This is a genomic window from Neokomagataea thailandica NBRC 106555 (genome assembly GCF_001598495.1).
GTDB lineage: Bacteria > Pseudomonadota > Alphaproteobacteria > Acetobacterales > Acetobacteraceae > Gluconobacter > Gluconobacter thailandicus_A.
In genome coordinates this window covers 1-57,671 of the sequence record NZ_BCZB01000015.1, presented here as the reverse complement: position 1 = coordinate 57,671, position 57,671 = coordinate 1, and the positions used below count along the sequence as shown (strand labels likewise).

Genomic DNA, 57,671 nt, shown 5'->3' with positions numbered 1-57,671 from the left:
CACGCATACGCGCGTGCTGCGCCAAAACGAACTCTCGGCCCGTGGCGCCATGCTTTAAACGCAACGTCCCTGGAGCGGTCGTATTCGTATAGACAAAGCTTTTTTGCTCCGTGAGATCACGCGGGTGTTCAGGCCACCCCACACGATCCAGATAATGAGGCGCAGCAACGAGCAACAAACGTACGCGGCACAAACGCCGCGCACGCAACGCTGAATCCGCTAATGATGCAATACGCAGTGCAACATCATACCCCTCCGCAACCAAATCAACGAACGCGTCACTAAAATCAACATTCACATCAATCTCTGGGTATTGCTCAAGAAATGCCGGCAATAATGGGGCAAAGTGCTTAATACCAAATGTCATAGGCGCTGCCACACGGATCAACCCAGACGGACGCAAGGTCCCTCCACGCGCCTCATTTTCTGCAGCCTCTGCTTCCGCCACAATACGGTTTGCATGCCCAACCAATGATCGTCCCATTTCGGTTAAAGACATTTGCCGTGAATTACGGTTAAAAAGAGCCACCCCAAGTGATTGCTCTAAACGGCTAATGGCCTTGGACACTGTAGGCTTAGATAGATTCAGTTCATCGGCCGCCCGCGTAAACGAGCCACGCTCAGCCACCTTGGCGAAAATAGCCCAGCCCTCAAAATCTGGCAGCCGCATGACACCCCCTACACACCGAAATGCAACCTTTAGAAACCATGTCTTTCGTTTATTTCTATATAATGCCTCAAACGCAATAACTATCTTTCATGACAGACAAAGACCACAGTTTTGGACAGGAGATCCATCATGATCGAAGTTCGTTCCTTTAATTCCCTCGGCCACGCAAACCACGGATGGTTAGACGCCAAACATCACTTTTCTTTCGCAAGTTACTATGACCCCAACCATATGCACTGGGGGGACCTGCGCGTCTGGAATGATGATGCCATTGCCGCCGGAACCGGCTTCGGCACCCATCCCCACAAAGATATGGAAATTATTACCTATGTTCGCGAAGGGGCCATAACGCACGAAGATAGCCTCGGAAACAAAGGCCGTACGGAAGCGGGAGACGTGCAAGTCATGTCAGCCGGAACCGGCGTATATCACAGCGAATACAACCATGAAGACGTCACAACACGCCTCTTCCAAATTTGGATCCTTCCGAACCGCAACGGCCACGCCCCTTCATGGGGAACGCGCACTTTTCCTAAAGGAGAACGCGCCAATCAGTTCGTCACACTCGCCTCTGGCTTTGATGAAGACACAGACGCCCTCACCATCAACGCCGATGCCCGCGTGGTTGGCGCGACAATCCGCAAAGGGGAAATCGTTGAATACCCCCTCGGCAAAGCGCGCTTAGGATACCTTGTCCCAGCCACAGGGTCCGTCGAGATCGAAGGCACCACTGTTCACACACGAGACGGAGCTGCCATTTCAGAGACAGAAACCCTCAAAGTCACGGCACTTGAAGACACAGAAATCGTCCTCGTAGATACGATTTATCAGCCATAGTGGCGAGTACAGCGCTAGGCTCCCCCTAGCGCTGTACTCGCCACCCGCATTACGGCGTTGCGCTCTTATTACGCACCAACCAATACACAACACCAAGGGCTAACACCGCCCCTGAAAGGGCAACCATTTCCGGTACATTAATACCATTCAAGTCTAACACGATAAATTTACGAACCGTTGCCATCATGCCAATCAGCAAAACGGAGCGCATACGCGTCATGCTGTGCGTCTGCGCCTCCGGCAAAACAAGAATGGAGTGCTTAAACTCCAAGGCAATCAAAACCGTAAAAAACAACCCAAAAAGCGATTGCAAAACATCTGGGCTGGTTGGGTTCAGGCCCGTATGGATGAGCATCTGCCCCACCGCAATCACCACATGAAACAACCCAACACAGGCAACCAAAGAAATGCCCACCGTTAGAATCAGCATGGCGATTTCTTCAAAATAATCAAAGACCCGCGCAAAAAATGCAAAGCCGGGAATACTCATCATTGAATTGTAACTCTCAAAAATCTTCAGTTTAAACGCCAGCAACGTGATGTCGGCACGCCTCCAACCGGGGCTGAGCTAACATAACATATCAGAATTTTCTTCTTAAAATGCACTGTCACTATAGGCCCCTCTTGCCTATCCGCCACAGACACCACGGTAGCCCCTTGCGTCAGCATATCAGACAATGAGCGTTGCACAGGCTCCAGCACTGTTGGCCAAGCAAGAGCATTACCCGGCACTTTCGTCCCTTCTCCTGGCGGCCATGTTTTGCCTTGCGCACTGATGCCACCGATGCTCCCAATACAAAGAGCCAGAAGCCCCGCCATTTTCTCCACACGCATAAAGCCTACCCTCACCTTATTCTTAACGATACCTGCCACCGCAGAACGATAGCACATTCCAAAAAAGAGCGACGTCTCGTCCGTCTTTACAAGACAGGCTGAGCAACTTAATGTCCGCGCGAGAAATGGCGCTGATACACGCACCACGCGGCAGAGTGCGTACAGTGTTGGTACACTATGACGATAAAGGACACGGATGACGCTCTGTATTATTGGCTTTGGTATCATCCAGCCAAAGCGGAGCACGACATCCTTGTGATTGATGAACGCCTGCACCTCACGCGCTGACAAAACTCGTGTCACAATTCTCCACTACAGCCCAGCTATCGTTCATAAGCATGCTTGGAGTGACCTGCCGCAACTCGGCGCGCTTTGCTCGCTACATGAACCGAGGCAAAACATTCTCCCAAGACAGTGCCTACACACCGCCAGCCAATCTACGCACGCCCATAATACGATAGAGAGTTCTCCAACATGCGTTATCTTGTGACAGGCGGCGCCGGGTTTATAGGGAGCCATGTCGCGCTAACCCTACTCGACTCTGGCCATGAGGTTGTCGTCCTTGATAATCTCAGCACAGGGCACCGCGCTGCCGTGCCCCCTGGGGCACGGTTTGAGCAGGTTGATCTGCTTGATGCTACAGCAGTAGAGCGCGTCTTATCGCAAGGGACATGGGATGGCGTGCTGCATTTCGCGGCTCTCTGCCTCGTGGGCGCATCCATGGTGGAACCGTACCACTATCTACACCACAATACGCTCACCTCACTAAATTTGATCAATGCGTGCACCAAATACGGCGTCAAACGATTCGTATTTTCATCGACCGCCGCTCTCTTTGGCGGCGCAGACCGCCCTCCGCCAATCGCAGATGATGCACTCATTGACCCCGGATCACCCTACGGCGAGAGCAAGTTTTTCATTGAGCGCACCCTTCTTTGGGCCGACCGCATTCACGGCATGCGCCATGCCTGCCTGCGCTACTTCAATGCGGCCGGCGCGGACCTCACAGGCCGCCTTGGTGAGGACCACCGCCCCGAGACACATCTTATCCCACTGACAATTGATGCCATGCTAGGCCGCCGCCCCGCGTTAAAGCTCTTCGGCCATGATTACCCCACACCAGACGGCACCTGCATCCGTGACTATATTCACGTTACAGATCTTGCGGATGCCCATATCCGCGTCATGGATCAGCTCAATGAGCGCTCTGTGACGTACAACCTCGGTAATGGCACAGGCTTTAGTAACTTAGAGGTTATTCAAAGCGTCTCACGCGTTTCCGGGCGCAACGTGCCATGGGAATGGGCAGCACGCCGCGAGGGGGACCCAAGCGTTCTCGTCGCGGATTCTTCCCGCATTCGCCGCGAAACCAACTGGAACCCACACTATAGTGACATTGATACGATTGTAGAAACAGCCTTACGCTGGCGTGTGAACCACCCCAACGGTTATCAACATACCTAAAAAAGATAGCGTTTCCTTCAACGAAACTCATCTTCACGAAGCATCCTATTCCTTCCTACAAGCTTCACCACTCACCTAGCGCGGCACCAAAGCGCGCAAGAGTGATTTCAAAGCCTTCTGTGCCGTCCTCGTTCCCCATTCTTTTAACAATTTATGACGACCCGACCGATGAACCATCGCCACAGGGCTCTGGCGGATCGGCGGCATAGAGAAAACCGTTGCCTTAAGGCTCGGCGACAAAGCTGGAAAAGGGTCAATACCGACCAGCGCCGTCAATAGCGCTACAGACGTGATCTTGCAGTGTGGGGCCGTGGTGTTGGTGCAGACATACGCACCGGTTCCGGGGCCAGACGGATCATAAACCGCCTTCCACGTCACGTCCGGCACGGGGATATGGCCCGGGCCAATCGTTACGGGCAGATGGTCAGGATTATAACCCGGCCCAGTCACGATAAAGAGTTCTCCCTCTTGCTCTGCCCAGCCCCGCACAGCACTTTCAACCCCTTCCCACGCTCCTCGGTTGAGTTCAGCCGTTTGCGGCACGATATTCGACAGCAAAAAAGACTGAGATTGTGCTGCACTTCCGGGCTCGTCTCCACTAGGCGTCATATGCCCACGATCAAACCCCGCATCACGGTAATCAAGCAACCCCGCCTGCTGAGAGGCCGTCAAGCGATCATCTGCCCGAAAATCATTCAAGCGCGCAGTCTGGCGTGCAATTTGAACATTCTCTTCCGTCAGGTCCTCGGCCGACCATAAAGGCCCCTTCGTCAGAGGTGATACCTGCACAGCATAATCATCGTTACACAGCACCACACCATCATGGAACATGCCGCCAAACAGCAAAACAGGCGGACGCCCCCCGGCAAAAAACTGCGTGCATGACGCCGCATCCGAAGAACCAGGCCACCCGAAACAACACCCTACCGCAACCAACCACCACCGTATGACTGCCACACTCCCCCCCCCCTTAAAACTACACAAGAAAGCGTGGAGGCATAAGACCTTTTGGAAGAAGCAGCAATTCAACACCCTGAATTCACATGGAAAAATGAGGTGAAAAATTAAATTATAAACCATAGCAAGTTTGTGTTTGCGAATGACTCTCATAAATTATAGAGTGATACTCATTCGCAACACCAAAGGATTACAGGCAGTTATGATTGTCTGTTCATGTAACGCTCTCTCCCACCTCGATGTTGAAGCTGCGATTCAGTCAGGGGCTTCACGCCCTTCTGAAGTTTATACCGCTCGCAAATGCCGCGCACAGTGCGGGAACTGCGTACCGGGTATGATATGCCTTCTCAAGGAAGCGCTTCAAAAACACAATGCGTTCCCTTTAGCCCCCAGCCTAATTGCTAAAGCCGCACCGCCAGCCATAAAAAAAGCGGGCTAGAAGCCCGCTTTCTCAACTGAATAACGCGATGAACACGCTTATTCTTGCTCTGTGGCCGGTGCAGAATTGGTTTGAATGTAACGCTCAATGCCAACTTGTTTGATCAGGTCGAACTGGCGATCGATGTAATCCTCATGCTCTTCCTCGTTAATGAGGATCTTCAGCATCAGGTCACGTGACACATAATCACGGACGCTTTCACAATAAGCGATACCATCACGCAGATCTTCCAGAGCTTTTTTCTCAAGTTGAAGATCACATTTCAATACTTCTTCGACGCTCTCACCAATCAAAATCTGGTTCAAACGCTGCACATTCGGCAAACCGCCCAGGAATAAAATGCGTTCAATCAACCAATCTGCATGACGCATCTCTTCGATAGATTCATCATATTCTTTCTTCGCGAGATGCGTCACACCCCAGTGGCGCAACGTGCGGGCATGCAGAAAATATTGATTAATCGCCGTCAACTCATTCGTTAACTGCGTGTTCAGAAAATCAACAACTTTTTGGTCTTTAACTGTCATTCTCTCTCTCCATTTCTAACATCTCGATAACACACCCCCGACAAGTATCAAAACACTATTTTTTGCAATTACTTGTAAGTGATTATCAATTACAAAACTAATTTGAGTATTTTAAAGTAAAATTTGTACTGCTTTTTATATTACTTAAAACTATATTGGAGTGTGCTGTTGACACTTCAGGCAGTGACAAAAGTTCATGATTCAAAAAATGATTAAAACTATTCAAATCATAAGTAGAAACTTTTAAAATTACATCTGAAATACCTGTTAATGTCTGACATTCCGATACCTCATCCATATCCATAATTTTTTGACGAAATTGCTCCAGACACTCCGCACTATGCGAATGGAGTGTCAATAAAATATAAGCATGCACCCCAATACCTATTTTTGCGGCGTCCAACACAGCCGCAATGTGCTGCACATACCCTTCCGACCGTAAACGCTGCATACGCCGGGAACACTGCGAAGCCGATAGATGTACTTTTTCACTCATCCCTTGGGGGCCAATATCTCCCCATTTCTGCCAAATTTCCAAAATAAGCACATCAAAACGATCCAGCATCACAGCCCCTCACCACACATAAAAACATCACGGCGGCGATATATATCGCACAAATCGTGCGTCAGGACACATAAAACATCCCAAAAAACACGGACATTGCACAAAATAAACATTATTATTCCATCTCTATTTTGCTGGAGTGAGCATGCCCTTTTCAACACTAACCCCACAGCCAAACGACCCTCTTCTCGCCCTTATTAAGTCCTATGCTGCCGACCCGAGAGAGGAAAAAATTGATCTTGGCGTCGGTGTCTTTCGGGATGAACGTGGCGCAACCCCTATTATGGCAGCCGTCAAACAAGCCGAAGAACAGCTCCTCACAACACAAGACAGCAAATCCTACCTCGGCCCAGAAGGCGATAAAGGCTTTGTAACAGCCATTGCAGAACACCTCTTCGGAGAGATTCAAACGCATCGCGCTATTGATGGTTTGCAAACCCCCGGCGGCACCGGCGCACTGCGCCTTGCCGGAGAACTTCTGGTCCGCAGTGGTGTAAAGCGCATTATCGTGGCGAGCCCAACATGGGCCAACCACCTCGCTATTTTTCAAGAAGTCGGCCTGTCCGTCATTACGACACCATGCTTCGACCTAAAAACGCAAAGCTTTGACCTCAAAGGTTTTTCAGAGACTTTAAACGCCGCAGAAGCAGGAGATGCCGTTCTTCTCCACGGCTGCTGCCAGAACCCTCTCGGCATTGACCCAACGAAACAAGACTGGCGCGTCATTGCTGACATTATCGCCAGCCGCCAACTCCTCCCTCTCATTGATATTGCCTATCAAGGCCTTGGTGATGGCTGGGAGAAAGATAACCTTGGCGCACGCACCATTCTTTCTGCTGTGCCTTACGGTCTCCTCGCTTATTCATGCGATAAGAACTTTGGCCTCTACCGTGAGCGAACTGGCGCACTTTATGTCAGCGCACCTGATGCAGAAAGCCTCCACTGCACCTTATCGAACTTACTGCACCTTGCGCGCACCAATTGGTCTATGCCACCTGACCACGGCGCGGCTGTAGTTCGTTTGATTTTAACAAATGCCGCATTGCACACAGTATGGCGCGAAGAACTCGAAACCATGCGCCAACGCATTTTGTCTTTACGACACGAACTGGCACATCTCGGCACTATCGGATCCCTTAATCTGGCCCCCATTGCCCACGGCAAGGGTATGTTCGCCACCCTTCCACTCACCCCCTCTCAAGTCACATGGCTGCGTGAGCATTACGCCATTTACATGGCACATACGGGGCGCATTAATATCGCAGGCTTTGGCGAAGGAGATATTCAACGCTTTGGTTCCGCTCTACACGCTCTCATGAAGCAGAACATCGCATGAGCACATCAGCATCCTCTCGGTTGAGCCTCTGGAATACACCGTATCTCCTCCTCACACTGGCCACCTGCTTTTGGGCCAGTAATTTTGTTCTCGGACGCGCTATCCCCGCGTCCCTGACACCGATTACCCTCTCTTTTTTACGTTGGGTTTTGGCAACAATTCTCGTCACCCCCTTTGCCCTACCCCATCTCAAAAAAGATTTCCCCACAATCCGTAAAAGCCTGCCTATTTTATTATTACTCTCAATACTGGGCATTGCAGGCAGTAATACGCTGGCCTATTTTGCCGTGCGCCACACAACAGCCACCTCTGCCCTACTCATCCAATCCGCTATGCCCATCAGCATTCTCGGATTTGGCCTTTTATTATTTGGCGAACGCCCAACACTCCGCCAACTCATTGCAATGGCCTTTGCAGCGGCTGGCGTTTTATGCGTTATCCTCGGAAAACCCGGTACAACCGGCAGCACACTGAATACGGGCACCATCCTCGCCGGCCTCGCCATGCTGTGTCAGTCTTCATATGCCGCGCTCCTTCGCTGCAAGCCGCAACTGCACCCCAGCAGCTTTTTATTCGTCACATTTCTCTGCGCAACCATACTCCTGTTACCGCTTGAGATTTTTACAACTTCAGGCATCCCGCACCTCACTTTGCCCAATATCGGTGCCATCACCTACTTAGCAATCGGCCCCTCTCTCCTCGCTTTTTTTCTATTCAATCGCGGCGTACAGCTTATCGGGTCCGCCAAAGCGAGTATTTTCTTTTACCTCATGCCGGTCTTCGGCACATTATTTGCTACGCTTTTGCTGAACGAACGCATTGAAGCCATTGAGCTTGGTGGCTTTGCACTCGTCGGCATTGGATTTTACTTGTCCAACGCTAAGAAAGCATAAAAACTTTTGATAAAAACCCTTGATGCCTATTACCCAGCATCAAGGGCGTTTAACGCGCTTTCACAACACATCTCGACAGTGCAATGCCTACGCTTACAATAGAAGTAAACTATAAAAAATTTCTTCAATAATTCATACATAATAGAAAAATATAACATTAGACTCATTTATGGTCAAAAATACATCATATCGTGAAAGACATTCTATATGACACACCCTAAATCTATAAAACGCCGTACTATGATATCCACACTTGGCGCAGCCTGTAGTGTCCCTCTTCTTTCCACATATTCACATGCAAAAAGCTCACCCATCAATACGGAAGGAAAGTTCAGTAACACCGGTAATGTCTTACCTTGGGTCGGAGACACCATAATTTGTCCTCTCCCCTTTAATAGCCCCGCCTTTCAAGAGATGCTCAACATTAACGCCGAAGTCACGCGCGATTTTCGAGACTATGTCGCGGCAACACCGCCCTCCAGCTATCATATGACCATCTACGGCTGCGCTGACCCACAAAGACGCGCCGCCCATCTATGGCCTACCGGTACGTCTCTCGACACCCCCATGACCGAGATTACTCAAACCTTATTGGACCGCCTGCGCACTCAACGGTTCACATACCCGACCCCTATTCGTATGCGCGTTGATACGGCTGAGACAAAAGGCCTCACCATCATCCCCCTCCTCCCAGCAGATCCCGCAGAACGCGCCACCCTTTACCAGTTGCGTCATGACATCGCCCGTGCAACGGGCCTCATGACACCCAATCTAGATACCTTCCGCTTTCACATTACCTTTGGCTATGCATTCCGCCCTATGCCCGATGACGTCGCTCAAACCTTTCAGGCAGCATGTCAACAATGGCGTAATCGTTTGGCGGCACGCTGTGCATATATTGACCTTCCAGCCCCGCTCTATTGCCGTTTTACAGATATGTTTGCGTTCGAGCCTCTCCTGACACTGCCACGAAAAATCTAACAACAACGCACTTCCTGTGCAGAATTACATGTACAGGAAGTGCGCTCTCCCTAGAAAAGAGAGTGACGTTTTTTCAAAACAACCATGAGAAACACACTGCCTAATGCAGAAATCAGCACCCCAACAGGTAGCTCTTGCGCAGGTAAGATAGAACGACTGACAATATCCGCCGCCAGAGTTAAAAGCCCCCCGAATGCAGCGATATAAACAACTCCCCCTTCCATTCGGGGCTGAAAAAAACGTACCAGATGCGGCACAACCAGCCCAACAAAGGGCACGGGTCCACACACGCAAACATTCAAACCACACCCAATCGCACAGCAAAAAATAGCCCTTCTACGCAGTGCCTGCACATCAACGCCTAAAGAGCGCGCTGTATCTTCTCCCGCCAAAAAAGCATGTAATGATTTATTATAAAACAACCGAAACAATAATAACAAAAGAAACCCAACCGCAGATAATGGAATAAATGACCACTGAGCGGATGCAAAACTTCCCATTGTCCAAAACAATACAGACTGCGCCGTATTACGGTCACCAAAGAAAATCAAGATATTCGTCAGGGACGAAAATAAAAAAGAAATTGCTAATCCGCCTAAAATCAAATTACTTTTCTTCTGCACTCCTTTCGGCCCCAATAATAATGCGCCGAACAAACAGGTCGCGAGGACCGCCCCTAAACCCGCTCCCAAAAATGGCGTCCATATCCCTGCAAAATTGTCAAAAAAAACAATAACTGCAACAGCACCTGCCGCAGCCCCTGACGATAACCCAAATAAATAAGGGTCCGCCAACGCATTACGCGTCACAATTTGCAGCACGGCTCCACCCTGCGCAAAACAAGCCCCCGCCACTAAGGCTAAAAGACAACGCGGCAAGCGAGCAAACCATATAATCCGCTCTATCACATCATGACCCTGTGGCCCTTGCTCAAGAGCATGCCACACTTGAATAGGCGTCAAACGCGCCGTACCGCACATCAAACCGCACACCAGTTCCACCATGATGCACACACTGAGAAACAACACCTTCACCTGCCGCCCCTACCACCCTGCATTTGGGTGTAAAAAACGCGCCAATGTTTCTACTGCCTCGATATTATTAGGGCCTGGCGTCACCTCATCATAGCGCAAGACCACGATATGCTGCGGCGTAACGGCAGGGCTCCCATCCAAAAGGGCTTGATGACGCAAAACCTCCATTGCCTCCGCAACACCATGCCCATAATCCACCACAATGATAACTTCCGGACGCCTGACAGAAACCTCCTCCCAAGACACTCCGCCCCAATTAATAGGCAAATCGTCAAAAATACTTTTCCCACCAGCAAGGCGTATCAACTCACTCACCAGCGCCTCACGACCAGCCGTAAAAGGCTCTGCCGTACCACTATCATATAAAAAAACCGGCACTGAGCGCACACCAGACAGATGCGCCCTCACCGTTGAAATCCGGGCCCGCCACCCCTCTATTAATGCACGCGCATCACGCTCTTTTCCGAACACAACACCTAAGCGATATTCATCGTTATATAACAAAGCATCCAACGTAACCGGGCCGCGCTCTCCCCCGGCACGCACGCAACTCTCTGTCAGCACAAGGCTTGCAATACCTTCGTTAGCCAGACGCTCCGGCGTCACATCACCGCCCACGCGCATGCCATAATTCCACCCAGCAACAAAAAGATCCGCCTGCGCAGCCATAAGCTGCTCTAACGTCGGGTAGCGCGGCGCAAGCTCGGGCACATCTCCCAAAGCCCGGCGGAAAGCATCCGTCTCTTTGTTCCACCCCGTAATACCGGTCACCCCACGCATAAAGGGCTGCACATGCAAAGCAAAAGCCATCTCAGCCATATTCACATCATGAAACACAGCATGACGCGGCGGCTGACGGAACGTCACGGGCACCCCACAACTTTTAACCGTCACCGGGAAAGCTTGTGCTCCCCCCCCCATACAAAGGACGAGCCCCCCCCACAACACAACGAGACACTTCATAGTTTTGCCTGAAATGAAAGAGTATGCGTGCCGTCTTCCAGTACAGCACGCTGAATGTTTAAGCCAAAAATAGACTGGCAGTCCGCAGATAATAGAACGTTATCCGCAGCCCCCTGCAAGGCTAACCTCCCTTGCCTCAACACGAGAACATGATCCGCAAAGTCAGAGACTAACGACAAGTCATGCAACACAGCCACAACGGTACAAGACAAGCCACGGACAACCCGCAAAAGCGTCGTGCGCGCGGCCAGATCCAAGTGGTTCGTCGGCTCATCCAACAATAAAAGCTCAGGCGTTTGCGCTAAGCAACGTGCTAACATGACACGCTGCCGCTCCCCACCTGAAAGCTGCCCAAGCGGCATATGCAAAAATGGCCGAACACCACAGCGCTCCACAGCATCATCACAACAAGTCCGGTCCCGTTCTGCATCCGGCTCAAACGGCAAACGCGCGAGCTGAATATACTCAGACACCAAAAAATCCGGATCTGCCTCTTCATGCTGTGAAAGATAGGCTATACGCCGCGCCCGCTCTTTCAACCGCATATCCCTAACAGACAGCCCCTTCCAAGCAACCGTCCCCGTTTGGGGAATATCCAAACCCGCCAGAAGCCGCAGAAAGGTCGTTTTCCCTGCACCATTCGGCCCAATGACCGCAGCACACGCTCCTGCTGTAATAGAACAGGAAACCCCATCCAAGCCTGCCCTCTGAGAGGACAGGTCCATAATGGATAAGTCTGCCCTCACAAGCCTGCCTGAATACTCATAGAGAACGAGCGCGGAGCCCCCATCAACACTTGCCCGGGGTAACTTGGATCAGCCCACTGCACATAGTATTTATTGCCGATATTATCGATACGCCCATAGACCGTGACGTTCTTCGTCATATGCCAGCCTGCAAAGACATTAACCGTAGCGTAATCATGCAAGGTGAGCGTATTGGCATAATCCCCTTGGCGCGCAGAAACATAACGCATCCCCGCCCCCAAATCGAGCGGAAGCTTCCCAACACCCGACCACACCGACCACAAATTCGCCGTCACACGCGGTACATTAGGCACCTGATGCCCCGAAGCATCCACCCCAGCAGACGACATAAATCCTGAGCCAAAATGAGAATCCGTATACGCCACATTGCCTGACACACTCACATGATGCGTCACAGCAAGGCTGCCATCCCACTCCACACCCCGTGACATCTGGCTTCCAGCATTCGCAACACTATCTGGCCCCGTTGCAACCAAAATACGCCGCCGGTCAATATGATAAAGCGCCAAGGTCATATTCGCACGACCATGCAGCAGCGCTGCCTTCGCGCCGACCTCACCCTGCGTCGTATGCGATAAGGCCGAGAATTGCCCACGATTAGCGAGAAACAAATTCGCTCCCGGCGGGTCCTCGGCTGTTGTAAATACGCCATAAACACTCACCGTCGGCGTTATGTCATACACAGGCCCTATGCGGAAATTGCTCGGATGGTAATGACCATGAAAACTACTCACCGCGTTAAAAGCACCGCTTTGATTATAGTTCTGCCGGTTTAAATTCAGCCAATCGTAACGATACCCCCCGACAACCCTTAAATGCTCCCGTATCGTCACCACATCTTCCATAAAAAGAGCGGTATCAATCATCGTGGTAGGCGACTTTCGATAAGGCAATTCTCCCGCAAAAGGACCTAAATTACCACCTTGCGGGGCCAGCATAGAAACGCTGTCTGCATAATCTGCATCCGGAAAACCTCGATTACGAATAAAGCGCAAATAGTAGGCATCTCCCCCCAATACAAAGCGATTTTTTATCCCAAAGACCTCATGATCGAAGGTAGCATTCACCGTATCACCAACCTGATGCTGGTTTTGGTAAACATAGAAGCGATCACGCCCAATACGCCCAGCAGCAATAGATTGCCCGGCAGCATCCACAGCAGAGTTATTCCCCATAAAACTATAGGTTTCTGCATTATTCCAATTACGCTGAGCGTAAAGAACATAGCTTTTATTGTGCAATGTGAGATGCGGGTTGATACGCCAATCCAAATGCAGCGTTGGCGTCGCATTAACAGACCCCGCCTTCGCATCAGAAACGTTGTAATATTTCCAGAGCTCAGAACGCGTCAGCCCTAAGCCTTGGCTCGACGTCAGCAAGCCAGACGCAGCATCACCCGCCTGCCGCAAAGGAACCAACGGGGCGCCGTAATAGGTCGATAAACGATCAGTCAGGTAGTCTACGCTCAAACGCGCGGAAAAATCAGCATTAGGCCGCCATAATGCCGTCACCGTCAGATCATTACTATGAGGGTTAGCGCCCTGCACATATCCTGCCGAGGACGTTCGACTAAAATCGGCACGGATTGCGAATGTCGAAGAAAGCGGGATAGACCCACCCACCCCAGCATTCCATGTATTAAAACTCCCGTAAGACACCAAGGCGTTAGCATGAACGGCATCCAATGCCGGATCCCGGGTCCGCATATCCACAGTCCCGCCCACGGCCCCTTGCCCATAAAGCACCGAAGACGGCCCCTTCAAAACCTGAATATCCTCAAGATTAAACGTGTTGAGAGGGCGGTTCACCATTGTGGTGGGACCGTAATAAATCCCATCACGCAGCACCAAGATCTGCCCCCCCGTAAAACCACGCATCATTAACTGTGCAGGATTTCCCGGAGACCCACCCGACGTCACGCCCGGCGCACTATCCGCCGCGTCATCCGAATGTGCGATACCCCGCAGCTCCATGATATTGCGCGTAATAATATGAATTGTCGCTGGGTTATGCTGCACCGTCAGCCCCAGCCTACCGCCAATAACGGGGGCAGACCGTAAAGCGCTCGCTTGCCCATGTGCTATAATATGTTCTTCTTCCGCGTAAACATTCGATACACTCAAACCCAACAACGCAATAGGCCCACACGCCCAGATACCATAACTCCGCATAAGTGCAGAACATCCCCTATAATGCATCACTACGGCTCCGTACGATACGTCATACGCCCTTCAGTACACCCCGCCCGCAGGTGCCGTCCGTGACCATTTTTGATGGCAGGTCTCCTGACTCATGAGTCACCAAAGATTGGCCGCCTTCCCAAAGGGTCTACTGCCCCTCCAGTGGCTGAGGCATCCACCTCATATGACCGATCTTCTCTCCATTCACAGTTGCGGGGGCAGTTGCGGCCTTACACCACATTCCCTTTTCATCCCCACGAAGGGGAACCATCACGCTTCAAAAAGAGTGAAATGTTATAATATGTCAATTTATATAATGCTGATTGCAACACATAAACTGCGCACCCTGTCTTCTAAAGCGCATTTGGATGCACAAAATGCTTGAGGCTTTTCACGATACACGCATATTGGCAGACCCTCATACAGTCACATGAACCATCTGGAATCTTATGAACACCGCACTTCCCAGCACCCAAATTTTTCGCGATGCCATGGCGCGCCTTGCGAGTGCCGTCACAATTATCACAACCAATGGGGAGCAAGGCCGATATGGCTTCACGGCCTCCGCCGTCTCCAGTGTGACTGACACCCCCCCAACCCTATTGGTCTGCATCAACCGTCAAACCAAAACGCATCCAGTCTTGCTTCAGCATGGAACATTCGCCGTTAATATCTTATCTGACGGCCATGAAGCGCTATCGAATCATTTTGCTAGCAGCGCCGTAAATATGGAAGAACGCTTCTCGTTAGGCTCGTGGCATATAGGTAAAAACGGGCAGCCGATCTTAGAAGATGCACTTGTGTCTCTGGAATGTACAATATCCAATATACAAGATGTAGGCACTCATACAGTTGTCTTTGGAGAAGTAAGTTATATCAATATAAATGAGACAAAAGAGAATTCATTACTTTGGATTCGTCGAAATTATATGTCAATATAATAAATATACCAAAACATAAAGCATGAGGTCCATTCCAAAAATGCTCCTCATGCCGCTATATTCATCACAATAAGACGTTTCCAATATAGATTTTTTTGCCTATAATCGTACAAATTTTTCTTCCTCGGAACCTCTATGCCGCTCCCACAACCCCTTATTCAATACTGCAACGACATACACATAGCGGTATCCATCGCAGAAAATACAAACGACCACCCCCTACTCTACGTTAATCAGCACTTCGAACAATTAACCGGATATGGTAAAGATGAGCTCTATGGAAAAAACTGCCGCATACTACAAAATAAATCAAATAATGATTACAATAAATCTCGCATAAGAGAATTCTTAAAAAAAGACTCTATTGAAAGCATACGTGTACCACTCATAAATTTCAAAAAAAATGGCACTCCGTTTATAAATCTTTTATTCATGTCCAAAATCAAAAATTGCCTCAACAATACACAATATCTTTTTGCCTCCCAATTTGACGTCAGCAACACTTATCCTGACATTCTCTCTCACTATGAGCACACCCTAAAAACTGCACTTATCGACATTCCAAAAACCGTAAGACCAAATAGCCTCATTCTATCAGGTTCACTCTCGGTCGTAGCAAATGCAACCGCAGCAATCGCTCAAGCTAAAGTCATGCTGGACCAAGCTGATGCTCCCCTTCTCTGATGAAGAGCACATAATGAATAATACAGCTAAAACTCTCCCATTCATTGTGGGCGTCGGCTCTTCAGCAGGAGGAATTGAAGCACTACGTTCCATGTTCTCCGCCACCCAGGCCCCCATAGACATGGCCTTTGTGATTGTTCAACATCTGGACCCAGATTATAATAGTCTTCTCGCACAGTTACTGGACCGGTATACGAACCTAACCGTTTTACAGTGCGAAGGAGGAGAAACACTCCTTCCAGAACATGTCTATATTATCCCCCCCGGACATGGACTATTAATAGCCCAAGGCAGGCTCGAACTGACTGACTTTGTGCAGCCTCGCGGGGTACGCCGTCCTATTGATGACTTTTTTCGCTCTCTAGCCATTGATCAAAGAAACAATGCCGCCTGCGTCGTGCTTTCTGGCACAGGAGCTGATGGCACCATAGGCGCACAAACCATTAAAGAATATGGCGGCCTGTGCATCGCACAAACCCCTGATACTGCGCGCTATGACAGCATGCCACTCTCCGCCATCAGTACCGGTCATATGGATTTTATATATCCCCCCTCAGATATTATTCCCGGGTTACAAAAATACCTAAAACAACTAAAGACAACATCACTCCCCGCAAACATTACCTTTATCCATGAAAAAATGGACGAGATATGCCATGAATTACGCAATGTCGTTGGGCATGATTTTTCAGGCTACAAACATTCCACCCTTCTACGCCGCATCGCACGACGTATGCACATCGTAGGCATAGAATCTGAACAAAAATACTTGGAACTCATCAAAAACAGCCCGGAAGAAAGCCAAGCACTGTTCAAGGATTTTTTGATTAACGTTACAAAATTCTTCCGCGACCCTGACGCCTTCAAACAACTCCATGAAAAAGTCATTAAGCCCCTAGTACACCAAGCCCTGCCCAATGATGAGTTGCGTATATGGGTCCCTGCCTGTTCCAGTGGCGAAGAAGCCTATAGTATCGCCATACTTTTTGCAGAAACAATCCGCTTATCAGGCCTTAATCACCGTATCTCTGTACAGATATTCGCCTCAGATATTGACGAAAACATAATCAATATTGGCCGAGAGGGCACCTACCCCCTCGCCTCTTTGATCGACATCCCCGAACACCTCAAAAAACGTTACACCACACCCATTGGGGATAAATTCAAAATTACCCCTTTCATCCGCAATATGGTGCGCTTTTCAAACCACAACCTCCTGCGAGATCCACCATTTTCTAAAATAGATCTCATATCATGTCGAAATGTTCTGATTTACTTCAACGATACACTACAAAAAGCCGTTGCTCCCATACTTCACTTTGCCGCCAAGCCTGGCCGTTTTCTGTTCTTGGGCCCTTCTGACAGCATGGGACGCTTTGAAGGTTATTTTTCCACCATTGATCTTCAGGCACGTATTTTTATGCGCTCCCCCGAAAGCAAAAATTATCCCTTATCTTTGCCAAATACTGATAACTTCCCAATAAGGATTGAGAAGAATATCAATAAATCTGCTCACATTATGAATAATAATGAAAATAATATATATCATAGAGTTCTAGATAAATACTCTCTACCAACAGCCGTTATTAACAAAGAAAATGAAATCATCTCTGCCTTCGGGAAAATTGGAAGATATTTTCATTTTCCCGTCAGTAACGTAGATGGAACCAACATTTTCACATTATCTGGCCCTGATTTACGTGCAGTCCTCGGGAAAATTATACGCGAAACACGCTTCAAAAAACGCAAAATTATTGCTCGTAAAATTACTATTCATACCGAATTTGTTATTCATACAGTCGATATTGTGTGCGACCCACTTGATAGTGAAACCCTGTTAATTGTTTTCATAGAGGCCGCCGCCACAACACCACGCCTAGATGATGATTTTGACGAATTTGAAAATAACCATGACCATATAGAGCAATTAGAGAATGAACTCCGACACGCACGGCACAGCCTCCGCATGGCCACAGAGGAGTTAGAAACAGCAAATGAGGAACTGAAAAGTTCAAACGAAGAAATGATGTCGATGAATGAAGAATTACAATCGACCAATGAAGAACTGTCAACCGTTAATGACGAATTAAAAATAAAAATAGGACAACTATCAATTTCAAACAATGACCTCAGAAATTTTCTCGATTCAACAAACCTATCTGTAATCGTTATTGATAAAAAAACCTGCATCCGAAATTTTACCAAATCCGTAACGCATTTATTCCCCCTAAAAAATACCGATAAAGGGCGACCACTTGCAGATGTTTATAGTCCGTTTGACATTAACAGCTACTACCTTGACGCCATAAACGTCGCTCAAGGCGGCAGCATCGTTCAAAAACGCATCACCACTCGTGATCAACTACGCGTTTATGCTCTGCGCATCCTGCCTTACCATAGTGATATCGCCACCATTAGCGGCGCCACACTCGTCTTTACCGACATCACCGATGCTCTTTCCCTCGAGCGACAACTCTCCGCCGAGCGTGACCGCCTGAACCTTGCCATTAAAGCCGCACATATCGGCATTTGGAGCTACTGCCCCTCACTCTCTCAAACCACCATTGATATAGGTAATGGTACCTCTATCTCTCCCCAAGCCACGAGCGCCCACTCTGGCGCATTAGTTTTTCCTGCGGATCAAGACCTCCTTAAAGAGAAGCTTGATTTGGCACTCAAAGGCATCGAAAAATTCGACTGTAGCTTTCGTACCATTGTACCAAATGGTGAAACACGCTGGATACGTGGTTACGGACACCTGATCACCCAACAAACCCCTGTGACACTCATTGGCGTTTCCATTGATGTCACTCCAGAGCACATCCTCGTAGAAACACGCGAGCTCATGGTTCAAGAGATGAACCATCGCATAAAAAATCTCTTCGCTATTATTGGCAGCATGATCACCATTGCCGCCCAAAGACATGACAACGTTCCGCTCTTCGCGAAAAGTATGCGCGAACGCATTGTGGCCTTAGGAACAGCTCATGCCGCCACCCCAACAACACACAATCACGACAAACCACGCCTAGAACAACTCATCTCCGCCATTTTAATGCCCTATAAAGACCTAGCCCATGTCTCTATTTCAGGGCCTCACATTCTTATTCACCAAGATGCCCTCTCCTCACTCGCCCTCATTTTCCACGAATGGTCGACCAATGCCGTCAAATATGGCGCTCTCGATTCTGATGCCAAAGGCGTACTCACCGTCACTTGGTGCATACAGAATGATACTTTACACATGGAATGGACCGAAGAGAAAAAGCGTCAACGCTCTTTTGAGACGCAAAAAGGCTTTGGGCGCATTCTAGAAGATATTTCTATCCGACAACTCAACGCCACCAGCGAAACAACGATAGATAATTTGCTCTTCCGTAAAACTCTAACACTCCCCAAACGCTGTTATACCCATGAATAAATACGTCTTCCTCGTTGAGGACGAGCTACTGATTTCACTCGAGATCGAGATGCTTTTGTCTGAACTCAACATCAAAAGTCACGGCCCTTTTTCCTCTTGCCAAGCCGCTCTAGCAGCCTTGGCAAACATCGATGCACACAGCATTGATTGTGCCATTTTGGACGTTAAACTGACAGATGGAGAAGCCTTACCGCTCGCTCGTGTCTTTCATAAACACGGCATCCCGATTATTTTTAGCTCAGGCCATGCCAACAACCATCATCTCGAAACATATTACCCGCCAGGGAAATACATTGCCAAACCCTTCGACCCTACGGTTATGAAAAATACGATTGCATTATCGGTCGATAAATTATGATTTATCGACCGAATATAACCGCACAAACTCTTCAATATCATCATTCATAAGAGCACTCATCCGTTCCCTTAATAAATCTTCGGGCCAATTCCACCACGCAATAGCAAGTAGTTTTTGGATCACGTCTTCTGAAAAACGATATCGTATTACCCGTGCCGGGTTTCCTCCAACAATGGAATATGGCGGCACATCTTTCGTTACAATAGCACCTGCAGCTATAATAGCTCCAGACCCGACCGTCACCCCTGACAGAATAACGGCACGCGCCCCCACCCACACATCATGACCAATGATGATTCCACCCTTTGACGTATGGTCATCAACGGCATCTTCTGCCTCAGGCCAAAACGCTTTCAATGTCTTAAACGGATAAGTGGTGACCGTATCATATCTATGATTGCCTAAAATGATCAAAACTTTCGGACCTATAGAGCAAAAGCGTCCAATCTCTAATGATGCATAAGCAGGCTCAATAATTTCTGGCTTTCCATAGGTATGTTCACCAATAATCCATCCCCAATCATCAATTTGATGAGCCAAAGAATACTTCATCAATAGTGAAAAATAATTATTACCAAACATATACCATACCCCCATTATTTATAATAAAATTATTATATTTATAATCCCGCAAATCTTAATTTCAGCATATACAAGGCAAGAGAGGCTAAAAACGCACTCGTCGTCAATAAAAATTTTAATCCATTAATAATAAAAAAAACCAAATAACTCATAGTGCGAATCATTAAATTATGCGTAACCTATAGATAACTTATCGTTAATAAATGTAAAACTTTGTTGTCGATAAGCGTTTAAAATAACAAAACCTTTTCTCTGGGAATGAGGCAGCATACTTATGGTTATCCGGCTTAAAAAAAGAAAACATTTTGCTTTGGCAGGACTAGCGATAGCAGCCTTATCTCTTGGTCAAGCGTCAGCCCAAAGCCTCCCTCCCGCACTGGCGAGTATCCTCCAGGATATACAGCTCCCCCCAGCACCAGGTCTTATGCCCTTCAAGCGCATGAGCCAACATATCCCTCTAGAACCAGGTTACCCCGCCCCAGCCACCCATACAGGCGCAGCGCACGACCCTTTTGAGCATTATACCGGCCGGTGGACCCGTGCGGATGCTCGACAGATTAAAGCCATGTCTAATCCAAACGTATCGGCAGGCGTGAACTCATTACCAAACGCACTCACCATGCCGACCATCCCGGTCGATTTCCCGAGTATCAGCGATAAAGTTTGGGTCTGGGACACATGGCCGCTCACAGACGCATCGGGCAATCAATATAGCTACAACGGCTGGGAGGTTATTTTCTGCCTCACCGCCAATAAAAATGCCGGATATGGCTTTGACGATCGTCATACACACGCAAAAATTGGTTATTTCTATCGTCGCGCAAATATCCCTGCCTCCTTACGCCCACCGGCCGGCGGATGGATTTACGGCGGCAACCTCTTCCCAGATGGCAGCAGCGAAGCCATTTATGCCGGCCAAGCCTATACAGATAATGCCCAATGGTCCGGCTCAACACGCATTCAACAACTTGGCTCTAACGGTATCATGACCTTTTATACGGACATGGCCTTTAATCGTAATAGCTGGGGCGGCAATATCACCCCACCACAAGCCATCATTAGCTTAGCAAAAGGCCAAATTCACGCAGACGCAACACATGTCTGGTTTACGGGCTTTGACCAGCATACCCCACTTTTGCAGCCAGACGGCACCTATTATCAAACAGGCGCACAAAACCAATACTTCTCTTTCCGTGATCCTTACACCTTTAAAGACCCTGCAAACCCAGGCAAAACCTTCATGGTTTTTGAAGGCAATTCTGCTGGCGTCCGTGGTCAAACCCCCTGTGACGCATCCGACCTTGGCTATCAACCAGGCGACAAATACGCTGAAACAGTTGACCAAGTAAATGGCTCAGGGGCCATTTTCCAGCGCGCCAATATCGGCTTAGCGGTTGCTACAAATAGTGATCTAACCCAATGGAGCTTCCTACCACCCCTTATCTCGTCTAACTGCGTAAACGACCAAACTGAGCGGCCACAAATGTATATCAAGAACGGTAATTACTACCTCTTGACCATTAGCCACCGCACAACATTCGCAGCCGGTATTGATGGACCAGATGGCGAATACGGTTTTTATGGCAAAGGCATCCGTAGTGACTGGATTCCACTAAACAACAGCAGTGGCCTCATGCTTGCCAACCCAACAGACCTCAACACCGCCGCAGGTGCAGATTGGGCTCCTAACCCCCGACAAAACCCGAATGCTTTCCAAAGCTATTCACATTACCTCATGCCCAATGGCAAAATTGAATCCTTCATTGATACCGTCCAAAACCGTCGCGGAGGAACACTCTCCCCAACGGTTCAGGTCTCCATGAACGGCCCCAATACAGCGATTAATCCGTGGTACGGCATCCAAGGATTAGGGGGCTATGGCGATATAAGCGCCAATCTCGCGAATACAAACCTGCTGGGACTACTGCAAGATAGCACCCCCTTTCCAGTACAACCCACCCCTATAGTGCCATCATTCCCTGACCCATTCAGTAATTTTGGCTTCTAAAATAACTCATCCCCGGCCATGGCGTTCCAACCCGTGGCCGGGCTTCCCGCAAAATACTCAACCCATCTATGCGTTTTAAGAGCGCCATAATTGACACATCTCCATGCTGCCCCGTGCATCATGCTGCTTGTGGTCTTCAGGCACGACCACATTCTGTTCGGTCGTATCACCTGACGCTACCATATGACCGAAAGGTTCGAGCACATGACCACAGAAGACATGCCGGCGGCATCACCAACGCAACGAGTTCTCCCGGTCGTTCTGTTCAATCTGCTCGTTTATAGTGTCATCGGCTTACCAAGCACCGTTTTGACACTCTTCGTGCATGAAAAATTAGGGTACAGCACAACGATTGCAGGACTAAGCTTTTCACTCCAATACTTAGCAACATTTGCAGGACGTGCCCCCGCAGGAAAGCGCATTGACCTCTATGGTCCCAAACCTGTGGTGACCATTGGCCTCCTCGCCTGCATGCTCTCTGGCATAAGCCTTTTCTGTGCAGGATTTTTACAGCACACCGCCTCCCTCTCCTTAACAGTCCTGCTGATTAGCCGCCTCTTTCTTGGTTGGGCCGAAAGCTGGGTTGCTACAGGTGTCACCGTTTGGAATATCGGTCGCGTTGGCAGTAAACATACAGCCACCGCCATTTCATGGAACGGCGTCACATCCTATGGCGGCATTGCTCTCGGCGCTCCCCTTGGCGCAAAACTCGCTCACCTTCCCACTCTATACGGCAGCATCATCGGCGTTGGCTTCACGGCCGCACTCCTGCCCCTGATAGGGCTTATCCTCATTAAGTTTTATCAAGGCCTCGCTCCAGCCCCCGCCCACACTCAAAGATTACCCTTTAGCCACGCTTTACGCCTTGTGTTTCCACACGGTATGGCACTCGCAACCGGCTCCGTCGGCTTCGGCGCGATCTCTTCCTTTTTAGCTCTTTATTATGCTCATAATCACTGGAACGGCGCGGGCTTAGCCGTCACTACATTTGGGTTCGTCTTTGTTTTTATACGCTTAGCCTTCGGTAAATACATCAATACATACGGCGGGGCCGAAATCGCCGCCCTTTCCCTCTTGGTCGAAGCGAGCGGCCTTGCTTTAATCGGCTTTATTCATAGCCCACTCGCCGCAATCGCCGGGTCCGCCCTAACCGGCGCAGGGTTCTCACTTTTGTTTCCATCCCTCGGAACACTCGCCGTAAACCGTGCCGGCGCACATAATCGTGGCGCAGCCCTTGGCGCATACTCCCTTTTTACTGACCTGTCCGTTGCCTGCTGCGGCTTAGTACTCGGACAGCTGATCGAAGCCACAAACTATACCACAATGTTCGCAACCACTGCGCTGTGCTGCCTCATCGGCGTTGGCATTAGTCGTATTCTGAAAAATTAATACACCCCCAACTGAACGGCATATAAAAATGCCGTTCAGCTTGGAACGCTCGCTATTGCGCGCTCAAAATCGCCTCAATAGGGAAATGGTCCGAAGGATAATGCACTCCTCGATGAAACGTATCCACCTTCATCCAACGCGCCCGGAAACCTTGCGTCATCACATAATCCAACATGACTTGCGGCGTACCCGTGAAATCATGAAACGTACCATCTGGCCCCACCTTACGCGCCGCATGTTCCCACATATCCGTCAGCCCTTTTTCCATCAGGCGATGCGCCTCATCTGTCGGTGCTGAATTAAAATCCCCCACCAAAATAATCGGCAACCCATGCGCTAATTGGGGCAATGTCTTCAAAATCAACTGAACCGAATGTGCGCGCGCTGGAGCATCTTCAACATCACGATTAGCAAAATGCGTATCTAAAAACAAAAAACGCATTCTGGGGCGCCGAGCCACAACCTCTCGCGTTTCAAAGACCCCCCAATTCACATAACGCGGCAATGCTGCCCCCCACCCCATACTCCCGGGGACATCAGGCGTATTGGACAGCCAAAACACACCATGATCCGTTAATTTTATACGGTGTGTGTTATAAAAAATACCCATATGTTCATTGCTGTGGCCACCAAACCGATCAACGCCAAACCACTGATACTGCGGCAAATCCCGCACAATATCTTGCGCTTGCTGTAGAAAAATTTCCTGTGTTCCCATAACATCCGGTGAGAAATGACGTATCGTCTCCACCAGAATATCACGCCGCTTATCCCAAATGTTTTCCCCATCTTCTGGATTGGGGTAGCGGACATTAAAGCTCATAACCTTTAAATCATCCGCCGCGTGCAGATATTGACCGCCGACGAAAAGAGAAAGGATACCAAGAAAACGGACGATATTTTTTACAAACATAACAATCCCTATCTAAATAATTTTTCTTCCTCCATGATTAAAATCATATTTTCAATGCCTAAATATAAAATTCATAATTGATTAAAATTACAATTTATCATTATACTCATATATATCAAAGTAATATAAATATTTTTCCAAGGGGCAATGAATACATGAAGCATAAAACATTATCATTGACCATTCTTGCATTGTTCCTCTCCGGCTGTGCCGATGATGGTTCTTGCCACATTGCCTCCCTCGGCAATATGGAGGTTCTTAATAACCAATCATCCCCCATCGTGCGCGCCACCGTAAACGGGCACCCCGTAGCCTTTCTTGTCGATACTGGGGCTGCACACAGTTTAATTTGGTCCGCACAGATTGAACCCTTGGGCTTGACTACCCTTCCACAATCCATCCTGATCAACGGTGCCGGCGGCAGCGCCTTCGCTCAGCTCGTTTCTGTCGAGACACTCGGCATTGGCTCAGGCATAGCACGCAATATCACACTCATCTCTACAGGAGAAAAAGCAGGGCACTCCACCATTGCAGGACTGCCACTCGTGGGACTTTTTGGTGCCGATTTCCTACGCAATTACGACCTCGCCATGGACCTACCCCAGCACCAGATTGCGTTATTTGATGTACAAGGCTGCACAGGACAAATCCCCCCTTGGCCAGGGAAGTATACGTCCATTCCATTTTCTGCGCCGATAAATGATCGCAATAAAATTGGTATCACCCTTAAAATAAATAACTATCCTATTGACGCTATCATTGACAGCGGAGCAAGCAACACATTCATTTCTGAGGACGACGCGCTTGATGCTGGCATTAAAAAATCAGAGCTATACGCTGACAAAACCACAACATCATACGGTATAAGTGAATATAAAATAACCAATTATCGGCATAAATTCAAAAGTTTCAGCTTTTCCTCCTTAACATTCCACAACATCACATTATCTATTTCTGACATCAATATAAATATATTAGGAGCAGACTTCCTAAGACATTACCGACTATGGATACCAAAGTATCGTGATATTTTATATTTACAAGAAGAAGGAAATAAAGACTACTTAACAATACAACCACGCCCTCCACAACGCTAAACATAGCCTTGCACGTATTGGAGCACTATCTCTCGACATAAAAACATGATCTGATACGAATACTCTATGATCCAAAGAGAGCGTTCTAATGAGCCATTTACCCTTTCGCGGCGATCCGCAACCTATTCTCAAAGTGAATGGCACTTGGCATTTTTATTATCTCTATAATGTTGATTTCCCTACTGGAAACGGTACTGCCTGGAAGCTTTCTATCTCACTTGATCTTATTCATTGGCACGATGCCGGAATTGCCATCCCCAAATACACGACCCCCTATGGGGATCCATGGAGCGGATCCCTCATCATTGACCATGATAACCGCGCAGGTTTAGGCCAAGACACCATTATTGCTCTTTGCACCATGCCCATGCCAGATGGGCAAGGAACCGCACGCTGGTTTTCAAAAGACGGAGGAAAAAGCTTTACCTTTGACCGCGCCGTCATGACGAACCCACTCCCTAAAAACACGACAATTAAAGATAAAGTCTTTCGAGATCCTCGGGTGACATGGATGGAGAAAGAACAATGCTGGGTTATGTCTCTCGCTGAAATTGGCAAAATTGGCTTTTATCGTTCATCAAATCTAACAGACTGGTCTTACCTCTCCGGCTTCATGTGCGACACATTGGGCACCTTAGAGTGCCCAACTCTCTTCCCGATTATAGCCCGTGACTCCCAAGGTCGGCACAAAGGAGAACGCTGGATTCTCTTATGCAGCGCAAATGGATATCGCCATGGCTTCACCACAGGGGCCCATTACTGGGTAGGGCATTTCGATGGATATACCTTCCAACCAGATGAACCATCCGGCCAGTGGCTTGACGGCGGAAGTGATTTCTATGCCTGCGCCATTTGGGGAGACCATACCCTCACATCTCACCCACAAGAACACTACTATGCCATAGCATGGAAAAATAATTGGGATTATGCAACCCAACTTCCCCCCATTAATTACTATGGTAGCTACACACGCATACGTACACTAACATTACAAGAGACAGATGCTGGCCCTCGTCTCACCAACAATTTCATCGCCTCCGATGAAATTTTCTATAACACAAAACATCAAATACTAGAGCAACGCATTATTACCCCGGAAAATCCCTTCTCCATCCCTCTGGTACACTCGGACCATTACGCCATCCAAGCCACCATCACTCCCCCCCATAACAGTGACTGGCCACATGACATTACCCTGACTTTTCAAAGCGGTATGGGCACGCCCTTCACACTGATCTTGTCCCCAAGCCGCAATAACGTGAACTTAAAGCGCGATCATTCCGGCTTCGCCCCCTCTCAGAGCATCGCATGGACCGCAGAACGAAATGCACCTCTTACTTTCCAAAGAGCCGTCACATTCACCGCCATCATCAATAGCAGTAGCATTGAAATTATTTTCAACGACGGGATGTTATCCCTCACCTCTCTCGCATTCCCACAATACACACCCGCAACACCACGCATAACCGTATCAGAGCGCACATGCCTTCTACGGTCACTCACAATCACCAATGCATCATAGGTAAAACCATGCTTTCACACACACCTTGGTCCGTAACGCCCCTCCAAGCCTCTCTACACATAGCCGTGCATGAAACCATCAACCCACTCTGCCACACACACCAAGAAGACATCGCACACATTTGGGAGAAAAAAACGACCCAACACCCCACCCTTTATAATGGCCGCGTCTTTTGCGTAGATCGCCTCACGTCAACCCATATTGAAGGACATTGGAACGAGTTCAAAAATGTACTCGCTCAAATGACCCGCCCGGATCTCTTCGCAGAAAACCCACTCAAATCCCTCGCTGTTGTCGGTCTTTTTCACGCAACCGATGGCATTGTCATAGGAAAACGCTCAGCACGCTCCATTTATTTACCCGGATATTGGCAAGGTATCCCGGCAGGCAGTGTTGAAACACGAGATCACACCACCGCCATTAATCTAACTGAACAACTGCAAGCAGAAGCACATGAGGAGCTTGGCCTCACCCCAGAAGAGATAGATATTGGCCCCCCTCTTCTCGCCTGTGAACATCCCAACACACATATCATTGATATCGGCGTATCCATCCACAGCCCTCTCTCCTTCCGAACTATAGAAGAACGCTGCAAGACCGAAGGCAATGCAGAATATGATGCCCTCACCTGCCTTAATCTAATGCAGAAAACATCTTTTGATGGTCTCATGGTCCCAACATTACGCGCCCTACTGGAACACACATAATGCCCTATTATGCCTTAACCCCGACAACTCTCAGAGACTGGCTCAAAACGCAGGAAAACATGACCCAACTTTTGGGCCCCACTTCTGAAGACTGGCATATTCAAGAAGTCAGTGACGGCAACCTCAACCTAGTCTTTATCGTCTCTGGCCCCTCAGGCTCCCTCTGCTGCAAACAATCTCTTCCGCATGTCCGCGTAGCGCCAGACTGGCCTATGCCCCTTGAGCGCGCACTCTTTGAATCCCGCTACATGCAACACACCGCAAGCGCAGTCAGCCCTTACGCGCCACAGCTTTATACCTATGACCCAGAAATGTATTTGCTGGTCATGGAAGCACTCATACCGCATCAAGTCCTGCGTACCGCCTTAATAAACGATAGCGTTAGCACTGGATTTTCTGCATCAATCGGGGAGTACATCGCGCGCGCCACCCATGCGAGTAGCTGGCTCACACAACCCTTTGAAACAGGCGCCCATCTTCTCGAAGCCTTTTCAGGCAATACATCTCTCACCCGCATCACCGTAGATCTCATTTTAACGGACCCATTCCACCCCTGCCCCAGAAACCCTCCGGCAGAACCCGCTTTAGAACCCACTATTCAAGCGCTCCAGCAAGACACCGCCTTACATCAAGCCATTAGCACGCTGCAAATGCGTTTCCTGACAGAACGCCAAGCCTTACTCCATGGTGACCTACACACCGGCTCCATCATGCTGCATGGCAACGATATCCGCGTCATTGATGGGGAGTTCGCTCTTATGGGGCCTATTGGTTTTGATTGCGGCCTCTATATCGGCAATCTCATACTGCATGCCTGCGCAGCACCACATAAAATCGATATTTTAATCAGCGAAATAGAAACATTCTGGCGCAGCTTTTGCCAAGAACTCACATTACTTTTCCAGCAACGTAAAGGAGATGCAGCCTCCCTCTTATCCGACAACGCCGCTCAGTCTTTACTTCACGAGACCCTTATCTCCATCTTGCGAGACACATGCGGGTTTTGTGGCCTAGAGCTGATCCGCCGCACAATCGGCTTTGCCCAAGTCGCAGATTATAATATATGCGCCACACCTGAAATACGCAGCGCCGCACGGCTTAAAGCCTTACACACAGGCCGCACCCTCATTATGAAGCACCGAGACATCAACTCATTAGATGATGCGTTATCACTCATCCGCTCATAAAGCGCCATCACCTCATAACCATAAGGCAATAAAGCCTTCTAAGCATTTGCACCTTAGGTCCAGCCAACAATTTTCAGAAAAAACTCGTACAGTTCTTACGCCTAGGTAAGACACAAAAAAACCCGGCACATGGCCGGGTTTTTTCTGTCCAACAAAGACGTTGAAAAATCAACGCTTTGAGAACTGGAAGGAACGACGTGCCTTCGCACGGCCGTACTTCTTACGCTCAACAACACGGCTGTCACGCGTCAGGAAGCCAGCAAGCTTCAGGATACCGCGCAGACCTGGCTCGTAATGCGTCAGTGCACGGGAGATACCGTGACGAACTGCACCCGCCTGACCGGACAGACCGCCACCAGCGACCGTGCAATACACGTCAAACTGGTTGTAACGATCCGTGATCAGGAATGGCTGTGCAAGGAGCATACGCAGAACTGGACGAGCGAAATACGTCTTGACCGGACGGCCATTGACGATGATGTCGCCCTTACCTGGCTTGATCCACACGCGTGCAACAGCGTCTTTACGACGGCCTGTAGCGTAGGAACGGCCCTGTGCGTCGTGCTTAGCTTCACGAACAGGTGCTGCGTTGGTAGCAATTGAAGGGGCAGCGCTCGCAAGGTCCTGCAGCGTGCCGGTGCGCTCTTGGGTCTCGGACATGGTCAGGCCTTACGACTCGTGTGAAACGGTGTTCTTGCGGTTCAGCGCAGCCACGTCCAGCTTGACGGGCTTCTGGCCGTCATGCGGGTGCTCTGCGCCAGCATAAACGTACAGGTGCTTCATTTGAGCGCGCTGCAGCGGGCCGCGCGTAATCATACGCTCGACAGCCTTCTCAACAACGTGACCTGGGTTCTTACCTGTCAGACGCTGCGTGATGGTGCGCTCTTTAATACCGCCCGGATGACCCGTGTGGTAGTGGAACAGCTTTTGGCCCACTTTATTGCCGGTCAGGGCAATCTTTTCCGCGTTGATCACGACGACATTGTCGCCACAATCAACATGCGGTGTGAACTGTGGCTTATGCTTGCCGCGCAGACGATTGGCGATAATAGTGGCGAGACGGCCAAGAACGAGCCCTTCAGCGTCGATCAGGATCCAGTTCTTCGTCACCTCCGCCGGCTTCAGCGACTGTGTAGTCTTCATCGTTGATATTCCGGTTTCGGGGTATGACCTCAAAGAAAAGGCCACACCTATGGACAACGCCCGCCGGAACATGCCCGGGAGCGGATCAGGTGCGGCGTTATCGCGGTATCAGCGCCTTTCGTCAAGTGCTTATTTTACACTACACCCTTTAATTTTCCGCAGTTTTCTGCCAAAAAAAGTAATGCGGTATTATATTACCGTAATTTTTATACCCACTTTTGCTCTCAAGCCACTCCGTGATAAGAAAAATACATTATCGGCCATACATTCTCTGTAAGTTAGCCCTACTGCATTATAGCAGTCGTGTCGGAGTCCGCTATGAAACGCCCTTTACTTGCCACCAGCCTCTTAGTGGCCTTTGCCGGCGTTGTCGCCTACGGCACCCATTACGGCCCTGAGCACGCCCTTCAAAACGGCCTAGCACGCTTTCGTGCCGCGCTCCCTCCAGGCTCAACTCTTGAATACAGCGCCGCACGCCCTGACCTTCTAGCACGCGGCGCACATCTTTCTGACGTCACATTACGTATTCACGATATCACCTACCGCGCACATGAACTGCATTTAGGGCATGTGACATTATCTCCAGCCGGTGAAACAAGCTTCTCACGCCTTGATCTGGAGCAGCCATCTCTCGATGGCCCATCTTACCATATACACGCTAACACAATGCATTTACGCGGCCTCGTCATTCCCCCAGACCACGGCGCTGGCCTTACCGCTGTTGAAGCGAGCAATATTATTCTTGATCATGGAGAAAGCGAAGACCTCTCAGCCCACTTCACTCTCCGGACAGCCCAGCAAGCATGGTCCTTTACCGCACAAAATGCTCAGCTAAACCGATACGGTAAAAACCGTGCAACAACACTCTCTCTTCGAAAAACGTCTTTAGATGACGGCACCTCTCCAGCCTACCCAACACCCATTTTTTTAACGTGTGATGCGTTCACAGCACAAATAGACGATACAACCACCACCCTCCAAGAAACCCTCAAGAATAATACCCCTACACCTCCAAATACGGCGTCGTTTACTGCGCTCAACAACACTGTCCGTTTTGGTAATAATCACGGATCTATTGATCAAATCTCTTTCCACAATACACAAGAAAACGACGGAACACATTCTGCCCTGACGGCCACAGGCTTACATCTCCACCTTGGCTCACAGAAAATTCCCGTACCACTCAACGGAGCAGGCTCGACCATCACACAAAACACAATTTTATCGTCGAATCACAATGACCTCACGTCACAGCTGGCTCTCACGATTCCTGACTTCGTACATTTTACGTTTTCTCTGCACCTACAAAAGGGGGCGATCCCCCCTGCCGAAACCCCACCGCCACTGTCAGATTTTTTTCTAAAAAATATACAATTGTCTGTGCAAGGAGATCGCTTCTTGCATGATGCTCCTCTGCTTCTGCCCAAAACACGTTTTTCCGAAGAGGATCAAAAAAGCCTTCTTCTAGGCTTACAAAACCTCACCAAATCAGCCCCCGTCTTCGCGCCTGTACTTGACTACATCACGGCGCCGAATGGACGTACGCTCAGCCTTAACATTGTGCCCCCCACCCCTCTGCCAATTTCACAGATACCGGCTCTAGCGCATAACCCGACATGGGGAATGCTGCTTTTCACCCCTAATGTCATGACGTTTTCCGTCCAATGACGCGCCTCATCGCCGTAATCGGGGCCAATGGCCGCTCCGGACGCAGCCTGTGCAGCGCACTCATCGCACAAGGTTACAATGTCCGTGCTATCCTACGCCGCATTGAAACCCTGCCTAATGACCTACGCCCGCATTTACATAGCGTCATGCAGGCTGACCTCACCAATCAGGATACGCTCAACACCGCCCTGCAAGACGTAACACTTGTCGCCAATACCGCACATGCCCGCCACATTCCGGCTATTTTACAGGCAAGCTCCGCCCCCATCATCGCCTTAGGCAGCACACGCAAATTCACGCGCTGGCCAGACGCACACGGTAACGGCGTTCTTGCGGGAGAAGCTGCCTTGCATCAAGACGGCCGCCCATCCTTACTCTTACACCCCACCATGATTTATGGCGCTAATGGCGAAAATAACGTTCAACGCCTTGCCAAACTTATTCGCAAACTCCCGATTATTCCTTTACCGGGCGGTGGCACTATGCAGGTGCAGCCCATTGAACAGCGCGATGTCATCCAATGCTTGGTCGCGGGCACGTCATTACTGATCCATCACCAGATAACCACCCCCGAGACTCTCATCATCGCAGGAAAGACGGCATTACCTTATCGCCAATTTATACAAAAAATTAGCCATTATGCCGGATTACGCCAACGCCCCATTGTCTCTGTTCCCGGTGCCTTATTAGCGCATCTTGCTTGGTACACACGCTGTTTTTCATTCGTACCAACCATTAAGCCCGAAGAAATACGCCGCCTTTTGGAAGATAAAATTTTTGACATTACCCCCATGCAAGAGCGCCTCAATGTGCATCCCTCATCTCTCGATGACGGATTAGAGAGATTGTTCTCATCTTCCAACGAGGCAACCTTAAAGCAACAGAATACCAGCGCCCCCTAATCACCAATCCCCGCTTAATAACACAACAACACGCCCCCAAATGCCCTCTTTGCCCCACAAAGAGGGCATCCCACTTACAAGATTATAAAGCACAGACACCCAGATACCGAACGCACATCAAAGACGTTATGCCGCTTCCCGCCACACCGAAACCGCGCGCAAAGCACTCTCCAAAACCCTAACCGCACGTTCCTGCGTGGCAGCTTCAACATATACGCGTAATTCTGGCGCATTCCCTGAAGGGCGCACATGAATAATCTCTTGGCTCACAAACGTCATACGCAAGCCGTCCGTCATATCCACATGCATCACGTCACCACATAACGCCGTAAAACCGAGTTTTTTGGCTCCTGCCGCCGTTTCTTTCACCAAACCCTCTATAGCCGCACAGCTTTGCGCCGTTGGCATCTCTTTCAAACGATCACTCGCGGTAAAGCGTGACGGCAACTCCGCACATAACGCAGAGAGAGGTCTATGACGCTCTGCTGCGGCACATAACGCCGCCAGCATAGGCAATACCGCATCACGGGTTGGTAGCGCAGATAAAACACCAGCCTGTAACACTACCTCCGTTTGCAGCAAAAAACCGCCATTTGCCTCATACCCCACAACTGGCCCCGCCTTTGTATTCACAGCCGCCACAGCGTCTTGCATAGCCGAAATGACGTAAGGCGATCCAATACGAGTACGATACGTCTCAACCGCAAAGGCGGATTTCTCTAAAGCCGTATTACTGCTGACCGGCGTCACAACATGAGCAGCTTTCAGAAAGCGCGCACATAAAATACCCAGCACATCCCCCCGCAGCCATTGCCCATATTCATCAGCTAATAATGGCCGATCCGCATCCCCATCCATCGTCAAAATAGCTTGAAAGCGCCCGGATTTTGCCCATTCTACGGCGAGTATTGTATCTTCTGGCCGGACCGCCTCCGTATCAACAGACACAAAACTCTCGGACCGCCCCAAAGGCACAACATCAGCTCCCAAAGCTTTTAGAATCAGAGGAAGGACATCACGCCCAACCGATGAATGCTGATATACGCCCAGCGTTTGCCCCTTCAGCGCCTCTTGACCAAACGCATTCCGATAACGCACCACATACCCCTCAACCATATCCGTCACGGGCGGCAAAACCTCCGCACGGCATAAAGAGCCATCTTGGTCAAACAAACCATCCGGCACGGTCACCACAACCTCTCGCATCGCGGCTTCATCGCCTTTGAGGAATTCTCCATCAATACGATTAAACTTAATCCCATTCCGATCCGCCGGGATATGGCTCCCCGTCACCATTAAAGAAGGCATACGCCGCGCAAACGCATAGGTACACAAAGCTGGTGTCGGCACTGTGCCACCATATACCGGCACACCGCCTTCAGCCCGAATAGCGGCAATACATGCGGCAATAATGCGGGGTGTACTCGGGCGCAAATCTCCCGCGACAGCAACGGGCGTCCCCCGTTCAAACTGCCCTATTGCCCGCAAATATCGCAAAAAGGCTTGCGTATAAACCCAGCAGATCTCATCCGTCATGGCCGCGACCAATCCGCGCGCGCCACTTGTTCCAAACGCAACGCCGGACCGCTCCATCCATGACGCGATATTCATTACTCTTCCTTTAATTCTTCAACCTGCACATCATAACGCGCGGACAATAAAGCATCTTGCCGCAATAAAGTCTGAACATCGTCATATTCAGATGATGTCACTTCTAAAACCAGAGCATCAAACTGACGTACTCCACGCACATACTCTTGAAACAGGCCACCAAGAAGCACCGTCAAACCGTCACGCGCACAGCACGCGCAACCAAAACTATGCCGCCGAAAAGGCGAAGGCGGGGGCTGCACCACCACATCCACCCAACCTTCCCGAGACACGGGACCTAAAGCCACACACACACAACACTCACGCTGCGCACGACTGAAGCATTCTACGTCACGCGTAATATAAAGTGGGATCCGGCTCACGCCTCACCCAATTCAACATTTTCCGGCACAATAACCGGCACTTTCCGCCGCGCTGGGAACGTCGCCAAAGCCAACCCCGCCATGACCACACTCCCTCCTTCGAGGGTCGACCACCGAGGCACCTCACCACTTAATGCAAACGCTAACAACATGGTCACAGGCGGTAAAAGATACATAAACAAAACACCACGTGCGGCCCCTAACTGTCCGATCACATAGCCCCATGCCGCATAGCCCAGCGCAGCAGGTAAAACAGCCAGCTCAATAACAGACCACCGCGTGACTGCACCCGCCGTCTCCAGACGAGTGATGCCAGCCATCAACCAAGGTGACAGCAAAATACCGCCAATAATCAAAACATAGGCAATCACAGGCAAAGCGCCATATTTGCGAATCAAGCGCCTCTGCAAATTTGTATACAACGCACCACAGCATGCTGCCCCAATGATAAATACAGCCCCCTTCCCCAAATGCATACCGCCCCCCTCATTCAGAGAAATCAGCGCCACACCGATAAAACTGATCAAAGAGCCAATCCAGCCGCGAAGAAGCAAGCGTTCCCCCAAAAACACAGAAGCCAATAAAGCCGAAATCAACGGCATCGCAGCCAAAAGCAAACTGGTTGCCCCTGAACTCACCGTCACCTCACCGCTATTAAAAAGAATATTGTACACAGCAATGCCCGTTGCACCGCAGGCAATTAACTGCGGCCAATCCTTCCGCGCGGGCAAGGGAGGCCGTGTTACCAGCAGCCATAACAACGCAATCCCTCCAGCCAGTGCATAACGTGTCGCAGCCAATGGCAGTGGAGACATCTCCTGCAAAGCCATGCGCGTAACGGGATATGCACTTGCCCAAGAAACAATTGCCAAGACAACACACAGCGGCAAAACAAGGGAAAAGCGCGATTTCATTGCAAAACACTCATCATTTTATGGGCAAGCACCATAGCCTGACTTTTTACCCGTTTGCCAGCAGGTAACGTCACCCGTTATACACGTTCTTCTTCTCGCGTCGGGCGCACCGTTTTTATAACCATCTTATGATGACGGTTAGGCCGACAATCTCGCTGCTGTTTCTCTACGAGGGTCCGCCTTTCATGTCTTCCCGTCCCCATCTGCTCGATGCCCTTTCCGATCAGGTCCTGCTGTGTGACGGCGGCATGGGATCGCGCGTTCAAATGCTCGACCTTGAAGTTGAACGTGATTACTGGGGGCAGGAAAACTGTACAGAAATCCTCAACCTCTCTCGCCCAGAGCTCGTTCGTGAAATCCATCGCGGTTACTACGAAGCCGGCGCGGATATGGTGGAAACCAACACATTCGGCGGCTCAATCGTAACCCTCAGCGAATTTGACCTTCAAGACCGCGCACGTGAGATTAACCGTACTGCCGCGACACTCGCCCGAGAAGCCGCTGATAGCTTTGCGGATGATCGGCACCGTTATGTCATGGGCTCCATCGGCCCCGGCACAAAACTCCCAACGCTCAATAATATTGATTATGATACACTAGAAGCTGGCATTATCGAACAATGCCGCGGCCTTATTGATGGCGGCGTCGATGGTTTCTTAATCGAAACATGCCAAGATACCTTACAAATCAAAGCCGCCGTGAATGCTGCAAAGCAAGCACGTTTAGAACTCAACTCTGACGCGCCTATCTTTGTACAAGTCACCGTTGAAACAACCGGCACTCTCTTGGTCGGCCCAGATATTGCCGCAGCAGCCACCGTCGTCGAATCTCTTGGCGTACCGTCACTCGGCCTCAATTGTGCAACTGGCCCGCAAGAAATGGCTGAACATGTGCGCTGGTTGTCCGAGAACTGGCCCGGCCTACTCTCCATCCAGCCCAATGCTGGCCTTCCGGAACTTGTGGATGGTCAAACAGTCTACCCACTCGGCCCAGATGAAATGGCTGTATGGGTTGAACGTTTCGTCAAAGAAGATGGGCTCAACCTCATTGGTGGGTGCTGTGGCACATCAGTGCCACATATTGCAGCCCTCGATAAAATGCTCCGTCGCCTTGGCGGAGAGCGTCTGCGCCCCAAACCCGTAAAGCGTAATGCTGTGTGGATGCCCTCCGTGGCTAGCCTCTACACACAAACACCACTACGCCAAGAAAACAGCTATTTCTCCATTGGTGAACGCTGTAACGCCAATGGGTCCAAAAAATGGCGTGAACTGCAAGAGGCCCAAGACTGGGACGGCTGCGTCGCCATTGGCCGTGAACAAGCGTCTGAAGGGTCCAACGCCCTCGATATTTGTACGGCATTTGTCGGGCGCAATGAAACGGCAGAGATGAACGAAATTGTCTCGCGCTTTACGTCTTCAGTAAACGCTCCCCTAGTCATTGATTCCACCGAAACCCCCGTTATCGAAGCCGCTCTCAAGCGCCATGGCGGCAAACCCATCATCAACTCCATCAACTTTGAAGATGGCGAAGAGCACGCACATGACCGCATGAAGCTTGCACGCAAGTTCGGTGCGGCCATGATTGCCCTGACCATTGACGAAGTGGGCATGGCGAAAGAACCACACGACAAACTTCGTATTGCCGAACGTCTGGTTGATTTTGCCTGCACACAATACGGCCTCCCTCAATCAGACCTCATGATTGACCCCCTCACCTTCACTATTGCTACGGGCGTAGAGGATGACCGTAAACTAGGGGTGTGGACACTCGAAGGCATTCGGATGATCCGGGAAAAATTCCCTGATATTCAAATCATTCTTGGCCTGTCCAACATTTCCTTCGGGCTCAACCCTGCGGCTCGCGCCGTGTTAAACTCCGTCTTTTTGGATCATGCCGTCAAAGCGGGCATGACCGGCGCCATTGTTCATGTCAGCAAGATCCGCCCATTGCACCTCATTGCACCAGAAGAGGTCAAAGTTGCGGAAGATCTCATTTTTGACCGCCGAACTGAAGATTATGACCCACTGCAAAAGCTGCTTGAGCTCTTTGCGGGTCGTAAAGCGGCCGATGCCGTCAAAAAGCGCCGCGCCGAAACTCCGGCTGAGCGTCTAAAAGACCGCATTGTCGATGGGGACCGTAAAGGCATTGAGGAAGACCTCGAAGCTGCCATGCAGACCATGCCTGCCCTTGATATTATCAATACCGTTCTGCTCGACGGCATGAAAGTCGTCGGAGAACTCTTCGGCGCGGGGAAAATGCAGCTTCCCTTCGTGCTGCAATCGGCTGAGACCATGAAAACCGCCGTTGCATGGCTTGAGCCCCATATGGAACGCGTTGAAGGCCAACACCGCGGCACGATGGTCCTCGCCACTGTTAAGGGGGACGTGCATGATATTGGTAAGAACCTTGTCGATATTATTCTGACGAATAACGGTTATCAGGTCATTAATCTGGGCATCAAAGTCCCACTTGCTGATATGATCACGGCAGCGAAAGAACATAAGGCCGATGCCATCGGCATGTCCGGCCTTCTCGTCAAATCAACCGTTATCATGCGGGAAAACCTAGAAGAAATGCACCGTCAGGGCATTGACGTACCGGTGATCCTTGGCGGTGCCGCTCTGACCCGAAATTACGTGGAAGAAGAGTGTGCGGCCTCTTACGGTGGCGGAGAGCCCGGTCACGTTGCCTATGCACGAGATGCGTTTGACGGCCTTTCCTTGATGGACACGATCTCTCAAGGCAAATTCAAAGACTACCTCACCGCCATCCAAACCAAGCGTGCAGGCAAAAGCACCCGCCGTAATGCCCGCGCCCCCGAAATACAAGAAACGCGCGGTTTTGGTACGGTGGATAAAGACGCCGCACGCACCCGCCGCGCACGCATCGCGGGGAGTGAGGCTGTACTCACCCCACCATTCTGGGGCGCAAAAGTTGTGGAAGCCGCACCAAACGCAGTCTTACCCTTCCTCAACGAACGCTCTCTCTACCAATTCCAATGGGGCTTCCGGAAGCAAGGCCGCTCTCTTGAAGAGTTCATGGAGTACGCCAAAACGGAACTCCGCCCCGTCATGAAGCGCATGCTCGCCCTCTGCGCAGAGCAAGACGTGCTCCGCCCTCAAGCCATTTACGGCTACTGGAAAGCGGCCGGTGACGGCAATGACCTCGTCTTATTCGAAGAAGATGGCATCACAGAAGCCACACGCTTCACCCTGCCACGCCAACCGAAAGAAGACGGCGAGTGCATCGCAGATTTCGTGCGTGACATTCATGACCCAGAGCGTGATGTCATTGGCCTACAAGTGGTCACTGTCGGCCAAAAAGCATCCGATCTAGCGCGTGAATGGTTTGAGGCTGACCGTTACCAAGACTACCTCTATCTCCACGGCCTATCTGTGGAGATGGCCGAGGCCATGGCGGAATACACTCATAAGCGCATCCGCGCTGAACTTGGCTTCGCCGCAGAAGATGACCGTGACATGGAAAAAATGCTGTCTCAGTCCTACCGTGGATCACGCTATTCCTTCGGCTACCCCGCCTGCCCGCGTTTGGAAGACCAAGAACCCATCCTACGACTTCTTGGGGCAGAACGCGTCGGGATTTCCCTATCAGATGGCTATCAGCTCCACCCTGAGCAATCCACATCTGCGCTCGTCTTCCTAAACCCACGCGCCAAATATTTTACTGTCTAACCTGTTGAGCACCATGAGCATGAACACACACAACAGCATCATCACACGCTTCCAACAGATGAATGATGGGCGCGGCCTCATGGGCAACCTTTTTGGGGCCATTTGCGTATCCTGCGCACTTGGTCTCGCCTTCATGTTTTGCCGAAATGTCATCAAGGCAGACATGCACAGCTTGACCCGCTTCATGCTTATTCTTGTCTGGCTTTACTTCCTTATACCGTGGCTCGTACTGCGCATCACCAACACTCTCCAGCCTAACAACTCAAACAACGGCTAACGCACCATGCGGACATTGACCTCCCCTGATCTCGTGCTCATTGGCGCAGGTATTATGAGTGCGACTTTTGCCGCACTCCTCCAAGAGGTGGCACCGCATCTCAACATTGTTGTGCTGGAAGGTTTGCCCGAAGCGGGCTTAGAAAGCAGCAATGCTTGGAACAATGCCGGGACAGGTCACGCCGCGTATTGTGAACTCAATTATACGCCCATGGCCACAGATGGCAGCATCGCCATTGATAAAGCCTTAAGCATCAACACAGATTTTGACCTCTCCCGCCAACTCTGGGCGCATTGGGTACGCAATAACCTGCTCCCATCTCCAGAGCAGTTTATTACAAATTGTCCGCATATCGCCCTCGTCCATGGCCATAAGGACGTCGCATTCCTCAAAAAGCGCTATGAGGCTCTCTCCGCGCATCATTGCTTTGCTGGCATGGAATACTCTGAAGATCCAGCAACCATTACCTCTTGGGCGCCTCTCGCCATGGAAGGCCGCAACCCCAGTGAGCCCGTCGCTGCAACACGCGTTTTACACGGAACAGACGTTAATTTCGGTACACTCACCCGCTCTCTCTTCAAAGGAGTCACGCAAAAAGGTGCCGTACAATTACTAACGGAACACCGCGTTACCCGCTTAAAGCGCTCCCTGAGTGGCCAATGGTCCGTAACAGCACGCAGTCCTCAGGGGGATATTACGTTCTCAACACGCTGCGTCTTCATCGGCGCAGGCGGTGCAACGCTCCCCTTGCTACAGCAGGCCAAGCTCCCTGAAGCCAAAGGCTATGCCGGTTTTCCTGTAAGTGGCATTTGGATGAAATGTACGAACCCTGATGTCATCTCACGCCATCATGCAAAGGTCTACGGCATGGCCCCCGTTGGGGCCCCACCAATGTCTGTCCCGCATCTGGATACACGCATAATTGACGGGAAGAATCAGCTTCTCTTTGGCCCCTATGCCGGTTTTACAACGCGCTTTTTAAAAACAGGGGCACCCAGCGATTATGTACGCTCTCTTAAAGCAGATAATCTATGGCCGGCCCTAAGTGCGGGGCTCGATAATCTGCCCCTTGTGCGTTATCTGATGACTGAAATCGTCCAAAGTGATGCCGCACGAATGGCATTTTTGCACGGTACTTACCCACTTGCACAACCTCAGGACTGGAACCGCGTCATCGCAGGGCAGCGCGTACAAATCATCCGCCCAGAAGGCAAAGGCCGTGGTGTTTTAAAGCTCGGGACCGAGGTGATCAAAAGCGCAGATGGCACGCTCTCTGCTGTCTTGGGCGCTTCACCGGGGGCGTCTGTTTCTGCTGGAATTATTCTCAAGCTCCTCACAGCACATGCCGATAGTCTGGGCCTATCCAAAGACTACACACAAAAGCTTAAGACACTCTTGCCGTCCTATGGCCTCGATCTCGCAACGCATCAGGAAGCCTGCCACCAGATCCGCCAAGAAACAGCCGCTATTTTGAACCTAAACGGCTAAAATAAAAGACGTCAAAAGGCCCAACCCCGTAAGAGTTGGGCCTTTCCCTTTATGGATTTGTCGAAGTCTGAGGTGTTCCTGCACTGGGCACAGAATAAGCACCAATAAAGTTCTTCACAACGGGCGTACCATTACCAACAGTATAGTTAAAATAAGCATGTCCTGACTGCACAGGCTGCCCATTCGTCACCACGCCGTTATACCCCGGAATATCGCGGTGATATGCCGCATATTGGCTATTGGGAGAGGATGATTGCTGCTGTCCTAGGCTATAAATATAAGGATTCAAATTTCCTTGGCGCCCTGACTTTTCAACCAATAATGCCACAACAGACGAGAACTCTGGAGACGCAACAGACGTACCAATTAAGCCTGATGGCTGGCCTTGAATATAAACAATAACGGCCGAGCGCTCAGAATTGCCATTCCCCTCTTCCGCCGTATCCCCGCCGTTGCACGGAGACTGAGCCAAGCCAGGGCATCCCCCCACTTGCATACCAATATCCGGCAGAGCACGGTTGGACGTTGAGCCCGTATTAATGCCTGCGTTTAATTGATACGTCGGCGCAGCAAAAATGGTTGAAACACCACCACCAGCTCCCCAATATCCGCCGGATGCCTCTGCACCGACATTATCTGGATCATAGGGCGTTTCTGGATCAGCATAAGCATTTTCACGCAGATAGGGAGAATCTAATGAGCCTGCCGTCGATGCGGTTACCAAATTTGTACCGCCAACCGCCGTCACATTTGGATCTGCCGCCGGGGTCGAAACACTCGGGATAAACTGGCCATTGCCTCCATTGAGATATGTAAGATTGGGGCATTCCAAGCCAGATTCATCCCCCGATGAGGCAAGGAAAGTGATACCCTGCGCATTCCCTTGCAGAAAAAGTTCATGCTCTAAATTTAATGTCTGCGTCTGATCAACGCCTTCATTATAAGCCGCCGTGTAAAATAATTCACAACCACCAAATGACGATGAAACAACATCAGCCTTATTATCATTAATGATTTTTGTATAACCATCAATAATGTGCGTATCTGACAAATCGGGCAGAGTATATAAAATAACATTAGCCCCCGGCGCACCGCCTAAAGCTTGCTGTACATCCAGCGATGCTTCATCCAAAGCAGAGCTACTAGTCGTCGCCCCACCATCAACAGCAACACGCCCGGCCAACTTCGGATTAGCCGATAATCCTGCCTTTTGCTTGAACTGCTCATGCTCGAACATCGCTTCGACATCGCTGTCATAAACATCTGATGCCATCAAAATAGCAACGGTTGCTCCACTCCCATCTAGACGGCGAACACCGGCTTGCGTAGAAACATGCGCCTCATAAGAGGGGTATCCATAAGCTTGCTTTAAATCCGTAAACCAATACGCACCCGTCGTTGAAAAGCGATTTTTGGGATTTGCAACACTGGGAGGCAGCTGAACATGTTGGAGATAAGGGCGCGCCACATGCTCATGAGCACTTAACCCCGTAACAACCGATCCTACGGCGAATTCGGCCGGCAATACCGGCTTACTCGCGGTGTAAATATGCACTTTTCCTTCAGCAACATGCGCAACCTTCAAAGACGTTGAAAGTGTTGCATTGACGGGTGCTACACGCCCACTCACATGCAGTGTTCGTCCCTCTTGCTGAACACTTAAACCGCGCGCTTCCAGCGCCGCTTTCGCCTTTGCCACATCATAAGCCGTTGGCCCAAAACGATTTAAAATATCAATAGGCTGTAGCCAGTGATGATATTCTGGGGCGGTAGGGTCCTGCTGCTTGCGAACTAATTCAGCCAATCCAGCAGGGTCACGCAAAGGCAGCGTCACATCAAAATGCACGGCGGTTTCGGCAGAAGCTGTTTCATGAGGGATAAAATCTGTACTCAATGGCGCGGCGTAAACACCGTGCGCACCACCCCCTAAAAGACCAGCTACACCTAAAAAATACCGAAAAGCGTTTTTCATTTCTGCTCCCCTAGGACCATAGTACAACACTCCCATCAGCGGATGTGTTAACGGGCTGCCTTTTCAGCCCATGATCCGTTCTCTTCCGGTAACATCACTCCAAAAACAGACATTTCGCAAAGTAAAAAATATATATTATCCTTTATTTAACTATTTTTTTTGGTTATTATTCAGAGAATATTCGCCAAAATAATGAGTATGATATAACGTATCCTTAGGGTAATAAAATTTAAAAATAACCATTTTTAAATTTATCATATTAAAAAAAATAATAAAAACCAAATAATACTATCAGTAAACATAATGACGAGTCACGAAACCCCATATTCACGGCGCCTCGAAAGCCAATATATTTATTGAGGTCATAGCGCGTGTATATTTTTCCTGTATTGGCATTGCCAACATCACTATCAGCTTCATAGCGGCCTGCAAGGGCTACACGCCAATGTGGTATGATTTGGGTTGATAAATCAACGTAGCCAACACCCACACGGATAACCTGAAGCTCAGCCCCTTCTTCCAGAGGAAGTACACAATAATGCGACAGCCCTACTTCAACCTCTGGGGACAAGACTTTAAACTCATGCGCATTGTGGAACATACCGTGCGAAGCATCATGGCTTTCCAGTTCAATTAGAAATACTCCACTTTATCCACGCCCTCCAACTTAGCTTGCCCCTCTTCTATTGAAAATCATACGCCCCCATTGCCCTACTGACGCAATGCCTCAACAGGCGCTTGCTTTACAGCACGAAACGTCTGCCCCAGCACCGTTAAACTCGCAATACACAACGCCCCCAGCGTGATGAGAGTAAACGGCACAGGCGTCAGTGCGATACGGTTACTATAATCAGACAGCCAAGACCGCATAAGAAACCACGCCACAGGCCACGCGATAAACGCCGCCAATACAACCGGCTTCAAAAACTCGCGTAAAAACTGAAACAAAATATCCCTCGGCTGCGCGCCCAAGACTTTGCGAATACCAATTTCCTGCCGTCTGCGGGACACATAAAACGAGGACAAGCCATACAGCCCCAAACACGCAATCCCTATCGCCACACCAGCGCCCATCGCAAAGAGACTGCCACGATTTTGTTCCGGCGCTGAATCTGCGGCATAAATCTCAGAGACGCTCTTCGCGCTAAACGCCGCATCCGGCGCGATGTCGTGCCACGCCGCTTTCAAACGATCCATCATCACATTTTGCGGAACATGGTCGTAACGAATAAGCGCTCCACATAACGTAATCGGTCGATTGGTGCCATAATACAGAATGGGGCGCATATGCCCTTGAGCACCGTTGAAACGAATATCCTCAACCACACCGATAATATGGCTCTCCGCACCATTCTGACCATTATAGACGGTGTGTACACTCGCCCCTACGGCCTTCTCTGGGGATGCGAACCCTAATTCCACCACCGCCTGACGTGACAAAATGACATTCCGCTCAACTTCATCCCCGTCCTGACGAATATAATCCATTCCATGCTGAGCATCAAAAAAACGCCCCGCGATCAAATGCGCGCCTATCGCGTCAAAATACCCCACCGTAGCACTGCCCCATCGCATATTATGCTTGTCCGCATGCCCAGCTAAAGCAAAATCCATACCATCGACCGCATGATACGGGTAAAGATCGGAGCGCGTGGCAATCGATACACCCGGCACAGCAGACAAACGCGTGATAATCTCTTTTTGTCGCGCCTTAAGACTTTGATTCCAAAGAGAATCAATAACAATCAATCCATCCTGCCGCACTCCACGGTCCATATGCCGTATGTAAGACGCTTGGGAGAGCATCACCATCGTACAAATCCCTAAGACCAGCGCAAAGCCAAATTGCCCAACCACCAACGCAGAGCGCACAGCACTTTCTAACCGTCCCCCTGAAGGCGTCTTACTGCTGGCCAGAATAATCGCCGGTCGATAGCCCGACAAAATAATCGCCGGATAGAACCCCGCCACGCACGTCGTGACCGCAATAACCGCCCCCAATATCGGGAAAAGAAACGGCCAATCCATCCATAAGCTCCAGCCACCCCACGCATTGACCCAGTGCAGCGCTATTTCGGTCAAAGCCGCGCCGATAAACACCGCAATCAACACCAAGACCAGTGCTTCACACATAAATTGCGTTATTAACGCCGCCCGCGTTGCGCCCAAAACCTTACGCATCGCCACTTCACGCGCCCGTAGGACTGAGCGAGATGTCGCTAAATTCACATAATTAATCACCGCCGTCGCCAAAGCTGCGCAGCCAATCAGGCCCAATATATGGATCAAAGCCCGGCTATTCCCGCCCTCACCAATCTCCACATTATGGAAATGAACGTGAGGGAGCGGAACCAACTCCAATCCGCCATCACCAAACATTTCTTTGACCGAACCGAGTGTGTCGCGTCCCGGATGGCGCGCAATATAATGCTGAAAACCTTGGTCAACACGCGCCCGATCCTGCGGATGTGCCAGCCGAACCCAGATAGTCCCCCATTCTGCCCCCCAAGTCTTGAAGGGCCAGTACGAAAACCACTTGCTCGGCGTGAGTTCAACAATATCAAAATTCACCGTCCGATTGGCAGGCGGTTGCGCCAAAATACCCGTAACAACTGCATCCCCTTTATCATCATCAATATGTAACGTTTTCCCAAGTGCGTCCGTCGTGCCAAAATATTTACGCGCCATATTTTGGGAAATCACGACCTTCTCCGGCCCGTCCAACGCCGTCGCCTTATCTCCAGCCAATAACGTCAGGTCAAAAATGGAAAAGAAATCCTTATCCGTCATCGTGACCTGTTCTTGCCCGATCTCTTCACCCGAGCGCACCGTCAACGGAATCCGCATCACATATGTAGCGGCCTGAATTTCATGGAAATCCTGTTTCAGAAACGGAAACGGAACAAAGCTTACATTATCGTTTTCTTCCGGCGCCGTGTGCGGCAGGCGCGCCACTTCATCAACCTGATAAATCTGCCCCGCCCGTGGCAGTGTCGTGTCATAAGTCTCCTCATAATGCACGATCAACGCCATCACGAGGAACACAGCCACACCCAGCGCCAGCCCCAAAATATTAATCGCGGCATAACGCTTTTGGTGCGTCAAACTCCGGTAAACATTTTTAAAAATTGCTGTAAACATCGCTTTATCTCCCTCACCAACCTACCGAATGACAGGTCAGTTTTGGTGCCAACCCTTGGGCCAAACACTGCCCCTCACATCATTCAAAACGCCCTATTACCGTTGCAAAGCCACCGCAGGAGCCTGCCGGGACGCCTGCACTGCCTGCACCAGCACCGTCCCACCCGCGATGATGAGCGCAATGGCCGTGACCAAAACACATGGCCCCAATCCAAGCCCAACCCGCTCATTAAAGCCCGCAAGCCAGCGCCACATCACAAGCAACGACACAGGCCACGCCACAACACTCGCCAAAATAACCGGGCCAAGAAACTCCCGCCCAAGCAGCACGAAAATATCCTGCTGCGCGGCCCCCAAAACCTTGCGAATACCAATCTCATGGGCACGGCGCGCCAACGTAAAGACAGAAAGCCCAAACAACCCAAGACACGCGATCAGAATGGACACTCCAGCCCCCACCCCAAACAAGCGTGATAAATTGCCGCTCTCCCGATATTCCGTGGCCTCAATATCCGACACCAGCACAGGGTTAAACACATCATCAGGCCGCACATGGTGCCACGCCGCCTGAACCCGCTCCCGCGCCTCCCCGGCTGTCACCCCATGAATCCGTACCTGCCACGCCATGTCACCATCCTGCGGATGAGTCGTGTGCAGCCCGAAGAAAACAATCCCTTTCATCCCCTCAGACGGCCCATTCAAACGAAGATCCGCCGTCACCCCACTGATCATCAAATCGGCATTCTCATCATTCTCATGGATAATTTTGCCAACAGCCTCCTCTGGCCGCGCAAACCCAAGCATCCGCGCCGCCTGCGCATTAATGACGATGCTCTCTCCAGAGCGCACTTCCCCTTCTTCTGGGCCTTCCTTACCTGCCACAGAAAAATCCATCGCCCGCGCTAGGTCAAACCACCGCCCCGCCAGCAATTTCACTCCATAAAGTGCTTGATATTCAGGAGAAACATACCCAGCCGACAACAATTTTTGACCCGGTACGCCCTGCCGCCCATACATCCTATTCATATTGTGATGATGCGGCCAAAGGTTACTACGCCCTACGGCAACCGCTCCCGGAACCAACGCGAAAGCCTGTTGTAATGCTGCCTCCCCACCGATTTTGGGCGGATACACCACCACAATTTCATCCGGATTAGCCTTCTGCCCGAGGGACTGCACATAAGACGCCTGCTGCCCCATAATGAGCGCGCAAATCGCCAGCCCCGTCGCAAACGCAAACTGCGCCACAACAAGCGCATTGCGCAGACGTCCAGCCAGTTTTCCACCAGAAGGCATCTTGCTTGACGCCAGAACAGACGCCGCCCGATAGCCCGACAAAATAAACGCCGGATATACCCCCGCCAGCAACCCCGCCAGCGCCGCAATACCCAGCCCCACAGGCACCGCAAACCACAGGTCAAACGCAACCTGCCACCCGCCCTGCGCATTAACGAACTGGAGCGAAACCTCCGCAAGCGCCAGCCCAAACAATCCAGCTATGAGCGAAATCCCAACTGCTTCTGCAATAAATTGCTGGATAAGCACCCCACGTGTCGCGCCCAACACTTTGCGCATAGCCACTTCACGCGCCCGCTCTCCAGCTCGGGCGGTGGCGAGGTTAATGTAATTCACACAGGAAATAGCGAGCGCGGCGAGGCCAATAAACGCCAGAATATAAACAAGCCTCTGGTCCTCACCGCCTTCCCCAATCGTCGCATCGTAAAAATGTAGCCCCTCAAACGGTACAAGCTTCGGTGCACTCTTCCCAAACTCTGTCCTAATCATCTCCTCAGTGACCTCACCCGGATGTTGGAGCGGATAACCATCCAGCCCTGCCTGAATACCCGCAACTGCCCGCTTATCCGGAATACGGACATATATCTCTCCGGCCATCGAGCCCCATTGCGTCATTTCAGAGTTGCCCGTTAACTTGGTGGCCCGCCGCACAACCCCGAACGTCACATCCGTATTCGGCGGCGGGTCCGCATAGACCAGCGTCACCGTGAAGGATGTCTTCGTATTCACATCCGTCAGAACCTGCCCCAGCGCCTGCTCTGTCCCAAAATACTTACGCGCAATTGAGGCCGGTATAGCCACCGCCTCTGCCCGGTCCAACGCATGCGCCCGATCCCCAGCAATCACCCCCACTTTAAAGAACGAAAAGACATTCGGGTCCGCTATAACGCCGGCTTCTCGCTGAACATTCCCCCCCAAGCGCAGCGTCATATCCTCCCCCTCCCAAACGCGGAGGACATCTTTAATGTCAGGGAAATCCTGCTTCAGGAACGGCGCACCGACAAAACTCGTCAACTTTGTCTCAAACGGTGCATTCCCCGGCAGGCGAAATGCCTCATCAGCACGATAAACATCACTCATGCCGGGGTAAGACCCATTATAAGACAGCTGATACCGCACAATCAGCGCCATCACGAGGAACACGGCCACACCCAGCGCCAGCCCCGCAATATTAATCGCGGCATAACGCTTTTGGTGCGTCAGCGTACGATAAACACTCTTGAAAATTCCAGTAAACATGACGGTAAACATCGCTTGCTCTCCTCACCAACCCGCTTGATCAAGGGCAGAAATCGGCGCCTGCAACGGCTCCCAACCGCGCCGCCGCGCATGGCGAAACGCCTCTTCACCATGTGTGTCGTGGTTATTGGATAAAAGCTGTTGCGCTTGCAGACGCCCCATGGACGCCAAAAGATTTGCTTCCGCAACAATTGTGTCATGCCCGCTCGACGCTAACTCAACCTGAGCCGAACGTAAGTTCTGATCCGCATACAGCACATCGGTCGTACTGCGCAGACCATAGCCATATTCCAGCTGATAGCCCTTCAACGTCGTCTCACCCGAATGCACTTCCGCAGCACCAGCCGAAATAGCTTGGAGGCCATTTTCAACCGCACTCCAGCTCGCCGCGACATTCTGCAACACCGTGCGCCGCGCTAACTCTACAGCATGACGCGCTTGCTCGTCCTTATCGCGCGCTTGCCGGATCTGCGAATTATACAAATCCCCATTATAGAGCGGCTGTACTAAGGACACCGTCCCCGACATCTGCTCACCATATAACCGCCCACGGAACGGAGACGCAGGCCCAGTCGTACCAAACATCCCTTGAGCCTGAATTTGCGGTCCCCATTGGGAACGGGCCGTATCAATATCTGCATCCGCCGCAGATTTATTATCCTGCGATTGAGCAAACTGCGGGCTAGAAGCTAAGGCTTCCTTCAACGCATGCCCCAAATCGTTCGGCAGCCCCGGCAAACCTTCAGGCATCACCAAAACACCCGGCTCCACACCAATAACTGTACGAAACAATGCTTCTGAAGACGCAAGAGTAGCGCGCGCTTGATTCAGGCCAACTTCTGCCGAGTGCAACCGTGCCTGCGCTTGCTCAACATCCGTTTTCGTCACTTGCTCCGCCGGAATACCACCGAGATTATAACGTGATGTCGTCAATTGAACTTGCCGTCGCAGCATCTCCAAATCAGCTTTGCGAACGTCAAGAATAGCCCGGTCCCGCAGCACATCCATATAGGCCGTAATCGCACTGGTAAAAACCTGGTTTTCCGTCTGCTCAAGCGCATGAATTTCCGCCCGTGAACGCGCATCTGCCGCCTTGACTTGGTTCGCTACATGCCCAAATGAATAAAGCGTCTGCCTGGCCTGAACATACCCTTCGGCATAATTCGATGTGTAAGACCCCAGCGCATAAGCCCCAGTATAAGGCCCCTTCTGGTAATTTGCATCCACGTTAATCGTCACAGTCGGCCTCCAGCCAGAACGCGCTTGAGCTGAGTTTTCCGTCACCGCACGCTGGTTCGCGCGCTCCCCCTGCAAAGTTGGGTTGCTCTTATACGCCATCTCCAACGCCTCATTCAGCGTTTGAGCCTTGAGTGGAGACACAGCACTGAAAAGCGCCAGAGAAAGAATGTAATGTGCTTTGCGCATAATAATCACTCCGCCCTCAAAGCACGCGCCGGTTCAGCACGTGAGATACGGTAAGTCTGTCCAATAACCGTGACCGTCGCGATAATAATCGCGCCCAAAACTGCAATGATAAAATCACCACCACTCAAGGCGATACGCTGGTCAAACCCCGACAACCAGCTACGCATAATCACCCAAGCAATCGGGGTCGCAATGACGCAAGCCAGCGCAACAGGCTTCAAAAACCCCTGCAACAGTAAGGCGATAACCTGCCCGCCCGTCGCACCAAGCGTTTTACGAATACCAATCTCATGCACACGCCGCGTCGCTGCAAAAGACGCCAGGCCATACAAACCAAGGCAAGCAATCATCAGCGCAACAACAGCCCCCGCCGTGAAGACTTCCCCCAAACGTTGATCATCCTCGTAATAACTGGAAAGACGCTCATTAATATCCGAAAAATCCGCCGGCATATTCGGCGTAATTTTGTACCACGCCTTTTCCAAACGTGATTTCATCACAGCTTCAGAAACCCCATGAAAACGAATAGCGGGTATTGGCAGATAAAGTGAATTATCCGAGAGTGGATTAAAAAATATTATGCTCGGATATACTGCCGCATGAGGCGATTCAAAACGAATATCACGGATAACGCCAATAATGACGACATCACCGCCCCCGTCATTAATCGTTTTTCCAACCGCATCTTCCACAGTATGAAAGCCGAATTTTAGTGCGGCGCTCGCATTCAGGATTGCGTTGGTGCGGCGCTGTCTTTTCCCATTCCCCGTAGGCAAGACATCTTCAAGATGCTCCAGATCAAACCACCGCCCCGCCATAAGTACAGGCTGATAAGTTTTTTGATAATCCGTGCTCACAGTATCTGTTAAAACATGAACCCGCACTGTTCCCGTAGGGGCATTATAGTCAAATGTCGTACGTGACTTCCGATCAGGGTTGGGAGCCAAGAGCGCTAAAGTAGCAAAGTCCACGCCCTGAACATTGCGTATTTCCCGCAATATATCTTTTTGCGTCTTTAGAGTATCCGCAGCAATCTGATGACCAATTAAAAGACCCTCTTTAGAAAAGCCACGATTTGCATCACGCAGAAATTCCGTTTGATGATGAATAACCAACATGCAAATCACTAAAGAAACAGCAATCGTGAACTGCCCAACCGTCAAACCATTCCGCAAACGCTCCGCAAAGCGCCCACCAGAGGCCATCCGCGTCGCCGCAAAAATCAAAGACGGACGATAGCCAGACAAAATAACAGCCGGATAAACTCCACTCAAAACACTACACGCCACAATAATAATCGGCAGAATTCCACACACGAATCCATAGTCAATCGTTACGTTTTTAGCCGTAATAAGTGCAATTTCTGGAACTAATACTTCACTCAATGCAAGCCCAATAAATGCCGAGAACACAACCAAACACGTCGCTTCCCCCATAAATTGTATGAAAAGAGCCTTACGGGTGGCACCAAAGGTTTTCCGCAAAGCAACCTCTCGCGCCCGCAAAACAGAGCGTGCCGTTGCCAAATTCACCGTATTGACGCATGCCAGCACCAAAGACAGCACAGCAATCAAGCCAATACTCTTCACAACGTTTTGGTTAATGGCATCTTGAGCGTATTGAAGATGCGCATCATAAAAATGCGTCTTATCTAGCCCCACCAAAGACAGCGCAAAGATTCTTTCCGGGTTAGGACCGATGGAGAAATCATCCGTCCCTGCAGCATGCTGCTTAATAAATTGCTCTAATTGCGCGTTAATGACGTTAATCTGAGACGGCTTATGCAGCTTTAAATAAATGGCCCCACAATCTCCGCCCCAATCAATATAGCAGTCCTGCTTTTCTTCATTTTTCGTAATCGGCATAAAAAAATCATACCGCGTCAAAAAATCAGGCTTACTCCGGTTTTTCAACACACCGCTAATCGTATGAGCATAGTTTTTCTCACCATGATTAAGCGTCACAACCCGCCCGAGCACATCAACTGTGCCAAAAATTTTGCGCGCCGCACCTTCGGAGATAACCACACTATCCGGCTGGCTTAATGCTCCCTCCACACGGCCAGAACGCAGGGAAACACCAAAAACCTTAAAAAAATCCGGATCAACTGACCCTTCATCAAACTCTTCAAAATGGCCGTCTTTTTGAAGGCTAACCCCATTTTCTTCCAGCCGCGTACTGCTTTCAATTTCCGGGAAATCCTGCCGTAAAAAAGGGACGGCCCGGAACGTACTTTCAGGATATTCTTTGGCCTCAACGCCCGGCATCATCCAATGTGCATCAACTCGTGCCACGCGCTGAATATCAGCCAAGTCCGTATTAAAACTATACTCATACCGCACTAGTAACGCCAAAGTCAGAAAGACCCCGATCCCCAGCGCCAAGCCAAAAACATTCAACCCTACATAGAGCGGTTGTCGCTGCGCCTGTCGCGCTACGCTACGGATGATTGTGCCAAACATCATAACACCCTCCCTAGAGCGCGTTACGCACGGACACGACCACCTGCCCGTCCAGCATATCAATTCGCCGTTTCGCCAAATCCGCGTGTGATGGGGAGTGCGTTACCATGATAATGGTCGCGCCATCGTCATTTAGGCGCTGGAGCATATCCATGACCTGCGCGCCGTTTTCCGTGTCCAAATTCCCGGTCGGTTCATCGGCAAGGATCAAGCGGGGCTTACCCACAATGGCGCGGGCAATAGCCGCCCGCTGCTGCTGACCACCCGAAAGCTGAGACGGATAATGCCGCGCCCGATGCGCAATACCCACGTGGTCCATCGCCGCCGCAACACGGTCTTTTCGTTCCGATTTCGGAATTTTCCGATAAATCAAAGCGAGATCGATATTCTCTTCAATGGTCAGCTCATCAATCAGATTAAAACTCTGGAACACATAACCCAAATTTTCCCGACGGAATTGTGCCAGCGTCACCTCACTCATCGCCGTCAGATCATGCTCCGCAAAGCAGTATTGCCCCGCCGTTGGCCGATCAATCGTCCCCAAAATGTTTAAGAGCGTAGATTTCCCACAGCCCGACGGCCCCATAATGGCCACGAACTCACCCGCATCAATGCTGAGATTGACATCATGCAGAGCCGTGGTTTCAACTTCGTCAGAACGGTACAAGCGTTGGATATTTGAAAGATGAATGAACATCGTATTATTCCTTATTTTTAATGAATTGAGAGATGATTGAAGTTTTTGTAGCTATTGTATGAGGACACGATCACATGATCCCCCTCATGCACGCCGCTGGTAATTTCCACTTGCTCTGGGTTCCGTCGACCAGACGTCACACTGACCCGCTCCGCACCACGGCCACCGGAATTTTCCACAAAGGCAGATGTCCCACCACTGGCCTCCATCCACGCACCATTCGGCAAGACAAGCGCGGTATGCGTCTCGCCCAAGGTCAAACGCACATCTACGCTCTCACCACGCCGCAAATCACCCGTTGGCGGCTTGTCAAACGTCAGTTCTGCACGGAACTGACCATTAGTAACCTGCGGATGTACCCGCGATACCGTCATAGGCACCGCAACATCTCCAAAACTCGCCGTAGCGCGCTCCCCAACTGCCACACGTCCGAGATAAAACTCATCAATATCTGCATCGAGCCGATATTGGCCCTCGCTATCAATCTGCGCGATTTTATCGCCCGCCTTCAAAGACTGCCCAGGTTGCAGCTCAAAATTGGTCACGCGACCAGCCACTGGAGCGCGCAATATCAACGCATTCAAACTGTCCCGCACAACCGATAAATTCGAACGTAAACGCTCCGCTTCCTGCGCAATTTCACGCTCCTGCCGAGAGAACACACTCAGATCCTGCACCCGCGCGTCATTCAATCGCTTCAAGCGCTGTGCGTAATAATCGCTTTCATCACGATAAGACTGCACATTCGCATCTGACTCAAATCCTTGCCCATGCAACTGTTCACGAATGGACAATTCCCGCTGCGCTTTGAGCAGATTATACCGCGCCTCTGCCATTTGCGTTTCTTCTGCCGTACGGCTCTGTTGCAGCGCCAATTGCTGCGCACTCACCGAACCAATCTGGCTGGCGATTTGCGCTTCGCGTGACGTAACATCCAGTTGAAGCTGCGGGTTCGTGAGCTTGGCCAGCACATCCCCCTCCTTCACCAAGGCCCCATCATGCGCGATCAACTGCAGGACCTCACCACCTTGCACGGCGTCGACAAAAGTCACATTCAACGGCGCAACAGTGGCCCGCACCGGAAGATAATCGAGAAACGGCGCAGATTTCACCACCGCCACTTGCAGTTGATCGCTCGATACGGACAGCGTGCCCGAAGCTGGAACTAGCGCCCACACACCCCACGCCACAAAGAGAACCGCAACCGGCCCACCATAGCGTACGGCATAACGCAACGCCTTTTTCCGACGGGACGGTGCAACCGCTCGATCCATCCCCGTTCCGGAAATGCTCGGAGCTGCTGCCGTTTGTGCAGTGTTAAAAACAGGATGATCCATGGCACTGTTTCTCCTCATGACAAACAGTGTATGATAAAAATGTTCGTTTTTAATTTATTGAAAATAAACGGTATTTTCTAAATACGCACCTCCACTTGTCCGAAAGCGAACATACTGTCCGGAACCGTACACCCCTCACAAGGCCGTCACCCCCCGAAATGAACACACTTCAAAACGAATCGCCTAAAACCTTCACCGTGTTGTTCGTTGATGATGACCCGGATATCCTTTCAGCAGCGCGCCTCCTGCTCCGACGGCATAACATCGCCATGCTGGAAGCGCAGAACACACAAGAGGCCCTCATGCGCCTTGCGTCCCACACGATCGACCTCGTGCTGCTGGATTTGAACTACACAAAAGGCGCCCGATCCGGTGCAGAAGGCATCATCCTTCTTAAAGAAATACTGCTCTTGCGCCCAAACATGCCCGTCATTGTCGTCACCGGCCATAGCGGCATCACTATCGCCGTAGAAGCCATGCGCACAGGTGCCGCAGATTTTGTAATGAAGCCATGGAACAATAACCGCCTGATCGCCTTGCTACAAAAAAACCTCAACACGCCCTCGCCTACCCCTGACACGAATACGGAAGCCGTTTTTTTAGCCTCATCTCCTGCGATGCAGGCTATCTTAACCAAAGCGGATAGATTAGCCCCCACATGGGCATCTCTCCTCATCTACGGCCCTCCTGCATCTGGAAAGCTCTCCCTTGCCAAGCGCTTGCACGCCCTCTCACGCGATGAAAACCCTCCATGCCTCATCTGTTCTGATGGGAGCACGCCCCTGCCCAACCACGGCAAAACATGGCTCTGCCCACAAATAGAACAGCTTCCCCACACCACACAGCGTCATTTGGCCGAACGCCTAGAAGAGCATGACGGGCCACGGCTCATTGCCCTGTCATCTCTAGACCTACTTGACCTCAAAAAAGCTCTTCTCCCACGCTTAATGCTTCATCTCGAAATGAACGCTCTCTATCTTCCCCCTCTCTCACAACGGCCAGAGGATATCGAAGCGTTAACGCTGCATTTTTTGCACTATTTCTCCACCCGGCACGCACTTCCTGCCCCAACACTTTCGCCAGAACACTTAGCGCGCCTCCAAGCATCACCATGGCCACAAGGCATACGTTCTCTTCGCGCAACAATAGAACGTGCCGTTCTCTCGGGGCACTGGGAAGAACCCACGCAGCCTTCCAGTCTCCCCCTAACACGTAACGCCACATTGAAAGACGCAGAGCGCACTTTGGTTGAAGATGCCTTGCGTAAACATAGTTTTAACGTCTCACGCGCTGCTCAAGAGCTGGGGCTAACACGCCCTGCACTTTATCGCCGCATGGCCCGGTATGGCTTATAAATGAAGCACCAATTTCGCCTTACGGCACAACTCATCGCTCTGAGCGCAAGTACTGCTTTAGTGCTACCCGCATGGCACGCCCATTTTTATGCTTCATCCTGCCTGCTCGCAGGCCTCGCGCTTGCCTGCATCATCACCATTCTCTTAACTCAATATACCCTGCAACAACGTCCTACAAAACGGGTCGAACATTCGGTTGTGGCACCTAAAGACCGCGAAACCATCCGCAATCGTGCGCTACTCAATCACGTTCCTGTCCCACTTTTGTTTCGCACCATTGACGGTACATTACACACGGCTAATCGATCCGCTCGCCAGCTTTTTGGTACAGAAGGGCATTTGCTCAACCCACCAGACACCTTGATCTCAGCACTAGATACCCAACCACCTTCCCCAAACAATAAAATCATACGCCTCACCTCTCGCATAACAGGCACATCCCGCCTCTATACGCTCTCCATCAGTACGGGAAACCATGTTGGCGGTATCACCCATTATATGGCTCTGACAGATATTGAAGCTGGGTTAAACGCCGCCGAAGCTCAGGCCCTTCGCGATATGCTGCATATTCTAAGCCATGAAATTATGAACTCTTTGACGCCGATTGTTTCCCTCTCGGCCACCGCAAAAGAACTTTTTGACGAACCCTATTCCCCTGAAACACAAAGCCTTATTGCCAACGCGATCTCAACCATAAAACGGCGCGCAGAAGGGTTGGACCGTTTTGTGCAAGGTTACCGAAACCTTGCCCGCCTACCCGCGCCACAACTCAAACCACTTAACCTTGGCCAATTACTACAAGAGACAGCCAAAATTTTTGACGCACGTTGGCAAGGCCGCGTATCGCTTGAGATCTCACTCCCGATCACCTTGACCACTATTCAACTCGACCAAGCGCAAATGGAGCAAGCACTCCTGAACATCCTCAACAATGCAGCAGAAGCGACGTTAGGGCGCGCGAAGCCTTGGGTTCATCTTTCAGCAGAAGCAACATCACACTCTGTACAGATTTTCATACAGGATAATGGTCACGGCATCCCACCCGGACAAGAAGAAATGATCTTTCATCCCTTCGTTTCCCTCAAAGAGGGAGGGAACGGCATAGGACTAACACTCGCCCGACAAATTATTTTAGGGCATGGAGGCTCTTTAACTCTGGATAGAGAAGATCTTTATAAAAATTGCAATACCAAATTTAAAATTTCTATTTAGAGAGTAATATGATATATTTTATCAATAAATTTTACCTATTTCACCATCGGTTCAACCCCATTTTTCCTGCCGAATGGATTCCAATAGATGAAGCGCCACGCAGGTGCATTTGGTATTTCTGAAGTTATGAATTCCCGTAAAATCTAGCACCGACTCAGCGTGAGAAAATCACGGTAGACACTGTATGTACGGCCGAATACTTGATGAAACGCATAAAACTTG

The 57,671-nt window shown here is 50.4% G+C and carries 48 protein-coding genes and 1 riboswitch (1 of these 49 running past the window's edge); of the genes, 23 read left to right on the top strand and 25 right to left on the bottom strand.

Annotated features, from left to right (window positions below; all coding sequences use genetic code 11):
- A protein-coding gene (locus NTH01S_RS06520) for a LysR family transcriptional regulator (protein WP_068171297.1) crosses the window boundary here: on the bottom strand, positions 1-670 show its 5' portion. The gene continues 248 nt to the left of window position 1, outside the view; only the first 670 of its 918 coding nucleotides appear in the window; the start codon lies at positions 668-670; its stop codon lies beyond the left edge, outside the window.
- A gap of 129 nt (positions 671-799) precedes the next feature.
- Between NTH01S_RS06520 and NTH01S_RS06515 the strand changes: the two genes are divergently transcribed.
- Entirely contained in the window at positions 800-1,507 is a 708-nt protein-coding gene (locus tag NTH01S_RS06515; RefSeq protein WP_068171295.1) for a pirin family protein, read from the top strand.
- Between the two features lie 49 nt (positions 1,508-1,556).
- Here NTH01S_RS06515 and NTH01S_RS06510 read toward each other — a convergent pair whose 3' ends face one another.
- The gene (locus NTH01S_RS06510) at positions 1,557-2,000 is read right to left on the bottom strand and encodes a phosphate-starvation-inducible PsiE family protein (RefSeq protein ID WP_068171290.1); all 444 of its coding nucleotides are present in this window, start codon (positions 1,998-2,000) and stop codon (positions 1,557-1,559) included.
- A 23-nt stretch (positions 2,001-2,023) separates the two neighbouring features.
- Positions 2,024-2,644: a hypothetical protein gene (locus NTH01S_RS11765; protein ID WP_157070891.1), complete on the bottom strand. Its 621-nt coding sequence runs from the start codon at positions 2,642-2,644 to the stop codon at positions 2,024-2,026.
- 171 nt (positions 2,645-2,815) lie between these two features.
- Here NTH01S_RS11765 and galE point away from each other — a divergent pair, with 171 nt between their 5' ends.
- On the top strand, positions 2,816-3,805 hold the full coding sequence (galE, locus tag NTH01S_RS06500; protein WP_068171285.1) for a UDP-glucose 4-epimerase GalE: 990 nt from the start codon (positions 2,816-2,818) through the stop codon (positions 3,803-3,805).
- 75 nt (positions 3,806-3,880) lie between these two features.
- On the opposite strand, the gene NTH01S_RS06495 is transcribed toward galE, so the two are convergent.
- Positions 3,881-4,762 (bottom strand): DNA/RNA non-specific endonuclease, encoded by an 882-nt coding sequence (locus NTH01S_RS06495; protein ID WP_068171281.1) that lies wholly within the window; start codon positions 4,760-4,762, stop codon positions 3,881-3,883.
- A gap of 202 nt (positions 4,763-4,964) precedes the next feature.
- Here NTH01S_RS06495 and NTH01S_RS11585 point away from each other — a divergent pair, with 202 nt between their 5' ends.
- Positions 4,965-5,201 carry a (2Fe-2S)-binding protein gene (locus tag NTH01S_RS11585; protein WP_084367085.1) on the top strand — a complete coding sequence of 79 codons (237 nt, stop codon included), beginning with the start codon at positions 4,965-4,967 and terminating at the stop codon, positions 5,199-5,201.
- Between the two features lie 38 nt (positions 5,202-5,239).
- Here NTH01S_RS11585 and bfr read toward each other — a convergent pair whose 3' ends face one another.
- Entirely contained in the window at positions 5,240-5,728 is a 489-nt protein-coding gene (bfr, locus tag NTH01S_RS06490; protein WP_068171279.1) for a bacterioferritin, read from the bottom strand.
- 97 nt (positions 5,729-5,825) lie between these two features.
- Positions 5,826-6,293, bottom strand: a complete 468-nt coding sequence (locus NTH01S_RS06485; protein WP_068171274.1) for an Lrp/AsnC family transcriptional regulator — start codon at positions 6,291-6,293, stop codon at positions 5,826-5,828.
- A 145-nt stretch (positions 6,294-6,438) separates the two neighbouring features.
- Here NTH01S_RS06485 and NTH01S_RS06480 point away from each other — a divergent pair, with 145 nt between their 5' ends.
- From NTH01S_RS06480 to NTH01S_RS06470, 3 genes are all read left to right on the top strand, one after another.
- On the top strand, positions 6,439-7,629 hold the full coding sequence (locus tag NTH01S_RS06480; protein ID WP_068171272.1) for an amino acid aminotransferase: 1,191 nt from the start codon (positions 6,439-6,441) through the stop codon (positions 7,627-7,629).
- Positions 7,626-8,522, top strand: a complete 897-nt coding sequence (locus NTH01S_RS06475) for a DMT family transporter (RefSeq protein WP_068171269.1) — start codon at positions 7,626-7,628, stop codon at positions 8,520-8,522. Before NTH01S_RS06480 ends, NTH01S_RS06475 begins: the two co-directional genes overlap by 4 nt.
- A gap of 207 nt (positions 8,523-8,729) precedes the next feature.
- Positions 8,730-9,503: a DUF1868 domain-containing protein gene (locus tag NTH01S_RS06470; RefSeq protein WP_084367083.1), complete on the top strand. Its 774-nt coding sequence runs from the start codon at positions 8,730-8,732 to the stop codon at positions 9,501-9,503.
- Positions 9,504-9,553: 50 nt separating this feature from the next.
- On the opposite strand, the gene NTH01S_RS06465 is transcribed toward NTH01S_RS06470, so the two are convergent.
- The 4 genes from NTH01S_RS06465 to NTH01S_RS06450 all read right to left on the bottom strand — a co-directional run bounded on the left by NTH01S_RS06465 (position 9,554) and on the right by NTH01S_RS06450 (position 14,465).
- Complete coding sequence (locus NTH01S_RS06465) at positions 9,554-10,537, bottom strand: FecCD family ABC transporter permease (protein WP_157070890.1); 984 nt, start codon at positions 10,535-10,537, stop codon at positions 9,554-9,556.
- Between the two features lie 9 nt (positions 10,538-10,546).
- Positions 10,547-11,404, bottom strand: coding sequence for an ABC transporter substrate-binding protein (locus NTH01S_RS06460; RefSeq protein ID WP_245642238.1), 858 nt, complete (start codon positions 11,402-11,404; stop codon positions 10,547-10,549).
- A gap of 92 nt (positions 11,405-11,496) precedes the next feature.
- Positions 11,497-12,225, bottom strand: a complete 729-nt coding sequence (locus tag NTH01S_RS06455) for an ABC transporter ATP-binding protein (RefSeq protein WP_068171260.1) — start codon at positions 12,223-12,225, stop codon at positions 11,497-11,499.
- 17 nt (positions 12,226-12,242) lie between these two features.
- Positions 12,243-14,465: a TonB-dependent receptor gene (locus tag NTH01S_RS06450; protein WP_084367081.1), complete on the bottom strand. Its 2,223-nt coding sequence runs from the start codon at positions 14,463-14,465 to the stop codon at positions 12,243-12,245.
- A gap of 60 nt (positions 14,466-14,525) precedes the next feature.
- Positions 14,526-14,734: riboswitch (cobalamin riboswitch) on the bottom strand.
- 162 nt (positions 14,735-14,896) lie between these two features.
- Here NTH01S_RS06450 and NTH01S_RS06445 point away from each other — a divergent pair.
- The 4 genes from NTH01S_RS06445 (at position 14,897) to NTH01S_RS06430 (ending at position 19,851) form a co-directional block, all read left to right on the top strand.
- Positions 14,897-15,388 carry a flavin reductase gene (locus tag NTH01S_RS06445; protein WP_068171253.1) on the top strand — a complete coding sequence of 164 codons (492 nt, stop codon included), beginning with the start codon at positions 14,897-14,899 and terminating at the stop codon, positions 15,386-15,388.
- Between the two features lie 135 nt (positions 15,389-15,523).
- Positions 15,524-16,072, top strand: coding sequence for a PAS domain-containing protein (locus tag NTH01S_RS06440; RefSeq protein WP_068171251.1), 549 nt, complete (start codon positions 15,524-15,526; stop codon positions 16,070-16,072).
- A gap of 13 nt (positions 16,073-16,085) precedes the next feature.
- Complete coding sequence (locus NTH01S_RS06435) at positions 16,086-19,493, top strand: chemotaxis protein CheB (RefSeq protein WP_068171247.1); 3,408 nt, start codon at positions 16,086-16,088, stop codon at positions 19,491-19,493.
- A complete protein-coding gene (locus NTH01S_RS06430; protein WP_068171244.1) occupies positions 19,486-19,851 on the top strand; it encodes a response regulator in 366 nt (121 codons plus the stop codon). The genes NTH01S_RS06435 and NTH01S_RS06430 overlap by 8 nt, the downstream gene beginning before the upstream one ends.
- On the opposite strand, the gene NTH01S_RS06425 is transcribed toward NTH01S_RS06430, so the two are convergent.
- Positions 19,846-20,433 (bottom strand): CatB-related O-acetyltransferase, encoded by a 588-nt coding sequence (locus NTH01S_RS06425; protein ID WP_068171241.1) that lies wholly within the window; start codon positions 20,431-20,433, stop codon positions 19,846-19,848. The genes NTH01S_RS06430 and NTH01S_RS06425 overlap by 6 nt on opposite strands.
- Before the next feature lie 274 nt (positions 20,434-20,707).
- Between NTH01S_RS06425 and NTH01S_RS06420 the strand changes: the two genes are divergently transcribed.
- Both NTH01S_RS06420 and NTH01S_RS06415 read left to right on the top strand, forming a co-directional pair.
- Entirely contained in the window at positions 20,708-22,441 is a 1,734-nt protein-coding gene (locus NTH01S_RS06420) for a glycoside hydrolase family 68 protein (RefSeq protein WP_084367079.1), read from the top strand.
- A gap of 204 nt (positions 22,442-22,645) precedes the next feature.
- On the top strand, positions 22,646-23,830 hold the full coding sequence (locus tag NTH01S_RS06415; RefSeq protein WP_068171238.1) for an MFS transporter: 1,185 nt from the start codon (positions 22,646-22,648) through the stop codon (positions 23,828-23,830).
- Positions 23,831-23,882: 52 nt separating this feature from the next.
- On the opposite strand, the gene NTH01S_RS06410 is transcribed toward NTH01S_RS06415, so the two are convergent.
- Complete coding sequence (locus tag NTH01S_RS06410) at positions 23,883-24,743, bottom strand: endonuclease/exonuclease/phosphatase family protein (RefSeq protein ID WP_084367077.1); 861 nt, start codon at positions 24,741-24,743, stop codon at positions 23,883-23,885.
- 155 nt (positions 24,744-24,898) lie between these two features.
- On the opposite strand from NTH01S_RS06410, the gene NTH01S_RS06405 reads away from it, so the two are divergent.
- From NTH01S_RS06405 to mtnK, 4 genes are all read left to right on the top strand, one after another.
- Complete coding sequence (locus NTH01S_RS06405; RefSeq protein WP_068171236.1) at positions 24,899-25,840, top strand: retropepsin-like aspartic protease family protein; 942 nt, start codon at positions 24,899-24,901, stop codon at positions 25,838-25,840.
- A gap of 88 nt (positions 25,841-25,928) precedes the next feature.
- Entirely contained in the window at positions 25,929-27,362 is a 1,434-nt protein-coding gene (locus tag NTH01S_RS06400) for a glycoside hydrolase family 32 protein (RefSeq protein WP_068171233.1), read from the top strand.
- Between the two features lie 8 nt (positions 27,363-27,370).
- Positions 27,371-28,069 carry an NUDIX hydrolase gene (locus tag NTH01S_RS06395; protein ID WP_068171230.1) on the top strand — a complete coding sequence of 233 codons (699 nt, stop codon included), beginning with the start codon at positions 27,371-27,373 and terminating at the stop codon, positions 28,067-28,069.
- Positions 28,069-29,256 (top strand): S-methyl-5-thioribose kinase, encoded by a 1,188-nt coding sequence (gene mtnK, locus NTH01S_RS06390; protein WP_068171227.1) that lies wholly within the window; start codon positions 28,069-28,071, stop codon positions 29,254-29,256. Before NTH01S_RS06395 ends, mtnK begins: the two co-directional genes overlap by 1 nt.
- A 168-nt stretch (positions 29,257-29,424) precedes the next feature.
- Here mtnK and rpsI read toward each other — a convergent pair whose 3' ends face one another.
- Both rpsI and rplM read right to left on the bottom strand, forming a co-directional pair.
- Positions 29,425-29,916: a 30S ribosomal protein S9 gene (gene rpsI, locus NTH01S_RS06385; protein ID WP_084367075.1), complete on the bottom strand. Its 492-nt coding sequence runs from the start codon at positions 29,914-29,916 to the stop codon at positions 29,425-29,427.
- A 9-nt stretch (positions 29,917-29,925) separates the two neighbouring features.
- Positions 29,926-30,399: a 50S ribosomal protein L13 gene (rplM, locus tag NTH01S_RS06380; RefSeq protein WP_068171224.1), complete on the bottom strand. Its 474-nt coding sequence runs from the start codon at positions 30,397-30,399 to the stop codon at positions 29,926-29,928.
- A gap of 318 nt (positions 30,400-30,717) precedes the next feature.
- On the opposite strand from rplM, the gene NTH01S_RS06375 reads away from it, so the two are divergent.
- Positions 30,718-32,067, top strand: coding sequence for a hypothetical protein (locus NTH01S_RS06375; protein WP_068171220.1), 1,350 nt, complete (start codon positions 30,718-30,720; stop codon positions 32,065-32,067).
- Complete coding sequence (locus tag NTH01S_RS06370; protein ID WP_068171216.1) at positions 32,064-32,969, top strand: SDR family oxidoreductase; 906 nt, start codon at positions 32,064-32,066, stop codon at positions 32,967-32,969. The genes NTH01S_RS06375 and NTH01S_RS06370 overlap by 4 nt, the downstream gene beginning before the upstream one ends.
- Before the next feature lie 126 nt (positions 32,970-33,095).
- On the opposite strand, the gene NTH01S_RS06365 is transcribed toward NTH01S_RS06370, so the two are convergent.
- From NTH01S_RS06365 to NTH01S_RS06355, 3 genes are read right to left on the bottom strand one after another with little or no spacing between them, the layout of a single operon-like run.
- Entirely contained in the window at positions 33,096-34,580 is a 1,485-nt protein-coding gene (locus NTH01S_RS06365) for a phosphomannomutase (protein ID WP_068171212.1), read from the bottom strand.
- Entirely contained in the window at positions 34,580-34,942 is a 363-nt protein-coding gene (locus NTH01S_RS06360) for a hypothetical protein (protein ID WP_068171209.1), read from the bottom strand. Before NTH01S_RS06360 ends, NTH01S_RS06365 begins: the two co-directional genes overlap by 1 nt.
- On the bottom strand, positions 34,939-35,856 hold the full coding sequence (locus tag NTH01S_RS06355) for a DMT family transporter (RefSeq protein ID WP_068171206.1): 918 nt from the start codon (positions 35,854-35,856) through the stop codon (positions 34,939-34,941). The genes NTH01S_RS06360 and NTH01S_RS06355 overlap by 4 nt, the downstream gene beginning before the upstream one ends.
- Before the next feature lie 185 nt (positions 35,857-36,041).
- Between NTH01S_RS06355 and metH the strand changes: the two genes are divergently transcribed.
- The 3 genes from metH to mqo are packed head-to-tail and all read left to right on the top strand — an operon-like array spanning position 36,042 to position 41,313.
- Positions 36,042-39,548 (top strand): methionine synthase, encoded by a 3,507-nt coding sequence (gene metH / locus NTH01S_RS06350; RefSeq protein ID WP_068171202.1) that lies wholly within the window; start codon positions 36,042-36,044, stop codon positions 39,546-39,548.
- Positions 39,549-39,561: 13 nt separating this feature from the next.
- Positions 39,562-39,825: a hypothetical protein gene (locus NTH01S_RS11760; RefSeq protein ID WP_218015974.1), complete on the top strand. Its 264-nt coding sequence runs from the start codon at positions 39,562-39,564 to the stop codon at positions 39,823-39,825.
- 6 nt (positions 39,826-39,831) lie between these two features.
- Entirely contained in the window at positions 39,832-41,313 is a 1,482-nt protein-coding gene (gene mqo / locus NTH01S_RS06340) for a malate dehydrogenase (quinone) (protein ID WP_068171194.1), read from the top strand.
- A 49-nt stretch (positions 41,314-41,362) separates the two neighbouring features.
- On the opposite strand, the gene NTH01S_RS06335 is transcribed toward mqo, so the two are convergent.
- The 8 genes from NTH01S_RS06335 to NTH01S_RS06300 all read right to left on the bottom strand — a co-directional run bounded on the left by NTH01S_RS06335 (position 41,363) and on the right by NTH01S_RS06300 (position 54,882).
- Positions 41,363-43,285 carry a S53 family peptidase gene (locus tag NTH01S_RS06335; RefSeq protein WP_084367073.1) on the bottom strand — a complete coding sequence of 641 codons (1,923 nt, stop codon included), beginning with the start codon at positions 43,283-43,285 and terminating at the stop codon, positions 41,363-41,365.
- Between the two features lie 259 nt (positions 43,286-43,544).
- The gene (locus NTH01S_RS06330) at positions 43,545-43,886 is read right to left on the bottom strand and encodes a hypothetical protein (protein ID WP_068171190.1); all 342 of its coding nucleotides are present in this window, start codon (positions 43,884-43,886) and stop codon (positions 43,545-43,547) included.
- 110 nt (positions 43,887-43,996) lie between these two features.
- Complete coding sequence (locus NTH01S_RS06325) at positions 43,997-46,426, bottom strand: FtsX-like permease family protein (protein WP_068171187.1); 2,430 nt, start codon at positions 46,424-46,426, stop codon at positions 43,997-43,999.
- A 96-nt stretch (positions 46,427-46,522) separates the two neighbouring features.
- Complete coding sequence (locus NTH01S_RS06320; RefSeq protein WP_068171184.1) at positions 46,523-48,973, bottom strand: ABC transporter permease; 2,451 nt, start codon at positions 48,971-48,973, stop codon at positions 46,523-46,525.
- Positions 48,974-48,985: 12 nt separating this feature from the next.
- Positions 48,986-50,386 (bottom strand): TolC family outer membrane protein, encoded by a 1,401-nt coding sequence (locus tag NTH01S_RS06315; protein WP_068171364.1) that lies wholly within the window; start codon positions 50,384-50,386, stop codon positions 48,986-48,988.
- A gap of 5 nt (positions 50,387-50,391) precedes the next feature.
- On the bottom strand, positions 50,392-52,851 hold the full coding sequence (locus NTH01S_RS06310) for an ABC transporter permease (RefSeq protein ID WP_084367071.1): 2,460 nt from the start codon (positions 52,849-52,851) through the stop codon (positions 50,392-50,394).
- A 10-nt stretch (positions 52,852-52,861) separates the two neighbouring features.
- On the bottom strand, positions 52,862-53,545 hold the full coding sequence (locus NTH01S_RS06305; protein ID WP_068171178.1) for an ABC transporter ATP-binding protein: 684 nt from the start codon (positions 53,543-53,545) through the stop codon (positions 52,862-52,864).
- A gap of 17 nt (positions 53,546-53,562) precedes the next feature.
- Entirely contained in the window at positions 53,563-54,882 is a 1,320-nt protein-coding gene (locus tag NTH01S_RS06300) for an efflux RND transporter periplasmic adaptor subunit (protein ID WP_245642235.1), read from the bottom strand.
- A 158-nt stretch (positions 54,883-55,040) separates the two neighbouring features.
- On the opposite strand from NTH01S_RS06300, the gene NTH01S_RS06295 reads away from it, so the two are divergent.
- Both NTH01S_RS06295 and NTH01S_RS06290 read left to right on the top strand, forming a co-directional pair.
- The gene (locus tag NTH01S_RS06295; RefSeq protein ID WP_068171175.1) at positions 55,041-56,237 is read left to right on the top strand and encodes a sigma-54-dependent transcriptional regulator; all 1,197 of its coding nucleotides are present in this window, start codon (positions 55,041-55,043) and stop codon (positions 56,235-56,237) included.
- Complete coding sequence (locus tag NTH01S_RS06290) at positions 56,238-57,449, top strand: sensor histidine kinase (RefSeq protein ID WP_068171171.1); 1,212 nt, start codon at positions 56,238-56,240, stop codon at positions 57,447-57,449. It begins immediately after the preceding gene.
- Positions 57,450-57,671: the final 222 nt, after the last annotated feature.

Excerpts from the sequence above, each read along its gene's own strand:
- NTH01S_RS06515 (WP_068171295.1), top strand. The coding sequence starts at position 800 with ATGATCGAAGTTCGTTCCTTTAATTCCCTCGGCCACGCAAACCACGGA.
- NTH01S_RS06510 (WP_068171290.1), bottom strand. The coding sequence starts at position 2,000 with ATGATGAGTATTCCCGGCTTTGCATTTTTTGCGCGGGTCTTTGATTAT.
- galE (WP_068171285.1), top strand. The coding sequence starts at position 2,816 with ATGCGTTATCTTGTGACAGGCGGCGCCGGGTTTATAGGGAGCCATGTC.
- NTH01S_RS11585 (WP_084367085.1), top strand. The coding sequence starts at position 4,965 with ATGATTGTCTGTTCATGTAACGCTCTCTCCCACCTCGATGTTGAAGCT.
- bfr (WP_068171279.1), bottom strand. The coding sequence starts at position 5,728 with ATGACAGTTAAAGACCAAAAAGTTGTTGATTTTCTGAACACGCAGTTA.
- NTH01S_RS06485 (WP_068171274.1), bottom strand. The coding sequence starts at position 6,293 with ATGCTGGATCGTTTTGATGTGCTTATTTTGGAAATTTGGCAGAAATGG.
- NTH01S_RS06480 (WP_068171272.1), top strand. The coding sequence starts at position 6,439 with ATGCCCTTTTCAACACTAACCCCACAGCCAAACGACCCTCTTCTCGCC.
- NTH01S_RS06475 (WP_068171269.1), top strand. The coding sequence starts at position 7,626 with ATGAGCACATCAGCATCCTCTCGGTTGAGCCTCTGGAATACACCGTAT.
- NTH01S_RS06470 (WP_084367083.1), top strand. The coding sequence starts at position 8,730 with ATGACACACCCTAAATCTATAAAACGCCGTACTATGATATCCACACTT.
- NTH01S_RS06455 (WP_068171260.1), bottom strand. The coding sequence starts at position 12,225 with ATGGACCTGTCCTCTCAGAGGGCAGGCTTGGATGGGGTTTCCTGTTCT.
- NTH01S_RS06450 (WP_084367081.1), bottom strand. The coding sequence starts at position 14,465 with ATGCATTATAGGGGATGTTCTGCACTTATGCGGAGTTATGGTATCTGG.
- NTH01S_RS06445 (WP_068171253.1), top strand. The coding sequence starts at position 14,897 with ATGAACACCGCACTTCCCAGCACCCAAATTTTTCGCGATGCCATGGCG.
- NTH01S_RS06440 (WP_068171251.1), top strand. The coding sequence starts at position 15,524 with ATGCCGCTCCCACAACCCCTTATTCAATACTGCAACGACATACACATA.
- NTH01S_RS06435 (WP_068171247.1), top strand. The coding sequence starts at position 16,086 with ATGAATAATACAGCTAAAACTCTCCCATTCATTGTGGGCGTCGGCTCT.
- NTH01S_RS06430 (WP_068171244.1), top strand. The coding sequence starts at position 19,486 with ATGAATAAATACGTCTTCCTCGTTGAGGACGAGCTACTGATTTCACTC.
- NTH01S_RS06425 (WP_068171241.1), bottom strand. The coding sequence starts at position 20,433 with ATGTTTGGTAATAATTATTTTTCACTATTGATGAAGTATTCTTTGGCT.
- NTH01S_RS06420 (WP_084367079.1), top strand. The coding sequence starts at position 20,708 with ATGGTTATCCGGCTTAAAAAAAGAAAACATTTTGCTTTGGCAGGACTA.
- NTH01S_RS06415 (WP_068171238.1), top strand. The coding sequence starts at position 22,646 with ATGACCACAGAAGACATGCCGGCGGCATCACCAACGCAACGAGTTCTC.
- NTH01S_RS06410 (WP_084367077.1), bottom strand. The coding sequence starts at position 24,743 with ATGTTTGTAAAAAATATCGTCCGTTTTCTTGGTATCCTTTCTCTTTTC.
- NTH01S_RS06405 (WP_068171236.1), top strand. The coding sequence starts at position 24,899 with ATGAAGCATAAAACATTATCATTGACCATTCTTGCATTGTTCCTCTCC.
- NTH01S_RS06400 (WP_068171233.1), top strand. The coding sequence starts at position 25,929 with ATGAGCCATTTACCCTTTCGCGGCGATCCGCAACCTATTCTCAAAGTG.
- NTH01S_RS06395 (WP_068171230.1), top strand. The coding sequence starts at position 27,371 with ATGCTTTCACACACACCTTGGTCCGTAACGCCCCTCCAAGCCTCTCTA.
- mtnK (WP_068171227.1), top strand. The coding sequence starts at position 28,069 with ATGCCCTATTATGCCTTAACCCCGACAACTCTCAGAGACTGGCTCAAA.
- rpsI (WP_084367075.1), bottom strand. The coding sequence starts at position 29,916 with ATGTCCGAGACCCAAGAGCGCACCGGCACGCTGCAGGACCTTGCGAGC.
- rplM (WP_068171224.1), bottom strand. The coding sequence starts at position 30,399 with ATGAAGACTACACAGTCGCTGAAGCCGGCGGAGGTGACGAAGAACTGG.
- NTH01S_RS06375 (WP_068171220.1), top strand. The coding sequence starts at position 30,718 with ATGAAACGCCCTTTACTTGCCACCAGCCTCTTAGTGGCCTTTGCCGGC.
- NTH01S_RS06370 (WP_068171216.1), top strand. The coding sequence starts at position 32,064 with ATGACGCGCCTCATCGCCGTAATCGGGGCCAATGGCCGCTCCGGACGC.
- NTH01S_RS06365 (WP_068171212.1), bottom strand. The coding sequence starts at position 34,580 with ATGAATATCGCGTCATGGATGGAGCGGTCCGGCGTTGCGTTTGGAACA.
- NTH01S_RS06355 (WP_068171206.1), bottom strand. The coding sequence starts at position 35,856 with ATGAAATCGCGCTTTTCCCTTGTTTTGCCGCTGTGTGTTGTCTTGGCA.
- metH (WP_068171202.1), top strand. The coding sequence starts at position 36,042 with ATGTCTTCCCGTCCCCATCTGCTCGATGCCCTTTCCGATCAGGTCCTG.
- NTH01S_RS11760 (WP_218015974.1), top strand. The coding sequence starts at position 39,562 with ATGAGCATGAACACACACAACAGCATCATCACACGCTTCCAACAGATG.
- mqo (WP_068171194.1), top strand. The coding sequence starts at position 39,832 with ATGCGGACATTGACCTCCCCTGATCTCGTGCTCATTGGCGCAGGTATT.
- NTH01S_RS06335 (WP_084367073.1), bottom strand. The coding sequence starts at position 43,285 with ATGAAAAACGCTTTTCGGTATTTTTTAGGTGTAGCTGGTCTTTTAGGG.
- NTH01S_RS06330 (WP_068171190.1), bottom strand. The coding sequence starts at position 43,886 with ATGTTCCACAATGCGCATGAGTTTAAAGTCTTGTCCCCAGAGGTTGAA.
- NTH01S_RS06325 (WP_068171187.1), bottom strand. The coding sequence starts at position 46,426 with ATGTTTACAGCAATTTTTAAAAATGTTTACCGGAGTTTGACGCACCAA.
- NTH01S_RS06320 (WP_068171184.1), bottom strand. The coding sequence starts at position 48,973 with ATGTTTACCGTCATGTTTACTGGAATTTTCAAGAGTGTTTATCGTACG.
- NTH01S_RS06315 (WP_068171364.1), bottom strand. The coding sequence starts at position 50,386 with ATGCGCAAAGCACATTACATTCTTTCTCTGGCGCTTTTCAGTGCTGTG.
- NTH01S_RS06310 (WP_084367071.1), bottom strand. The coding sequence starts at position 52,851 with ATGATGTTTGGCACAATCATCCGTAGCGTAGCGCGACAGGCGCAGCGA.
- NTH01S_RS06305 (WP_068171178.1), bottom strand. The coding sequence starts at position 53,545 with ATGTTCATTCATCTTTCAAATATCCAACGCTTGTACCGTTCTGACGAA.
- NTH01S_RS06300 (WP_245642235.1), bottom strand. The coding sequence starts at position 54,882 with ATGGATCATCCTGTTTTTAACACTGCACAAACGGCAGCAGCTCCGAGC.
- NTH01S_RS06295 (WP_068171175.1), top strand. The coding sequence starts at position 55,041 with ATGAACACACTTCAAAACGAATCGCCTAAAACCTTCACCGTGTTGTTC.
- NTH01S_RS06290 (WP_068171171.1), top strand. The coding sequence starts at position 56,238 with ATGAAGCACCAATTTCGCCTTACGGCACAACTCATCGCTCTGAGCGCA.